We start from the raw sequence: 54,452 nt of genomic DNA, 5'->3' as shown, positions 1-54,452 counted from the left end.
CGGACAAAGGCGCGCCTCTTTGCCGGCGACGACGCAACGCTCGCGTCATTGGGCGCCCACTACAGCGCCTTCCGGCATCTTCTCGAAGCATGCCAGGAGCGAGGTCTTGACGCGGCCATGCCGCGCGCAATGGACGGGATTTTTCAGCAGGCGCTCTCGCGCGGGCGCGCGGATGATGATTTTGCATCTCTCTCACCCCTGTTTGGAAATGGCTCGCCCCGTCCGGGCAGGGAGCCCGCGAATGCGTGATGGCAAGACAGAGCGAAGGGCGACCTGCTCGTGTCGCGGCGCGGAACTGGTTCTCGCCGGAGAGCCTCGGCGCGTCTATGCCTGCAGTTGCCTGGAATGCCAGAGATGCACCGGGGCAGCGTTCTCATACCGAGCCATCTATGCCGACTCCGCCATAGTCGCCCAGAAAGGCGAGACGAAATCCTGGCGACGAACCGGTTCGTCGGGGCAATGGCTGGAGCAGACATTTTGTACCACATGCGGATCGATCGTCTTCATGCGTGCAGAAGGCCTGACGGAAGCGCTGTCGGTATCTGTCGGCTGTCTGGAGGACCTGGAATTTCCGGCTCCGGCAATTCTCCATTGGCCCAACAGGAAGCACAAATGGCTCTGCCTGGAAGGCGTGCCCCTGGCGGAAGTCTCCTGAAGCAGACTGCCCCAGCATTGAGTGGCCGATCGGCTTCTTCCAAAGAGGAGAAGGCAGGGGGCTTGCTCGCCGAGGCAAAACCGTGCGCCGCATCTGGCCCTACACGCGGCGTTCTGAACCCGTTAGTCTTGCAGAATGAACCAGCACGCGCACCTCCGCATCGGCCATTCGGCCTGTCCGCATGATTGCCCCTCGACCTGTGCGCTCGAGGTCGAGCTGCTCGACGGCAAGCGCATCGGCCGCGTCCATGGCGCCAAGTCCAACAGCTACACGGCCGGCGTCGTCTGCGCCAAGGTCGCGCGTTATGCCGACCGCGTCCACCACCCCGACCGTTTGCTGAAGCCGCTGATCCGCGCCGGCGCCAAGGGCGACGGCGCCTGGAAGGAAGCAAGCTGGGAGGCGGCGCTCGACCTCGTCGCCGAAAAATTCATCGCGGCCGAGGAGAAATACGGCTCGGAGACGGTCTGGCCCTATTATTATGCCGGCACGATGGGACTGGTGCAGCGTGACGGCATCGACCGGCTGCGCCACGCCAAGAAATATTCGGGCTTCTTTGGTTCGATCTGCACCAATCTCGCCTGGACCGGCTGGATGATGGGCGCCGGCGCCTTGCGCGGGCCGGACCCGCGCGAGATGGCGAAATCCGACTGCGTGGTGATCTGGGGCACCAATGCGGTGGTGACGCAGGTCAACGTCATGACCCACGCCATCAAGGCGCGCAAGGAGCGCGGCGCGAAGATCGTCGTCATCGACGTCTATGAGAATGCGACGATGAAGCAGGCCGATCTCGGCCTGGTGCTGAAGCCGGGCACCGATGGCGCGCTGGCCTGCGCGGTCATGCATGTCCTGTTCAGGGAAGGCATGGCCGATCGCGCCTATCTCTCGAAATACACCGACGACCCGAAGGGGCTGGAAGCGCATCTCGAGACGCGCACGCCGGAATGGGCGGCCGGGATCACCGGCTTGACGGTCGCCGAGATCGAGGCCTTCGCCCGCCTCGTCGGCACGACGAAAAAGACCTATTTCCGCCTCGGCTACGGCTTCGCGCGCCAGCGCAATGGCGCCGTCAACATGCATGCAGCGTCCTGCATCGCGGCTGTCACCGGCAGCTGGCAATATGAGGGCGGCGGCGCCTTCCATTCCAATTCCGGCATCTTCAAGCTCAACCAGGATGTGCTGGAAGGCACGAAGATGCGCGATCCTTCGATCCGCCATCTCGACCATTCGCGCATCGGCCCGGTGCTGATGGGAGCCAGCGACGCGCTCTATGGCGGCCCGCCGGTGACGGCGATGCTGATCCAGAACACCAACCCGGTGAATGTTGCACCGGAGCAGCGGCTGGTGACGCAGGGTTTTATGCGCGACGACCTGTTCACTTGCGTGCATGAGCAGTTCATGACCGACACGGCCAAGCTTGCCGATGTCGTGCTGCCGGCGACGATGTTCCTCGAGCACGACGACGTCTACAAGGGCGGCGGCAACCAGCACATCACGCTCGGCCCGAAGCTGATCGAGCCGCCGGACGGGCCGCGCACCAACCATTTCGTCATCGAGCAATTGGCTGATCGCCTCGGCGTCGCCGATCGCCCGGGCTTCGGCCTGACCGAGCAGCAGCATATCGACATCATCCTGGGCAAGCGCGGGCTGGGCAGCTTCGACAGCTTGAAGGAAGAAAAGTGGGTCGACCTGCAGCCGGATTTCGACACCGCGCATTTCATCAGGGGATTTGGCCATGCGGATGGAAAATTCCGCTTCCGTGCCGACTGGACGGGACAGGCAGCGCCCAATCGGCCGCCGAAAAGCATGGGCCTGTTCGGCCCGGTGGCGCGGCTGCCGGAATTTCCTGATCATGTCGATCTGATCGAGGTTGCCGACGAGGCGCACCCGTTCCGGCTGACGACGTCGCCGGCGCGCAACTTCCTCAATTCGACATTCTCGGAAACGCCGGTGTCGAAGGCCAGGGAGGGCCGCCCGGAACTGCTTCTGCATCCCGACGATGCCGCAGCCCTTGGGTTGGCCGACGGCGATCGCGTCGAAGTCGGCAACACGCGCGGCGAAGTCGTGCTGCATGCGAAGCTGTTCGACGGCATCAAGCGCGGCGTGGTGATCGCCGAAGGCATCTGGCCAAACAGCGCCCATGAGCGCGGCGAGGGCATCAACGTGCTGACCGGCGCCGATGCGCCGGCGCCCTATGGCGGTGCTGTCTTCCATGACAACAAGGTCTGGCTGCGCGCGGCGGGGTGAGGGCGGCATAGCCGGTCAGGGATTTCCTGGTCGTGCATCTGGCGATGCGGCAACAATAGCAAGTATTGGCCGCGCGCCGTGCATAGCTGCGACGTTAATATTGTTGAGATTTCAGCGGGGGCTATGTATCGCGGAAGTTAGGAGGGATTCGAAATAATTTCGCTTTGGGATGGATGCACGTGAAGTTCATTTTCAAGAAATATTAGAATATTTTTTATTTGGTTGTTGAATGAAATCGAAATTATTAGGTGGAAAACCGCAAAAAATATGAGGTAGAAAAACATATCGGCCCCATTTTCATTGGTTACTAAGAAATATACCCATCCAAAAAAGGCTAAAATTAAAATAAGGTATGATATCAATGTCCAACTATTAGTAAATGAGCCACGTATAAAATTACCATTTTTGCCTTCAATAAACTGTGCCTTAAATGTTGTTATGTTTCTGTATACTCCAGCTTCAATCCAGAATTTCTTGTTAACTTTGTCTAAAAGCACACTGCTTACCAGGTTGCCGTGTTTTTCATTCGAATCAGAAATTTTAAAGAATAGATCTTTTTCTAATGTCTCATATTTAAAATCCCCAACCATTCTAGGGAGGACTAAAATTCTTAGGAAATTGCTATATCTGGGAGATTTCATGAAGCGCCGCTTGCTCTCTTTTACCAAATAAGAGGTTTCGCATAAACTCCCAATTTAAAGCTACGATTTTGTACCAGAGCTTTGCAACACCCTTTAGCGGGCTTTGCGTCATCTCACCACCATCACCCAATATTCTGGCTCTTCCGGCCGTGGCTGGCGTTTTTCCCATTCGACCGTAAATCCGGCTCCAGCTAGGGCCGCCCCCGCCCCAAACCAGGATCTCTAAAACACGATGGCGCTTGTCGCCGCCAAGCTGACGAAGGAGATTGCCAGCATGATGCTGACGACTGCGCTGGGATAGGCAGACCGCAGATCAAACCGGCAGGATTTCAGCCGCCTTGTTTCGGTCTCGTCGGAGGCTGATGTCGTCGGCGATCTGCTCTGCCTCGATCGAGATTTCGCGCAGCAATCCGGTGACCGGATTGTGAAACCCAATCAGATAAAGACCGAGGTCCGAAGCCCTCGCATTGACGCCGCTACCGCCTGGCTGGACGCCGGGCTCCAGCAATCTGGCATAGCCCGGCCGGAAACCGGTGGCGAAGATGATCGCATCGAACGCGCCATGCTTGCCATCGACAAAACGGGTGCCTTGTTCGGTGATCTCGGCAATATCGGGTGTGACCTTGATCGCGCCTTCGCGGATCTTGCCGACCGTACCGATATCGATCGTCGGGATGCGCGACGAGAGCGCGATCTGCTGCAGCATTCCTTGCCGCGGCCGCTTCAGCCCATATTTCCCCAGCCTGCCCAACGCCAGATCGAGAATGATAGGGAACAAGGCATCGTTTATGCGTTGCGGCATCAGGCGAGCCGCCATGCCGATCATCTGGATGGGCACGCCGAGCAGCTCGCGCGGCACGATATGGACGCCGCCGCGCACCGAAATCGTCGGTCGCGCACCGCCTTCCACCAGATCGAGCGCAATCTCGGCGCCGGTGTTGCCCATGCCGACGATCAGAACCGACTGGCCGGCAAAAGGCATGGCGTTGAGATAGTCGGCGCTATGCAGCCTTTTGCCCCTGAAGGCATCGGCGCCGGCAAATCCGGGCATCAGCGGCTCCGCGTTGTTGCCCGACGCGATCACCACGTTTGAAGCGTGCAGGGGGCCGGTTGTCGTGTCCACGAGCCAGCTTCTGCCTCGCCGGCTGATCGCCCGCACCGTTTCTCCAAATCTGGGCCGCAGATCGAAGCGTTGCGCGTAGGCATCGAGATATGAAGCGAACAGATCGCGCGGCACATAGCGCGGATACTCCCTGGGAAAGGGCACGAAGGGCAGCGACGAATAGCGTTTGGTCGTGTGCAAATGGACGCGCTCATAGTGGCGTCGCCACGCGGGTGCGGCCTGCTCCTCTTTTTCGAGCAGGACGAAATCCTGCCCTGCCTGCCGCAGGCACGCGGCAATGGCCAGGCCCGCCGGCCCGGCACCGATAATCGCAACTGGTGTGGTGTCGTCCAAGCGCGCCTCCCCCGACAAATTCGCTTCCGGAGAATGGCAAAAGCATGGCAGCCGGAGCCTGCCATGCCTGCAACGCTCAGCCGGGCAAGGGCACCGTCAACCCGACCTTGACCCTGTCCATCGCAACAAACGTGCGGAACTTGCGGACATTGTTGCTGTCGAAGAACAGTTTTCGCGTCAGCGCTTCATAAGCGCCCATGTCGGCCACGGTGATGACCAGGATGAAATCGGCCTCGCCGGTGACATAGTAGCATTGCTGGATTTCAGGGGTCGCCGAGAATTGCCGCTTAGCCGCGTCGATCAGTTCGGCGCGTTCGCTCTCGAGTTCCACCTCGACGAAGATGGTGATCGGCTGGCCGACCGCCGCCGGCTCGATCACCGCGACATTGCCGGCGATGACGCCGGTCTGTTCCATGCGCTTGATGCGGCGCTGCACCGCCGGCGCCGACAGGTTCACAGCTTCGCCGATCAGCCGCTGCGGCGTCGTGTTGTCGCGCTGCAGGATGGCAAGGATGGCGAGATCGAAACTGTCGAGCGAGGGCGGGATTGCAGGCAATGAGATATTCCTGACGAAACAAATTTGCATTCGGGAGGCCATATTACAGCGCTCCTTGCGCCGATCCTGCAATATATTCTCGCTGAATGCCAAGGAGGCCTGCCAGTGTTCCTGCTCAACCGCAATGCTTTGCATCGCCTGCCACTCGATCCAACCGATGCCGAAACTCTTGGCGTGGCCGGCGCCGACACGGTCGAGCGTTTTCTCAGCCATCGCGACAATCACCTGATGACGCCGCTGCATGCGCTGCCGGCGCTCGCCGCCGAATTCGGACTTGGCGCCGTCCACATCAAGGATGAGGGCTTTCGCCTCGGCCTCGGCAGCTTCAAGGCGCTTGGCGGCGCCTATGCCGTCTTCCGGCTGGTGCTGGAGGAGGCAGGCAGCCGGCTTGGTCGCCCTGTCGACGTGGCCGATCTCGATCGCTCTGATGTGCGGGCCGTCGCCGCGGCGATGACATTTGCCTGTGCGACCGACGGCAACCATGGCCGCTCCGTCGCGCAAGGCGCGCAACTCCTCGGTGCGCGGGCGGCGATCTTCGTCCACGCCGGCGTCAGCGAGGAGCGCATCGCCGCGATCGCCCGTTATGGCGCCGAGATGATCCGCGTTGACGGCAACTATGATGATTCGGTCAGGCAAGCTGCCCAGGTTTCGGCCGAGAAGGGCTGGACCGTTGTGTCCGACACCTCGTGGCCCGGTTATGAACGGATTCCTGGCCTGGTCATGCAGGGCTATACGGCGATCGTGCGCGAAGCCTTGCGCCAGCTCTCTCGGACGCCAACCCACGTCTTCGTGCAGGCCGGTGTCGGTGGCATTGCCGCCGCGCTGGCCGGCCATCTGGCCATCGTGCTCGGTGACGCCAGGCCGACCTTCATCGTGGTCGAGCCGGCGCGTGCCGGCTGTGTTTTTGCAGCCGCCCAGATTGGGCACCCGGTCAAAGTCGCGCACGGCCAGCCGACGGTGATGGCCATGCTTGAATGCTACGAGGCGTCGCCCGTCGCCTGGCGGGTGTTGGCGCGCGCCGCCGATGCCTTCATGACGGTGGATGAGGCCGACGCCGTCGCGGTGATGCGGCGGCTGGCACGGCCGGCCGCCGGCGATCCGGCGATCGTCGCCGGCGAAAGCGGCGGTGTTGGTCTTGCCGGGCTGATCCGGGCGATGGCCGACAACCCGACCGAGCTTGGACTGGACGGCAAATCGCGGGTGCTGGTGATCAACACCGAAGGTGCCACCGACCCGCATCGCTATGCCGAGCTGGTTGGCATGAGCCCGGCCGATGTGCTGGAAGGCAAGATGAAAGCCGAGGCAACGGCATGACCGCGATCGATGCACAGCGCCTGCTTGGCCGTATCCGCGAACTCGGTGCCGTCGGTCGCGACGGCGAGGGCAGGCTGATCCGGCTGGCCGCCTCCGACACCGACAAGCAGGGCCGCGATCTCTTCGTCGGCTGGCTGCGGCAGGTGGGGCTCGATGTCGCCATCGACCGGGTCGGCAATATTTTCGGCATCTGGCAAAGCCCGGACAACAGGGAGCAGGCGCCGCTGCTCATCGGCTCGCACATCGACACTGTCATCGATGCGGGCATCTATGACGGCTGTTATGGCGTGCTTGCCGGGCTGGAGGTGATCGAGACGCTCAAGGGATCAGGCTTTTCGCCGTCGCGTCCGGTCGCGGTCGCCGCTTTCACCAATGAAGAGGGCGTGCGCTACACTCCCGACATGATGGGCTCGCTGGTCCATGCCGGCGGCATCGATGCCGAAACGGTGCTGGCGGCTGTCGGCACCGACGGCAGCGTGCTGGGCCAGGAGCTCGCCCGCATCGGCTATGCCGGCGACCGGGAACCTGGGTTCCTCAAACCGCATGCTTATCTCGAACTGCATATCGAACAGGGGCCGGTGCTGGAGCGTGAAAGCGTGCCGATCGGCGCGGTGGAGAATCTGCAAGGCATCTCCTGGCAGCGTATCACCATAGACGGCGTCGCCAATCATGCCGGCACCACGCCGATGTCGATGCGCAACGATGCCGGCCATGCCGCCGCCCGGACCATCACCTTCCTGCTCGACCGGACCAAAGCCTCGAACGCGCCGACGGTGGCGACCGTGGGTACGATCCGCTTCGAACCGAATGCCATCAACGTCATTCCCTCGCGCGCCGTCTTCACCATCGATCTGCGCGATCCCGACGAACAGCGCCTGCAGGCGGAGGAGGCGGCGCTTGCCGCCTATCTCGAGCAGCTTGCCACCGATGGGAACGTGACGATCTCGGTCGAGCAACTGGCCCGCTTCGAACCGGTGATCTTCGACCTTCGCATCGTCGAGCTGATCGAGGCCGCCGCGAAGAACCGTGGCCTCGGCGTCCGGCGCATGACGTCCGGCGCCGGCCACGATGCACAGATGCTGGCGCGCATCGCACCGGCAGCGATGATCTTCGTGCCGAGCACCGGCGGCATCAGCCACAGTCCGCGCGAGCACACCGATGACGCCGAGCTTGTTGCCGGTGCCAACATCCTGCTTGATGTGGCCGCGCAACTTGTGAAGTAACAGGGCGAAAAATGTCTGAACTCGATCGCGACGCGCTGAGGCGCGAGATGATTTTCTGGCGGCGCGATTTGCACGCGCACCCCGAATTCGGCTTCGAGGAGAAGCGCACCGCAGCCTTCGTCGCCGCCAAACTGCGTGAGTTCGGCCTCGACGACGTCAGCGAAGGCGTCGGCGGCACCGGCGTCGTCGGCACGTTGAAGCGCGGCAGCGGCAACCGGGCGATTGCGCTCAGGGCCGACATGGATGCGCTGCGCATATCAGAGCGGTCGGACGCATCCTACCGTTCCTGCAATCCCGGCATCATGCATGCCTGCGGCCATGACGGCCACACCACCATGCTGCTGGGCGCGGCAAAGCTGCTGGCGGAGCAAGGCGGTTTCGACGGCACCGTGCGATTCGTCTTCCAGCCAGCCGAGGAATGGGGCAGGGGCGCGCTCGCCATGCTCGACGATGGGCTGATGCAGCGCTTTCCCTTCGACGAGATCTTCGGCCTGCACAATATGCCCGGCCTGCCGATCGGGCATTTCGAGACCCGTGCCGGCCCCATCATGTCGGCCGAGGATATCTTCGAGATCGTGCTCACAGGGCTCGGCGGCCATGCCGCGCGGCCGCATGCGGGCAACGAGACGCTGGTCGCCGCCTGCGCGCTGGTCACCAATCTGCAGACCATCGTCTCGCGCCGGCTGAGCCCGGCCGACATATCGGTGGTTTCGGTGACCGAGCTGATCACCGACGGCACCCGCAACGCTCTGCCCGGCCTTGCCCGCATCCTCGGCGATGCGCGCAGCTTCCGCCCCGAGGTCAGCGCCGAGATCGAGCGGCAGATGCGCATCATTACGCAGGGCACCGCCGCCGCCTACAATGTCGCGGCCGAGGTCAATTACAGCAGGGAGTTCGTGCCGCTGCGCAACGATGCCGAACTGGTCGATGCGGCATTTGCCGCCGCAAGGCACGTCTTCGAACCCGGCAAGATCGCCGTCGCCCGCGAGCCGATGACCGCCTCCGAGGATTTCGCCCGCTTCCTCGACCATGTGCCGGGTTGCTTCGTCTTCCTCGGCAATGGCGAGGCTTCCGCGCCGTTGCACAATTCCAGCTACGACTTCAACGATGAGGGGCTGTTGTTCGGCACGAATTTCCATGTCGCCGTGGTCAGGCAAAGGCTGGGTGGCGAGGCGGGAAGATGATCGAGTTTTGATCCCCAGGCCGCGCTCGCCGCTAGCCCAAACACCACCGCTATTGCCAACCAGCTCCGGAGTTTATTGAGATTGCCGGGATGATGGTCAACACAAGCTTGTGACGGCCGGCGACCGATAGGGCCGTGCGCATCGGTACGTTTTTAACAAAGATAATCCCCCAATGACGCAGGGGAAAGACTCAGCTAGCCTCACCTGTGCGGCGGACCTAATTATCCGCTTGGCCGGCGCTTCATTCCTCCTCCCAAGCGGCGCCGGCCTTCTTCCCCAAAAGCCTGTCCGGGACGCCACAGCGGCATGCGGCAGGACACGAGCCCCGCAAACGCCAAGTTCCGCCTCCGGTGCCCCGAGAATGCATCGGGAAAGCGCTGGCGAAACCCATAGCCGTCCTCCATCTTCGACTGCGCGCGTGGACGATTGGCAAGGGAACCAAAGGCGGTTTCCCCGGTTGGTTCTGCTCCAAAGGAGTGTTGCACCATGTTCCGTCTGCTCGTCGTCGGCGCCTTCGCCTATGTCACCTATCGTATCGCCAGGAAGATGGTCGAAAACGTGCCCGATACGGTCGACCCGCTGCTGTTGCCGCCGTCGCAATATGACCGCGAGACCTTGCGGCGGCAGTCGGCCGACATGGGTGTCGATCCGCAACGCTAAAGACACGGACGTCACGCTTCGGCCTGTCGAGCACGAGGCCAGCCTGGCATCGACGTTGCGAACAAAGCAGAAACGATGCTTGATGGGCGATGAACCTCGCCACTGCTGATTCGACCTTTCGGGCCCCGACCGTCCAGCCTGCCTATCTCGCCCGGCTCAACGATGCCCAGCGCCAGGCAGTCGAGCACGGCGACGGCCAAATAGCCGGTCCGCTGCTGGTCATTGCTGGCGCGGGTTCGGGCAAGACCAACACGCTGGCTCACCGCGTCGCCCATTTGGTCGTCAAGGGGGCCGACCCGCGCCGCATCCTGCTGATGACTTTCTCGCGCCGCGCCGCGTCCGAAATGGCCAGGCGCGTCGAGCGTATCGCCGGCGAAGTGCTCGGCCGCGATGCAGCTGTCCTCACCGATGCGCTGACCTGGGCGGGAACCTTTCACGGCATCGGCGCGCGGCTGCTTCGCGACTATGCGCTGGAGATCGGCCTCGACCCTGCCTTCACCATCCATGATCGCGAGGATTCCGCCGACCTGATGAACCTGGTCCGCCACGAACTCGGCTTCTCGAAGACGGAAGCGCGCTTCCCCACCAAGGGAACCTGCCTTGCCATCTATTCGCGCGCCGTCAACGCACAGGCGCCGCTCAACGAGGTATTGGGTTCTGCCTTTCCCTGGTGCGCCGGCTGGGCGGAGCAACTGAAAGAACTGTTCGCCGGTTATGTCGAGGCCAAGCAGGCACAGAACGTGCTCGATTACGACGATTTGCTGCTCTACTGGGCGCAGATGGCGGCGGAGCCCGAGATAGCAGCGCATCTGGGCAGGCGTTTCGACCATGTGCTGGTCGATGAATACCAGGACACCAACCGCTTGCAGGCTTCGATCCTGATGGCACTGAAACCCGACGGCGCCGGGCTGACGGTGGTGGGCGACGATGCACAGTCGATCTATTCGTTCCGTGCCGCCGAGGTGCGCAACATCCTCGACTTCCCCAACCAGTTCGCGCAAGCCGCCGACGTCGTGATGCTGGAGCGCAATTACCGCTCGACCGAAACCATCCTGGCGGCCGCCAATGCGGTGATCGGCGAAGCCTCGGAGCGCTTCACCAAAAACCTGTGGTCGGAGCGCAAGTCGACCGACAGGCCAAAACTGGTGAGCGTGCGCGACGAGGTCGAGCAGGCCAATTTCGTCTGCGATACCATCCTGGCCGAGCGCGAGGCCGGCACGGCACTGAAATCGCAGGCGGTGCTGTTTCGCGCCTCGCACCACAGCGGCCCGCTGGAGATCGAGCTGACGCGGCGCAATATTCCCTTCGTCAAGTTCGGCGGGCTGAAATTCCTCGATGCAGCCCATGTCAAGGACGTGCTGGCGGTGCTGCGCTTCGCCGAGAACCCGCGCGACCGCGTCGCCGGCTTCCGCGTGCTGCAGCTGATGCCAGGCATCGGCCCTTCGGCTGCCGCGCAGATCGTCGAGACCATGACGACGGCGCTGGACGAAGCCATGGGGCTGGCCGGCTGGCGTCCGCCGCAACGCGCGGCGGATGACTGGCCGGGCTTTGTCTCGCTCTATTCCGGCCTGCGCGCCGGCGCCAAATGGCCTGCCGACCTCGAACAGATCAGGCTGTGGTATGAGCCGCATCTGGAGCGCATCCACGAAGATGCGACGACGCGGCGCGCCGATCTCTTGCAACTTGAGCAGATCGGTTCGGGCTATGCTTCGCGCGAACGCTTCCTGACAGAATTGACGCTCGATCCGCCCGACGCCACCAGTGACCAGGCCGGGCCGCCGCATCGCGACGAGGACTATCTGATCCTGTCGACCATCCATTCGGCCAAGGGCCAGGAATGGAAGAACGTCTTCGTGCTCAACACGGTCGACGGCTGTATCCCGGCCGATCTCGGCGTCGGCACCAAGGAAGACATCGAGGAGGAGCGCCGGCTGCTCTACGTGGCGATGACGCGGGCCAAGGACAATCTCAACCTGGTCATGCCGCAACGCTTCTTTCCGCACGGCCAGGCGGCGCGCGGCGACCGCCATCTCTATGCCTCGCGCACCCGCTTCATCCCGGCTTCGATCCTTGCCGCGTTCCAGCAGGTGTCGTGGCCGAGCGCACAGGTGGCACAGGGCAGGGCGGCCCGGCCGGAGGTGCGCGTCGACATCGGCGCGCGCATGCGCGGCATGTGGAAATAAACAGCCGCGGGATAGCGCCATGTCGAAACCACCGGTCAGGGTCGCCATCGCGGGTGCGCTGGGCCGCATGGGCCGCGAGATGGCGGCGGCCGTGCAGGGCGACGCGCGGCTGGCGCTCGCCGCCCGCTTCCACCGGCCGGGCAGTATCGGCGAAGGGCTGGTGAGCCGCGACGAGGCGCTTGCCGTGGCCGACGTGGTCATCGACTTTACCACGCCGGCTGCCTCGGCTGATCTGGCCAGCATTTGCGCCGAACGCGGCGGGCCGGCCCTGGTCATCGGCTCAACGGGCTTCGATGCTGATGAATCGGCTGCGATCGCCGACGCCGCGAAAACAATTGCCATCGTGCGCTCCGGCAGCTTTTCGCTCGGGCTCAACATGTTGATCGGACTGGTCGAGCAGGCGGCGCGGGCACTCGATCCCGATGACTGGGACGTGGAGATTGTCGAGGCGCATCATCGCCACAAGGTCGATGCGCCATCGGGGACGGCGTTGATGCTGGGCCATGCCGCAGCCGGCGGACGCGGCATCGATCTGAAGACGGTCGCAAGGCGTGCACGCGATGGCACCATTGGCGCGCGGCCTCCCGGTGAGATCGGCTTTGCGGTGCTGCGTGGCGGCAGCATCATCGGCGAACACAGCGTGAGCTTCTGCGCCGACGGCGAGCTTGTGACCCTGTCGCATGCGGCCGGCGACCGCGTCATGTTCGCCCGTGGCGCCATCGCCGCCGCGCTCTGGCTCGAGGGACGCCCGCCAGGCGAATACGACATGCGCGACGTGCTGGTCCTGAACGGCTCATAGCAGGGCCGATTTGTCGCCCCGGGTGGATGTCCGGACCCATACCTCGTCCACCTTCTCCACCCTAAAAGATCGCCTGACGCGGCCAGACTGCTTCAAACCGAACCGTTCAGTTCGATTTCTGTTGACGCGCTGTGTAGCAGATGGTGAACGCCGGCCTGGTGAATGGTCGCAGCCGGTGATGAGTGTTTTCGGGTAAATATCTGATTTTAAATAGTTAAATTATGACCGCTGAGACCCTGTGTCAAATTTCAAGGCCTGGATTCGAGCCGCGGGGGAACATCTTCGTGATTGGAATCCGCGACAGGGCAAGCCCATCTCGGGGTGGTCCGAGCGACGCGAAATTCCTCCCAAGGGCACGCCACTAGACGGACATGACAAATACTGGAGTAATTAAAATGACCAAGATCGCTCTTACCGCCGCCGCCATCCTCGTTGCCACGGGCACCGCTTTTGCCGGCAGCGACAATTATGGCTCTTACAATGCCAACCAGCCGGTTGCGAACCAGTCCGTGTCCAACATCGACACCACGCACACCGGCTCGATCCCGAAGTCCGTGAAGACGCAGGGTGATGCCAATGCCAACGTGCCGGCTCAGTCGGGCCAAGGCATCTGGGGTCGTTGATTTTCTGAAGTCTGCGACCACAAAGAGCGGTGGGCTTTGCCCGCCGCTCTTGTTTTTATGCATGAGCAGGATTTCGGCCGACGGCGCCAGTGTCGGGCGCCGATCGTAAATCGAACCAACTGGTTCAATTTACGTCGACGAATCGTGAACGGATGGCGAGCGCTGGCTCGACGAACCGCCGCACCATGCGTCAGGTATCCCCTTATAAACGTTTGAGATCAATTGATAAAACAGGGTGAGCTCAACACCTTGGCCCACGTTCGAGGTCCGGATTCCGCACGTGAGGGAACGTCTTCGTGATTGGAAGTCGGCGCACGAAAAACCCAGATCGAGGCTGTCCGAGCGACGCGAAATTCCTCCCAAGGGCACGCCACTAGACGGACAGGAACAGGAATACCGGAGTAAATAAAATGACCAGGATCGCTCTTACCGCCGCCGCCATCCTCGTTGCCACGGGCACCGCTTTTGCCGGCAGCGACAACTATGGTTCGGACAATGTCAATCAGCCGGCCGTCACCTCGCACGCGCTCAATGTAGACCACAGCTACACGGCTTCGACCCACAGGCTGGTCAAGCACCGCGACCTCACGCTGAGGCCCGATTCGGTCCAGCCGGAATCCGGCCAGGGCAACTGGGGAAACTGACGGCTCAAGCGGGCGTGCGGTGGGCTTTGCCTGCCGCACCTGCCATGGACGCTAGCCAAGGTCCTTCGGCCGCAGCAATGTGTCAACCGGGCGGGGGACACGACGGACCAATCGCCTTCGAAGACCACCCGGGCCAGGGCTGCCGTCGGGAATTTCTCCTCAAGTCTCTTGAGCGCCTTGGCGTCTGACCCCGGCCCGGCAAGCTGTCTGGCCAAATGTTCCAGGCCCGGATTGTGGCCAATTACCAGCAAGCTGCCGCTTGAAGCGTCGGTTTGACCAATCTGGCTCAGAATGTCCGCCGCTGAAGCATCGTACAGCGCCTTGAATGCGATCCGGGGTGGCACGGGCAGCTCCGCCGCCACAAGCCGCCAGGTGTCGCGGGTGCGCGGTGCCGGCGACACCAGCGCCAGGTCCGGCAGCCAGCCGCGCGCTGCAAGCTCGCGTCCCATCAAGCACGCCGCCTTAACCCCGCGTTCGGCCAAAGGCCGGTCGAAATCATCGAGATCAGGGTCGTCCCAGCTCGATTTGGCGTGACGGAGAAGAAGTAGTTGTCTCATCGATGTTGGTCAGGACCAGGGAGACTGGTCAGACGAGTGCGGGCCTTTTGTTTGATCGCTTCAATGTCGAAGGGATCTAACGGGCCGCTTTCCAATCCTTCCAGCCAAGCTCTGCGCAGCCGTCCGTTTCGGCCTGGCACCGAGTCTGATTTGGCGGTTCCAGGCTAAGTGCCGTTGTCATTCCCGATCTAGGCTCAAGGCGTAATGCGCGCCAGATGCTCGAGGTCGGTTTCTTCGCGCAGCGGGTCGGGGGCCATCACCACCGAAATGCCGTTGTCGGCATCGTCGGCAAAGTGGGCAAGCACGGTGCGGCCGGCCTCCATGCGCGCCTTGCCCTCGGCGACCAGCCCCAATGCCAGCGGATAAAGCCGGTGCTCGGCCTTCAGCACGCGGGCTGCCAAAGTATCGGCGGTGTCGCCGACCATCACCGGTACGGCTGCCTGCGCGATGATCGGGCCGTCATCCATCTCTGAGGTGACGAAGTGCACGGTGCAGCCATGGATGCGAATGCCGGCGGCCAGTGCGCGCGCATGGGTGTCGAGCCCCTTGAAAGCGGGCAGCAGGGCAGGGTGGATGTTGATCATGCGGCCCTGCCATCTCTGGACGAAGCCGGGGGTGAGGATGCGCATGTAGCCGGCCAGCGCCACGATCTCGGCGTTGAAGGCCGCGAGCGCCGCGTCTATTGCCGCGTCATGCGCCTGCTTGCTGCCATGGTCGGCACGCGAGACGATCTGCGTGGCGATGCCGCGCGCCCTGGCGATGCCGAGCCCGGCGGCATCCGCCTTGTCGGAAATGACACCGACGATCTCGGCCGGGAACGCCGGGTCGCTGGCCGCGGCAATCAGCGCGGTCATGTTGGAGCCGCGTCCCGAGATCAGGACAATTGTGCGTTTCCTCTGCGCGTTCATAGGCCGATCGAGCCCCGATAGATGACGCCGGCATCGCGGCGCGGCACGATGCGGCCGATCGGCGTCACCGTCTCGCCGGCCTCCTGCAGCACGGCGGCGACCTGTGCTGCCTGGCCGGAGGCGACTGCCAGAATCATGCCGATGCCGCAATTGAAGGTGCGCATCATCTCTTCCGGCGCCACGCCGCCGGTCTTGGCCAGCCACGAAAACACGGCAGGAACGTCGATCGCTTCGAGGTCGAGTTCGGCCGAAAAATCCTTGGGCAGCACGCGCGGGATGTTTTCCGGGAAGCCGCCGCCGGTGATGTGGGCGAGCGCCTTGATACCATGCGTGTTGCGGATCGCCTTGAGAATCGACTTGACGTAGATGCGGGTCGGCTCGAGCAGCGCCTCGCCCAGCGTGGCCTCGTCGTTGAACGGCGCCGGATCGCTCCACGACAGACCGCTGACGGCGACGATGCGGCGCACCAGCGAATATCCGTTCGAGTGCAAGCCAGAGGAAGCCAGGCCCAGCAGCACGTCGCCTTCGACAATATCGTCGGTGGGCAGCAATTGGCCGCGTTCGGCGGCGCCCACCGCAAAGCCGGCCAGGTCGTAATCATTGCCGTGATACATGCCGGGCATCTCGGCCGTCTCGCCGCCGATCAGCGCGCAGCCGGCCTGGCGGCAGCCCTCGGCAATGCCGCCGACGATCGCGGCACCCTGGTCGGGATCGAGCTTGCCGGTGGCGAAATAGTCGAGGAAGAACAGCGGTTCGGCACCTTGCACGACGATGTCGTTGACGCACATGGCGACGAGGTCGATGCCGATTGTGTCGTGCTTGCCGGCATCGATGGCGATCTTGAGCTTGGTGCCGACGCCGTCATTGGCCGCCACCAGCACCGGGTCGGTAAAGCCCGCGGCCTTGAGGTCGAACAGGCCTCCGAAACCGCCGATCTCACCATCGGCGCCCGGCCGGCGCGTCGCGCGCACCAGCGGCTTGATCTTCTCGACCATGAGATTGCCGGCATCGATATCGACACCGGCCTCGGCATAGGTGAGCCCGTTCTTGCGCTTGTTCACGTCGCGCTTGCTCATTTCTGGTGCCCGTTCAACAATTTTCCTTGTCGCGGGCTCTTCGCATGAACGGTTTCTGTCCGCAAGGATAACGGCCATCTCGGCCCATAAAACCGTGGACGGCGCGCGCGTTTAGGCGCTCGTGATTGGCGAAAGCCAGGCTGAAAACCGCTCTCCCATGCGGGGAGATCGGCAGCTTCTCCCTTGTTGCCACCCGCCATCTTCATCATCTATCTCCGACCAAGAGGAGGTGCCAAGCATTTGACCATCCCCAACCTGATCACCATCCTGCGCCTTGTCCTGGTGCCGGCGGTGGTGCTGGCGATGCTGCAGGCGCGCTGGGACTGGGCTTTTGCCGGGTTCCTCGTCGCCGGTATTTCCGACGGCGTCGACGGGTTCATCGCCCGCCGTTTCAACCAGCAATCCACCCTCGGCGCCTATCTCGACCCGGTGGCCGACAAGCTGCTGCTGGTTTCGGTGTTCGTTGTCATGAGCTTCATCGGGCAATTGCCGCTGTGGCTTGTCGTCATCATGGTGTCGCGCGACGCGTTGATCGTCTGCGCGGTGGTGTTGTCCGCCGTCATGACCCATCCGGTCGAGATGAAACCGTTGTTCGTGTCGAAGGCCAACACCGCGATCCAGATCGTGCTGGCCGCGCTTGTGCTGGGAGAACTTGCCCTTGCCGTTCATCTCGACCCGCTGAGGTCAGTTCTCATATTGCTGTCCGGGGTCTTGACCGTGGCTTCGGCCGCAGCCTATCTCGTGACTTGGCTGAGGCACATGAGCGGCTATGGCGAAGGCTCCACTCCGGACATCTGAGACAGAAGCGGCAGCGATCGAGGCCGCGGCCGCCGACACCGCCGCGTCCGCGACCTTTCGCCGCCAGATCTTCTTCTGGCTGGCCGGCGCCGCGCTGCTGGCGCTTTTCCTCTATGTTTTCAGCGCCATCCTGCTGCCCTTCGTCGCCGGCATGGTGCTTGCCTATTTCCTCGATCCCGTTGCCGACCGGCTGCAGCGGCTCGGCCTGTCCCGTTTCATGGCGACGGTGGTCATCCTCATCTCCTTCCTCATCGTGCTGGTCCTGGCCTTCGTCATCCTCATTCCGGTTCTGGCCACGCAGATGGCGGATTTCGCCGGCAAATTGCCGGAATATCTGACCCGGCTGCAAAGCCTGATCACCTCGTTCGATCCGAAATGGCTGGAACAGAAGTTCGGCGTCAACGCCAATAGCTTGCGCGACGGGCTGAATTCGCTGCTGACCTCGGGCTTCGGCCTGATCACCACCGTCTTCACCTCGCTGTGGAGTTCCGGCATGGCGCTGGTCTCGGTGGTCAGCCTGTTCGTGGTGACGCCGGTGGTCGCCTTCTACATGCTTCTCGACTGGGACCGCATGGTGGCGGTCATCGACGGTTGGGTGCCGCGCGACAACGTCGCGACCGTGCGCGCCATCGCGCGTGACATCAACACCGCAACAGCCGGCTTCGTGCGCGGCCAGGGCACGCTGTGCCTGGTGCTGGGCGCCATTTATGCCACCGGGCTGACGCTGACCGGGCTGAATTTCGGCATCCTCATCGGCCTGTTCGCCGGGCTGATTTCCTTCATCCCTTATGTCGGCTCGCTGACCGGGCTGGTGCTGGCCGTCGGCGTCGCCTTCGTCCAGTTCTGGCCGGACTGGACGATGATCGTCGCCGTCGCGGTCGTGTTCTTCATCGGTCAGTTCATCGAGGGCAACATCCTGCAGCCGCGGCTGGTCGGCAAAAGCGTCGGCCTGCACCCGGTATGGCTGATGTTTTCGCTTTTTGCCTTCGGTGCGCTGTTCGGCTTCGTCGGCTTGTTGATCGCGGTGCCGGCTTCTGCGGCCGTCGCCGTGCTGGTGCGGTTCGCCATTGCCCGCTATCTCGAATCGCCGCTCTACAAGGGTCGCGGCACGGCACCTGTGCCGCAGCTTCCGGCCGATCGCGGCGGCGGCCACCGCACGCAACCGCGTCGCTGAAGTGACTGCCCAGCCAACCGACCCGCCACGCCAGTTGCCGCTCGATCTCGGCCATGGCACCGGCTATTCGCGCGACGAACTCGTCGTCTCCGGCACCAACAACCAGGCGGTGGCGCTGGTCGACCGCTGGCCGGACTGGCCATCGCCGGTGGTGGTGCTGGCCGGTCCCGCGGGTTCGGGCAAGACGCATCTGGCCTCGATCTGGCGCGCGCGTGCCGATGCGGTGGCGGTCGACGCCAGGCGCATCGGCGACAGCATTGCCAATCTCGGCGCGCGGCCGGCGCTGATCGACGATGTCGATACCGGCGCGGTCGATGAACAGGGCCTGTTCCATCTGATCAATGCGGTGCGTGGTGCCGGGTCGACGCTGCTCCTGACGGCGCGCCGCTTTCCGTCCGCCTGGGGCGTCACGCTGCCTGATCTCGCCTCACGGCTGAAAGCAGCGGCGACAGTGGAAATTCATGAGCCCGACGATCTCCTGCTCGCCGGCGTCATCACAAAACTCTTCGCCGACCGTCAGATCGAGGTCGAACCGCATGTCGTGCAGTATCTGGTCCGCCGTATCGAGCGCTCGCTGGCGACAGCGATGCGCGTGGTTGAGCGGCTCGACCGGACCGCGCTCGAACGCAAGACGCCGATCACCAGGGCGCTGGCAGCCGAAACCGTCAACGCCATGGACGAAGGGCAGGGCGAATTCGAGATTTAGCCTGAGAGGCCAGTCTCAGAGCCACATTCTGGCGAAATGACGGACCGCGAGGTAGACGGCAGAGTGAGCGGCGATATAGCCGGCGGCGACCAGCACAAACATTCCGATACTGATACGCCAGGAGCGGGAGACGACAGCGCCTGGGGCCTGCCTCGCCTGTCTGCGGCTTTCACGGTTGTTCCACATCGCCAGCGCGGCGCAGGCAATTGCCCACGTCACCATGAACGGAACGGTGATGCCGGCATAGGCAAAGTAGGCCGGTCCGAAAAGCGACACCCAGGCATCGATTCCAAGCATCTGAACCCCCTGTTTGCCGAACCGGCCCGCGGCTGCCGGATGCACGACCGGAGCCGGAGCAAGTGACCATATGGCTGCGCCGGGCATTGGGCTGTGAGGGGATGGTCGGAGTGGAGAGATTCGAACTCCCGACCCTCTGGTCCCAAACCAGATGCGCTACCAGGCTGCGCTACACTCCGAACGGTCTGTTGCCTATTCATTTCGGTGGTGCATGGCAAGTGCAAAAACCCGCGAGAGCAAAAACCTTGCCGCCGTGCGCATTGCGCAGTAATGACGGGCGAAGGGTGGCGATGCTGCCTTGCACAAGAACGAGGTGGCCATGTCCGCGCGCATTTTCAGCCCAGCCAAAACCGCGATGCAGTCCGGCAAGGCCAAGACCGGCCACTGGGTGCTGGAATTCGATCCCGAGACGCGCAAGAAGATCGATCCGCTGATGGGCTATACGACGTCGGCAGACATGAGAAGCCAGATCAGGCTTAGCTTCGACACGCGGGAAGAGGCGGTGGCCTACGCCGAAAAGCAAGGGCTCGCTTTCCGCGTCGAAGAGCCGAAAGAGACCAAGCGCCGCCAGATTTCCTATGCGGAGAATTTCCGCTATGACCGCAGGACGCCCTGGACGCATTGAACCGCCCAGCGCCAGAATATCCAGCCGGTCCAAAGGCCGGCCAGCGGTCCCGTAGCTCAGCTGGATAGAGCACCGGCCTTCTAAGCCGATGGTCACAGGTTCGAATCCTGTCGGGATCGCCAAAGCCTTTCGGGTCCATTCCGGACACATAGGTCGCGGTTTATACCGGAGACATGGGCTTTCAGAGAGCGTCACCAGGCCTCGTGCGCTCAAACCGCCGCCGCCAGAAGCAGCGTTACCCCCAGGACCGTCGACGCGTAGATCGTGGCTAGAAGCACGATCGGGCGAGGATATTCGGCGGGTGTCGCGAGGCCGGCAAAGTGGGGATTTCGAAATGTTTCGGTGCCGGGCGACGGGCCGTCGGCGGCAGCGGGAGTGTTGTCATTGCAAGCGAGTAGAGAAAGACGCTGGGCAATATCGGCGGCGATCAGAGGATCGTCCGCCACCAATTTCGACCAGTCCGAAACAATGCCGATTTCACCTTTGAACATCGCGCGCCTCCCGTTTGGGATCTAACAGCGATATCTAAATTATGTTCCGCCGATAGTTTGACGAGGCGGACCGCTCTTGGTCCTTGCAACCTTCTGATCGATGAAAACCACGCCCGCTGCCTCCAACCCTCGACGGATGGCAGCCAGCTTGGCCGAACTCGGAATCCTTCGTCCGCTCTCGAAACTGCCGATCGTTCCTTCGCTAAGGCCGCACTTCGCGGCGAGTCGCACCTGCGACCATTTCAGCATCGCTCGTGCGGCTCTGCACTGCTGGGACGTAAGGGGCTGGATCCCTGAGACGGTGGAGCTTCGCGTGTTCACATCCTCAGATCCCTTCGCTTCGGCGGGAGGTGGCTTTGCACCAGGTGCACCTTGTCCAGATCCACGGTGACCATTGTCCGAACGACACCGTGACCTTGTCGCCCTCGATCTGCGTAACGTCGCCGGATAATTCCATCGGCTGGCCCTCGGTCAGCTTGGTCGCTGGACCAATGACCGAATGCGGAAAATTGTAACCGGGGATCGACACGCTGACGCGGTCTTCCGTGACGCGCTTCAGCACCGTCGCCATGACCGCCACTTCGTCGCCGACCTTTATTGCCATGCTTCTGATTCTGGGGCGGCATCCGGCTGGCGTCAAGGATTAGCTATGCCTTATATAGCAAGTCACGGAATCACCTCTTTCCATCCAGGAATGCCACGACAGCGGTAAATACCGCAAGCTGTTCAGCTCTATCATGGTGATGAGGGGATTTAGCGTGGCCGGGCAGTCGGCTGGGGCCAGCGTATTATTTCGTTACTCTGCCTTTTCGGAACCTTCCCGCGCACGGCGCGTTCGGCCCGCTGTATTCGCGGACCCTCATATAAAAGTGGACAGGCGGGAGGCAAACAAGGGTGGGGAGGAGTGTTGCCATGTCGAAGCGAGAAATAGGCATATCTTCGGCTCTGGATCGGCGCATCGCCGACCTCAAGGCCAGGATGCAGGACGCCCGGATCACGGAATATGAAATGAAGACCTTTCAAAAAGTGGCTTCAGCCATGGGAGGCGACGGAGGCTCCCTGCGCCTCGATGCCGACGACCTGATCGCGGCATCCTTTGTCGTCGATGCGCTGAGTGAGCCGACGCTCAACTGACGACGAGCGGTCTGGCTTCGCGCGCCGTTTTGCCCTTGCTCGGCCGGCAGTTGGCCCACGCCTTCAAGCTCTGAAACAGGATGGCTGCTTTCCAGCGGCCGTCTTGTAGCGTCTGTCGCAAGTCATCGACAGGGCCGGCGGGTTGGTTCCGCCGCCCGATATCGAATTGGAGGGAAAGTCTTATCAATTTGTTGGGGTTGGTGCGTCATAGTAGCGACGGCTAACGGAGTTGAACGCGATGAAGCTCGATCTGTCGCCGACGAGTTGGGGCAGGGTGATCGCTGTCACGGCAGTCGGTACGGCATTCTTCATTGCCGTGGCGTTCTTCGTCGATTCCTTCAACTTTCCCTATCTTTCGCCCGAGGCTCTGTGGCGGGCACAGATGACCGACCTGATGCTGCCTTTGGTGCTGGGTGGTTCGTTTCTGTTTTTCCTGATGTGGAAGATTCGCCAGCTGGCCATCGCGCAGCGCGACCTCAGCGTCATCGCCGCGACCGACAGCCTGACGGCGGTGCTGAACCGTGGCGCCTTCTCGATGCTGGTCGAAGCCTATCTCGAGCAGACCCGAAAGCAGGAGCAAACCCGTTCGGGCGCGCTGCTGATCATCGACGCCGACCACTTCAAGTCGATCAATGACCGCCTGGGCCATGACTGCGGCGATCAGGCGCTCAAACTGATAGCGCAGGCGATCAAGGGGCAACTTCGTGGGGGCGATATCGTCGGCCGCATCGGTGGCGAAGAATTCGGCGTGTTTCTGCCCGGCGTGGATCCCTCGCAATCCTGGGTGGTTGCCGAAAGCATCCGCCGGCGTATCAGGGAGATGGAATTCTCACCCGGCGGCAGGCCTTGTCCGCTTTCCGTCAGCATCGGCGGCACAAGCTTCACCGGCCCGATCACCTATGAGGAAATCTTCTCCGCTGCCGACAAAAGGCTTTACACGGCCAAGTCGAACGGACGCGATCAAGTCAGCTTCGATCCGGCCGGAACGTCTCCGGCGCCTGAGCCCGGGGTCGCCACCGTGCATTGATGGCAGAAACTTGCGGATGGCTGATCGGGAAGCTCTCGAAATCGACGCAGGCCGCTTTCTCGACGCTTCAATGCTTACAGTCATATGCCGGGATGCGATCTTTACGGATAGCATGCCGGCTCGATAGGCCATGGACTGCAACCGCTTACCGGTATACTTCCCCGCATTGGCGATGTTTCATTGTCGGCAGAAACGGTTCTCACTCCTGAGTTTCCAAGGGTTACGGCCGACGTGCGATCATGATTTTGACGCCGGCGAACAATGGCGGAAACGGTCAGGTAAGCACACGATTATGATCCATTTGTTCAACGGCTTTCAGGATCCTTTCGGTGGCAGTGACCTCAAGACCTTGGAACTCTATCGGCTGTTGAGCGCCGATTCGGAGGTGCGCCTTTGGGCTGCGTCATCGCGGGCTTCAGGTGAATTAATGCGGCAATTCCCGATACGTCGTATTTCCCCGCTTACGCGAAAAGTTCCGGATGGCGGCACTTACGTTTTTCTCGGAGCGCATTGGCGCAACAAGGTGTGGCCTTACCTGATCCCGCGGCCGCGCCGGCTGATTTACGACTTCAACACCCTTCATCCGAAGGTTCTCAACCTCACCACGCGCATGCCTCGGAGCTTGGGATGGCCCGCCGCCGAGATAGTGCTTGTTTCCGACTTTCAGAAGCGATTGCTCCAAATCGACGGCACGGTGCACCCCTCTCCGATCGAGATCGAACGTTTTTCACCACGGCGTCTGGATTCGGATCGCCCGTTCATCGTCGGACGCTTGAGCCGCGATGGGCCGGGCAAACATCATCCCGATGACATACCCCTTTACGAGACATTGCTGGCCGAAGGTACAGCCTTGCGGATTCAGGGAGGGACAGGGCTCAAGGGCAGCCTCATGCCGCATCCGCAACTCGAGCTGTTGCCACCCGGCCAATTTTCCGCCGAAGAGTTTCTGCAGACGCTCGACGTGTTTTATTATCGCACCGGTTGGCATGTGGAAACCTTCGGTCGCGTCGTGTTCGAGGCGATGGCCTGCGGGTTGCCCGTGGTCTGCCATTCATATGGAGGCTATTCCGACCATATCAGGCATGGCGAAAACGGCTTCTTGTTCGAAACGACGCAGCAGGCGGCGCGGATCCTGGCCGATCTCAAAGCCGATCCGGCGCTGCGGGCGGCAGTGGGCCTCAAGGCCCGGCAGACCGTCGAGCAGCTGTTTTCGCCGCAGGCACTGCGGCAGCGGCTGGATTTTTATCTGAACTAGGCGCCCGAAACAGCGCCGGGGTCGATTGCGGGAGCGTGGTTCCGACAGACGTCCGGCTCCGGCGGAGCGCCTTGTGTCACCAACTCGGAAAGACCGCGCGCGCCTCGGGACCCCATGACACTCCCCGATCCTGTTGGCCGGACAGATATCAGGCCTCGGGTATCGACTGGAGAAAGGATACGGTCTTCTCACGCCTGAGCCGGCAGATATCGAAAATCTGCCGTGCTACACGCCTCGTTTCGACCACGAGCTTTTCGACCGGGCTCCTCTTTGGAGCGGGATTTGCTCTAGCTCTCACCAGCCGCTCTTCACTAAGGAGGCTGGTCAACCCGGAGGTCTTCTCGCGTACATGATCATGTTGCACACACAGTGCGGGCAAGAGTTGGTATATGGTTTTGCTTGACGACGTCGGAAGTGACGGATCGAAGATGACCTCATCGGCGCGTTCATCAAGACTCCGGGAGATCAGATCGAGCGCCGCTTGCCTGGAAAGGATGTAACCGGCCGACCCGAAATGTATTCCATATAATCTTGCCACCGAAAACGCACGGCTGACAGAAGTGCGCTTCATCGCGATGACGGTCTTCCTTAAGCTCGTTTCCAGCTTGACGATATCCGCGTCGGCCGGAATCCATCCATCATTGGAAAGCATCGGGCCAGCCGCTTCGGACAAAAGGATGTCATCCTCGAAGATCGCGCCAAAGGCACCATCACCATCCGCGATGATTCTCCAGCAAACCCTGTGGCTCATGAGGCAGGCCATTTCCGTCGGGGTTAAGCCGGATGAAGTCTCGGCAAACTCCGGTCGGTGCCACGCGTCTATGGCAGAAACCCGGTCGAACGAAACACCAATCTTCGAGAATTCAACTGTGACATGGGCAAGTCGATCGGGAGACCGATCAAGGTTGATGACCATACATTTCATTTGATGCCCCCCCAGGCTATCTACCAATTGTCGTACTGCTTTGGAACTTGACCCGGAATCTATCCTCCACGCCCTGGAACGGCCGGGCTTAACCGAATAGTCTCCGCCGCAGCGCTCGCAGTCTGCCATTCAGTCTTTTGTTCTCCAAGTGGACCACCCGGTTGCTTCTACCGAGATAGCTGTCTGGATGAATAAAGTCGAGATAATCGGGGTTTGCTGGACCGAGACCTAGCTTTTCGCCGGTCTCGTCGTTCGCCATCAAGAGGAGGTTCTGGCGATACCAGAAAGGAATTCGACCGTCGGCCCATATCATTGGACGTACTATGTCATAGGTCTTGAATCCGTGAACCTCGAACCGGTGAGCCCATGTACTGTGCCATGCTTCATTGATATGATTGGTCCCGCCTTGGTGCGGCACAGCAGCGGAAAATAGAATGGCCGGGGCGCTTTGACAAAGCCATTTCACAGCTTTGACAGACGCCGCTTCGGATATGTGTTCCAGCACCTCCGCGCAGATAGCCATGTCAAATCGGCCCAGATCGGGAAGAGGTTTTTCCAGATCAACAGCAAGAAATTCACTTTCGGCGATCTGGCGGAGTTCCCTTGGAACCCACGGCCCGTCGAGACCCCGTACATTGGTGATCTCTAGCTGCTTAGCGGCAGCAAGCCACGATCCCACACCAGTTCCGAGATCAACAATCGAAGTAGGTCGCAGAATATCGGTCACTTGTTTCAGAATTATCTTAGCAATTCCGACTTCCTTTGCCCGCTCGACGAAGAATTTTTTGCTGTAGAGATAGTGTCTCCCATACTGAGCCTATAGCGTTGCCAGATTCCATTGGCAAGTGGAGCCATAGGTACCTTTCCGCAGACGCTTGGCGTACTTCCGCGCCGGCTCGCACGTTGAGACGTTCGGCCGGGTGGTGTTCGAGCGATGGCCTGCGGGTTGCCCGTGGTCTGCCATTCATATGGAGGCTATTCCGACCATATCAGACATGGCGAAAACGGCTTCTTGTTCGAAACGACGCAGCAGGCGGCGCGGATCCTGGCCGATCTCAAAGCCGATCCGGCGCTGCGGGCGGCAGTGGGCCTCAAGGCCCGGCAGACCGTCGAGCAGCTGTTTTCGCCGCAGGCACTGCGACAAAGGCTGGATTTCTATCTGCGTTAGCGGCACGTCATCCCTTGGGCGGTGCTTGACGCAACAACATGCCTGGCTGTCTGTCATCGATCTCGACATCGCGCTAAAGCAGGCACGCAAATCAGACCATTGGGGCTGACAGGCAGCGGCGCGCCACAGGGCAGGACTTCTTATCGATGACATTGATGGGCGCGGCGGCACTGCTGATCCTGATCCTGACTTACGCCGGTGTTGCCATTGGCCGCATCCCCGGCCTGCGCCTCGACCGGGCGGGGATCGCGCTTCTCGGCGGGGCCGCGATGATCGCCATCGGCGCGCTCAGCATGGAGGATGCCTACCGGGCGATCAATTTCGACACCATCACGCTTCTGCTCGGCATGATGATCGTGGTGGCGCATCTGAAGGTGTCAGGCGCCTTTCGCGGCCTTGGCGCCGTCGCCATCGAGCATGCGCACGCGCCCTTCATGCTTTTGGTGATGGTGACGCTGCTGACCGGGGTGTTGTCCGCCTTCCTGGTCAACGACGCCATCTGCCTCGTCATGGCGCCGATCGTCGTCCATGTCACCCGTGTGATCAAGCGCAACCCGATCCCTTATCTGATCGCCACCGCCACCGCGTCGAATTGCGGCAGCGTCGCCACCATCACCGGCAATCCGCAAAACATGGTCATCGGCGCGCTGTCGGGCATTTCCTATCCGGCCTTTTCGGCGGCGCTCGCTCCGGTCGCCCTGTTCGGCCTCGTCGCGGTCGTTGTCATCATACGCATCGTCTACCGGGCCGAATTCGCCCGCACGGTGCAACTGATGCCCGAGGTCTCGCGTGGCCGCATGCACAAGAGACAGGTGCTGAAGGCGGTGGTGGTCTGCATCGGGCTGGCAATCGCCTTCTTCGCCGGCGTGCCTGTCGCCAAGGCCGCACTCATCGGCGGCGCCATCCTGTTGCTCACCCGGGCCATCAAGCCGGAACGCATCTACCGCGAGATCGACGGTCCGCTGCTGTTCATGTTCGCCGGTCTGTTCGTGGTGGTCGCCGGCGCCGAAAAGACGCTTCTTTCGCCCGACATGATCGCTTCGGCCAAGAACCTCGGGCTGGGCGACGTCTGGCGCCTGTCCGGTTTCACCGCGGTGCTCTCCAACATCATGAGCAATGTCCCGGCCGTGCTGGCGCTTCGGCCCTTCATACCGGGCCTCGAAAACCCCGAGCGCGCCTGGCTGGTCGTCGCCATGAGCTCGACACTGGCCGGCAATTTCACGCTGCTGGGTTCGGTCGCCAATCTGATCGTCGCCGAACAGGCACGAGCCGCCGGCACGACGCTGTCGTTCGGCGCTTTTTTCAAGGTCGGCTTGCCGTTGACGCTGATAACGCTGGCCGCCGGTACGGCATGGCTGGCTTTCGGGTTCTAGACCTGGCTGCCTGAAATTCGCGCCCGCACAAGCGTTGCCGCGGCGCGGCCGGCGGCCTCGATGTAATCGGGGTTGCGGTGGATCAGCATGATCGAAAAGCAGCCGTCGATCAAAAGCACGATCTCGCGTGCCAAGGCAGGCGGCTCGCCGACGCCATGGTCCGACAAGGCGCCGGCCAGCCATGTTTCGAAATTCAGCTTGTGCCGCGCGCCGACCTTGACCGCCGGATGTCCGGGCATCGAGGCGAGTTCGGCGGCCGTGCGCAGGAAGCCGCATCCTTTCCATTTCGGGTGACGAGCGGACCTCGCCAGATTGGTGAAGATCGCCTCGACCTTGCGATCCGCGCCGCCTTCGGCAGCATCGAACCAGCCAGCCATCCGCTTCAGATTGGGTTGGTCGCGGCCATCGAGATAGGCCGCGATGAGGTCGTCCTTGCTCTTGAAATGGTAGTAGAGCGTGCGCTTGGTGAGACCCGCTTCCTCGGCGACGGCATCGACGCTGACGCGACCGATTCCTTCGGCATAGAAGAGCCTGGTCGCGGCATCGCCAATGCGTTTGCGGGTAGGACTTTGCGTGTCAGGCATGAGCTTAGGTATACCGACTAGTGAATATACACAAGCGGAAAGAGGCATAGTCTTCCGGTCATCAGCATGATGAAGAAGGAAGAGCCAATGACCGATCTTGTCCTTAGCGAAACCCGGGATGGGATTGCCATCCTCACCCTCAACCGGCCGGAGAAGCTCAACGCGCTGAATTATGCCCTGATCGATCGCCTGCTTGCGATCCTCGACGACATTGAAGTCGATGACAGCGTCCGCGCAATCATTCTGACCGGAGCAGGGGAGCGGGCGTTTTCGGCGGGCGGCGACATTCATGAGTTCTCGGCAAGCGTGGCGGTCGGCGTCGATGTCGCGATGCGGGACTTCGTCATGCGCGGGCAACGGCTGACGGCGAGGCTGGAAGCGTTTCGCAAACCCGTCATCGCTGCCGTCAACGGCATTGCCTTTGGTGGCGGTTGCGAAATCACCGAGGCGGTGCCGCTGGCCATCGCCAGCGACCGCGCTTTGTTCGCCAAGCCGGAAATCAGCCTTGCAATGCCGCCGACCTTTGGCGGAACCCAACGCCTGCCGAGGCTCGCCGGGCGCAAGCGGGCGCTCGAACTGCTGTTGACCGGCGACTGGTTTGCGCCGCCGCGGGCGCTTGAACTGGGTCTCGTCAACGAGGTTGTGCCGCATGCCGAGTTGATGCCGGCCGCAATCGGCCTGGCCAGGCGCATCCTGCGGCACTCCGATCTGGCGATTGCCGGCATCCTCACGGCAGTGGCGCGCGGCCTCAACCAGAGCATCGCCGAAGGCCTGCTGGTCGAGGCCGAGCAGTTCGCCCGCATGGCCCCGACCGCCGATCTGCGCGAAGGGCTGAATGCCTGGATTGCACGCCGCGAGCCGGGCTATGACGGCTCGTGGACGCATATCGCGCGCCCCGACGAGGCCAGGCGAGCCTCGTTGGCGCTGGATCAGGGGGCCACCACCAAACGGCCTTTCATGTTGGGGTGAAAGCGGCAGAAATAGTCGACCGGTCCCGCGGCCTTTAATGTCAGGCTTGCGGATTTCTTCGGCGGGATCATCACTTCCCAGCCGCCTTTCACGGTGGCCGTGTGGGCGAACACATCCTTGTTCACCCACTCGATCGTGTCGCCGACCTTGGCCTCGACGGTGGCTGGCGAGAACACCAGCCTGTCGATGATGACCTGGATGGTTTCTGCTCGCGCCGGAACGGTACCGACGGCCAGCGCCAACGCAATCCACAGATGGCGTTTCGGCATGCTCCGGGCCCTTACTTGAGCATGCCGGCGACGTGCTCGGCGTGCTGCTCATGGCCCTGGAAAATCTTCAGGCCGGTTTCCAGCAGGCTCTTCAGTTCGGCATTCTGCGCCGACGGGATCAAAAGGGTTTCGAGCGCGCCGTTGACCTGCTTGTGGTAGGCGACCTCATTGTCGACATAGGCTTTGTCGAAGGCAGCGCCGTCGAGTTTGGCAAGCTTGGCCCGCTCCTCCGCCGCAGCTTTGGTCAGCGCCTGGCTGGTGGCGTTGTCTTCCGGCGTGACCTTGAGCTTCTTCACCAGGTCGAGCGCCTGAACATTTACAGCCTCGTGATCCCGGACCATGTCCTTGGCGAAATCGACAACCTCCTTGTTCTTCGATTTCTCGATCGCCAGCTTGGCCGCTTCGACGTCGATGACCCCGGCCGTGTAGGCGATGTGGGCGATCTGCGGATCGGTTGGCTTGTCGGCGGCTTGTGCGAATGGGGCAGTGCCAAGCAGCAACAGGGCGGCGAGCGCGGCAGTGTGTCGGATAGACATGGCATCTCCTTCGTCCGGACGCTGAAATCGCGCCGGACTGTGTTTTTCGGTTGACGTTCATTGGATGCTGGTCAGCGGCAAACGTTCCCGCTGAAATGAACTGAAATCCGGTGAGGGTCAGCTTTCCAGCCCGAGCCGCCGCATCACGGCGCTGGTCAGTCGTTCGCAACGCCGGCCGGCGAAGGGGAAGGCATCGAGCAGCACCGGTCCGATCTGGTCGTCCAGCGCCTTGCGCACGAGGGCGCGCGCGCGGTGCAGCCTCGTCTTGACGGTTTGCGGCCGCACGCCGAGGAGATCGGCGGTCTCCTCGATGCTCAGCCCCTCGATCACCCGCGCCACGAACACCGTCCGGTAGACGTCGGGAAGGCTGTCGGTGGCCTGTTCGACCAGTTGGAGGATCTGCCTTTGCGCCATCGTCCGTTCCGGATCGTCGCTGGGGTTGAGAGGGAACCGGATGATCTCGGCTTGCGGATTTTCCGGCAGTGCCACCGTTCTGCGCCTGTTGCGCAGGCGGCCAAGCGCCTCGTTGATGACGATGCGCGACAGCCATGTGGCGAGCGAGGAGTCGCCGCGAAACGCATCGAGATGGGCGAAAGCCTTGACGTAGGCCTCCTGCACGATGTCCTCGGCCTCGCTGTCATTGCGCACGACGCCGCGCGCGATCCGGTAGAGCCGCTGATTGTGTGTCTTGATGATGGTGCGGAAGGCATCGCCGTCGCGCGCCAAGGCGCGGCGCACAAGCTGCATCTCGCCTGGCACAGCAGAAGGCACGGCCGTCAAGACAGCAGGCATGGCCAGTTTCCTCAACCCAATCTCCGGACCGGACCTCGATTGAGAGATTGGACGCTGTCGCCGGCAAAAGGTTCCCGAAGACTTTTCGCGGGGCCTGGCGGCGGTACCCTACCGCGCGAGTGAAGGCTTGTCAGGCAGCCTGCAGGCGCGCCGTGGCCGCCAACAGATCGGTCTGGGTGATCAGCCCGAGAATCCGTTTGTCGTCGTCGACGATGATGACCGCATGGCTGCGGCCGTCGGTGAGCACCGGCAGCAGACCCATGGCGGCAAAACCTGCGGCGGCTGTTGCCGCGGGTGATATGACGGATCCGACTGTCCCGGAGGCCTGGGTGAGTTCGCGCAACCCCACGGTGCCTGCCAGCCTGGCTTCCGCATTGACGACCGGCAGGGTCCGGATGTTGTGGTCAAGCAGCAATTGGCGCGCTGCCTCGGTGGAGGTGTGAGTATCGACCGAGATCACATCGCGCGACATGATGTCCTCGCACAGAAGCGTCTTGTGCGCGCGCACCATCGCCTGCAATTCGACCTGCCGCAGCAGCCGGTCGAGATCGTTGCGATCGATATCGAACGTCTCGTCGAGTGCGCCAAGCGCGGCATCGATGTCTTCGGACCGGAAGCCCACGCGCAGCTGCGCCGGCGGATCGCCGGTGCCGTGGCTGTTCGCCGGCGCTGCAACCGGTACATGCGGATAATTGCGCCGGGCCAGCCTGTGGAAGCCGTAGCCGAGCGCCACCAGCAGGATCGAGTTCAGCGCCACCGGCACGAATGGAAACAGGAAGCCGGCGCTGATGACGGCAGGCCCTCCCAGCACCGCGGTCAGCGCGGCCGCTCCGCCCGGCGGATGCAGGCAGCGCGTGAACGACATGGCGGCGATGGCCAGTGCCACCGCGATGCCGCTGGCAAGGGCGGTTTCGTGGATGAAATGCGCCACGATCACGCCGACCAGCGCCGATATCGTGTTGCCGCCGATGATCGACCATGGCTGTGCCAGCGGACTGGCGGGCACGGCGAACAGGAGCACCGCCGACGCCCCCATCGGCGCCACCAGCAGCGGCACATGCGGGCCGTTGCCGAGCACAAGGCTGGCGATCACGCCGGTGAGTGCAATGCCGATCGTCGCGCCGATACAGGCGACGAGACGCTCGCGCAGCGTCGCGCCGGCAAGAATGGGAACAAAAAGGCGGAAAGCCATGGGGTCGAAAACTCTGCCGGTATTCCAGGGGACGTCGAAAATGTGCTGATTGCACCGCAATGACGCGGCATCGTTGAATTTGAAAGCCAAACTGATCCGCGAAATCGCAGTTTTAGGGAATAGAATTCCGCTAGTGCATGTCGCCCAAATGTGACCTCGGTTCTGGGAGAACGACATGCACAAAAACAAAACTGAAGCGGGTCGCCTGAAAATCTTCAGGCGCGACACGCTTTAGGCTGCCGCTGCGGCGGTCAGGCCGCGCGAAATATCGGCCTTCAGGTCGTCGACATCCTCGAGGCCGATCTGCAGGCGGATCAACGGACCCTCATAGGGGGCTTTTGCAACAACGCGGTCGCCGAGCCAGACCGGTACGGCAAGGCTCTCATAGCCGCCCCAGGAATAACCGAGGCCGAAGATCCGCAGCGCGTCGAGGAAGGCGTGCTGCTGCTTCTGGCCGCCACCGGCAAGAACGATGGAAAAGATGCCGCTCGAGCCGGAAAAGTCGCGCTTCCACAGAGCGTGATCCGGATGGCTGGGCAGGGCCGGGTGGAGCACGCGCGCCACGCCCTTCTGGCCCTCGAGCCAGGAGGCGATCGCAAGCGTACTGCGCTGATGGTGTTCGAGGCGCACGCCCATGCTGCGCAGGCCACGCAGCACCTGGTAGACGTCGTCGGGCCCGGCGCAACAGCCAAGCGTGCAGAAGCTTTCGTAGAGGTGCGTCCAGCAACTCTCATTGGCCGACACCGTGCCAAGCAGCACGTCGGAATGGCCGGCCGGGTATTTGGTCGCCGCATGGATAGATATGTCGACACCGTGGTCGAGCGGGCGGAAATAGAGTGGCGTCGCCCAGGTGTTGTCCATCATGACGATGGCGCCCGCGGCGTGCGCCGCCTTGACGATGGCCGGGATGTCCTGCACCTCGAACGTGTTGGAGGCCGGCGATTCCGTGAACACCACCTTGGTGTTGGGCTTGATCAACGCCGCGATGCCGGCGCCGACATCGGGGGCGTAATACTCGACCTCGACGCCCAGCCGCTTCAGCATCGTGTCGGCGAAATTGCGCGTCGGATGATAGACGGTATCGACAATCAGCAGATGGTCGCCGGCCGAGACGAAGGCGAGCAGCGGCACCGTCACCGCCGCAAGGCCCGACGGCACCAGGATCGTGCCTGCCGAGCCTTCCAGCGCGTCTATGGCATGGGCAAGCGCATCGGTCGTCGGTGTGCCGCGCGTGCCGTAAGTGTATTTCTGGGTTCGCGCCGCCATCGAAGCCGCGTCGCGGAAAAGCACGGTCGAAGCATGCACCACCGGCGGATTGACGAAGCCGAAATAGTCGTGCGGATTGTTGCCCGAATGGGCAAGCCGCGTGTTGATGCCCATCCCGCCGTGCTCGCTGCCGTCTTTCGCCATTCTGCGTCGCCTTGTTTGATAAGCCGCTAGCCATAGTGCGGCGCTATGGACCGTGCAACAGCCACCGCCCGCCAGGAGGCGGACTTCGAATATGCCAATTCGTCGCGGCAAAAACAGCGATGCGGGGACGGAGTATTAAACGAAAAACCCGCCTGTGCGGCGGGTTATCGGCGCAAACCAGCACCATGGACGAATATGTACCATAGCTGAGGGCAGGGAGTCAAGAAAAAATTCCTATCAAGAAAAGCGACAGGCACAAAAGCTACCGGCACAAAAAGCTGCTGCCGCCGCCGAACTGGTTGTCGTCAGGTCTTTTGTTGACCTGTGTTCGGAGCCCTTGTCCCCGCCGATCGGTCTATTGTGGGCGGCGGTGAATGGTATATGATTGTCGGCTAATATTAATCGCCGGATTGCTTCGATCAGATGCTGCCGGATGGTTGCTGCCGGTTGACTTCTGGTCCTCCACGATCCGGATCGCGCTCACGAAGCGTGAGCGCGGCAAGGGAGGAATGCCATGCCGGACGTCAAATGGGCCATGAAGGCGAGCGAATTCATCAACTGCAACTGCGCCTATGGCTGCCCGTGCCAGTTCAACGCCATGCCGACATACGGATTCTGCCAGGCAGTCGCCGGCATGGAAATCGAGAGCGGCCATCACGGCGACACCAAGCTCGACGGGTTGCGGTTCGTCGGGATTTTCAGCTGGCCCGGCGCCATACACCAGGGCGGGGGCGAAGCCGCGGTGGTCATCGACGAGAGGGCGACGGAAGCCCAACGTGGCGCGCTGCTTCGCATATTGGGCGGTCTGGACACCGAGCCAGGTGCAACGATATTTCAGGTCTTTTCGACCACGCTGGAGAAATTCCACGATCCGATCTTCGCGCCGATCGAATTCAAGATCGACGTCGACGCGCGAACCAGTCAGCTGCATGTCGAGGGTATAACCGACGGTCGCGGCGAGCCGATCCGGAATCCGGTCACCGGCGCCGCGCACCAGGCGCGCATCGACTTGCCGCACGGCTTCGAATACGCGATCGCCGAGGTCGGGCGCGGCTGGACCAAGGCGACGGGCCCGATCAAGTTCGAGCTGGCCGATACGCACAGCCATTTCGCCAATCTGCATCTCACGCAGAGCGGCATCGTGCATTGACCTGATCCAATGGGCGATACGGCCCTCGAGGCGGTGCTGAGGCGCGATCGCGCGGTCGTGACGGTCGCGCTCGTCGTGATTGCCGTGCTCGCCTGGGCCTATGTGCTGTGGCTCGCCGCCACCATGGTCATGCCCGGCTCCCCTTTGCCGGACGGCGGAGGCGACGACATGGCCGGCATGGATATGGGCGGCATGGATATGGGCGCCGCCATGGCGCCCGGCTTCCGGGCCTGGGCGATGGGCGATTTCGCTTTCACCTTCACGATGTGGGCAGTGATGATGGTTGGCATGATGACGCCTTCGGTCGCGCCGATGTTGCTGCTCTATGCCGGTGTCGGCCGCAAGGCGCGGGCGGATGGCCGGCCCATCGCTTCGACGGGATGGTTTTTTGCCGGCTATCTCGCCGTCTGGGTCGTCTTCAGCCTCCTGGCGACCGGTGCGCAATGGCTTCTCGCCCGTGTAGCCTTGCTCGATCCCTTGATGGCGACCGTCAGCGCGATCCTCGGCGGCCTCGTCCTGATCGCCGCCGGTCTCTATCAATGGACGCCGATGAAGGGCGTCTGCCTGCGCCAATGTCAGGCACCGATCGCGTTCCTGGCCAGCCATGGCGGATTCCGTTCCGCTCCGCTCGGCGCGCTTCGGCTCGGCATGGATCACGGCGCTTATTGCTTGGGGTGTTGCTGGGCGCTGATGGCTCTGTTGTTCGTCGGTGGCGTCATGAACGTGCTGTGGATCGCCGGCATCGCCATCCTTGTTCTGCTGGAGAAGACGGTGCCGACCGGGCAGCTGATTCCGCGCGTTTCAGGCGCGTTGATGGCCGCCGTCGGGACCTGGATCGTCTTTCAAGCCTTTTGAGAGCAGTCTTCGTCGGCGGTCTGTATTGGTATGCAGCCGTCAGTAAATCGTCAGATGACAATCTTGGAACCTGGTAGTTCGTCGCACGGGGAGGTCAACAACGACGAGGTATTGCCCGGGATGGATTTCGCTGCCGCAGCCCGTATTGGCCCGGCGTTGGCGTTGCATGAGATTTGCCGCCTTTATTAGCCCTGCTGGCTAAATCGCGGGCGTGTTTGTCTGTAAATCGGGCATTTGCGGCAATCGGTTTTCAAACTCTTTGGGTTTCGGTCATTTTCCTTGACCTCACAGGAATTATCGCCTTCGATGACATTTGTGAACGGGAGGCGGCGCGTCGGTTACGATGCGGGGTTCCGGGATGGGCCGGGATGGGAGCCGCGTTCACACGGGAGAAAAAAATCAGGATTTACTCCTGAAAAACAGAGAAAAGGGTCTGTGGGTCATGAAACATATTGCTATCGGCATTCTAGGCGCCGCCACGCTTGGATTGATGGCGTCCGCCGCGTCGGCGGCCACGCTCGACACCGTCAAGGCGAAGGGCTTCATCCAGTGCGGCGTCTCCACCGGCCTGGCCGGCTTTTCGGCGCCGGACGACAAGGGTGACTGGCAAGGCATCGATGCGGATTTCTGCCGCGCTGTCGCGGCCGCCGTCTTTGGTGACGGCTCCAAGGTCAAGTTCACGCCGCTCAGCGCCAAGGAGCGGTTCACCGCGCTGCAGTCGGGCGAGATCGACATCCTCTCGCGCAACACCACCTGGACCATCAACCGCGATACGGCGCTTGGCCTGAATTTCATCGGCGTCACCTACTATGACGGCCAGGGTTTCATGATCAACGCCAAGAAGCTGCCGGGCGTCAATTCGGCATTGCAGCTTTCGGGCGCCGCCGTCTGCGTGCAGAGCGGCACCACCACCGAGCTGAACCTCGCCGACTACTTCAAGGCCAACAAGATGGAGTACAATCCCGTCGTCTTCGAAAAGCTGGAAGAGGTCAACGCCGCCTATGATGCCGGCCGCTGCGACGTCTACACCACCGATCAGTCGGGCCTCTATGGCATCCGCCTGACGCTGGGAGCGCCGGCCGACCATGTCGTGCTGCCCGAGATCATCTCCAAGGAGCCGCTCGGACCGGCCGTTCGCCAGGGCGACGACCAGTGGTACCACATCGTCAAGTGGACCTATTTCGCGCTGCTGCAGGCTGAAGAGCTCGGCATCACCAAGGCCAATGTCGATGAGATGAAGAACTCGGCCAGCCCCGAGATCAAGCGCGTGCTCGGCCAGGAAGCCGATACCAAGATCGGTACCGATCTCGGCGTCTCCAATGACTGGGTGGTCAACATCGTCAAGGCAGTCGGCAATTATGGCGAAATGTTCGAGCGCAATGTCGGCTCGGGCAGCCCGCTGAAGATCGCGCGCGGCATCAACGCGCTGTGGACCAAAGGCGGCCTGCAATACGCGCCGCCGATCCGCTGATCGAAATGTGATCCGGGAGGCAGATCATCTGCCTCCCGGTTTCTCTTTCCAGGGGACGGTCGAATGGCATCGCAGGACGTACTTCGCGAGGAGCCCAGCCGCGGTTCCTTCATCAACGATCCGAAAATCCGGGGCATATTCTTCCAGGTGCTGGTCGTCGTGCTGCTGGTGGCGGGCGTCTGGTGGGTTGCCCACAACGTCATCGACAACCTGACGCGGCTGCGCATCGCTTCAGGCTTCGGCTTCCTCAAGGGCCGCGCCGGCTTCGACATCAGCGAGAGCGCGATCGCCTATTCATCGGATTCGACCTATGGCCGCGCGATTCTGGTCGGCCTCATCAATACCTTGATCGTCGCCATCGTCGGCATCATCACCGCGACAATCATTGGCTTCGTCATCGGCATCGGCCGGCTCTCGCAGAACTGGCTGATCAGGAAGATCTGCACGGTCTATGTCGAGGTTTTCCGCAACATCCCGCCGCTGCTGGTCATCTTCTTCTGGTATTCCGGCGTGCTGGCCGTGCTGCCGGCGCCACGCGACAGCATCGGTTTGCCGTTCGGCTCCTTCCTCAACCAGCGCGGTTTCTATTTTCCACGCGCCGTGTGGGGCGACGGCTCATGGCTGATCTTCGTCGCCCTGCTCGTCGGCATCGCCATGGCGTGGTTCGTCGCGCGCAGGGCGCGGCAACGGCAGATGGCGACCGGCCAGCAATTTCCAGTGTTTTGGACGTCCACCGCGCTGATCGTCGGGCTTCCGCTGCTCGCCTATGCGCTGAGCGGCTTTCCCCTGAGCTTCGACTACCCGAAGCAGTCGACTTTCAACCTGGCCGGCGGCTTTCAGGTCCGGCCGGAGTTCCTGTCGCTTTATCTGGCGCTGTCCTGCTATACCGCCGCCTTCATCGCCGAGATCGTGCGCGCCGGCATCAGGGGTGTCAGCGCGGGCCAGACGGAAGCCGCCGGTGCGTTGGGCTTGCGGTCCGGATCGATCCTGCGGCTGGTCGTCGTGCCGCAGGCCATGCGCATCGTCATTCCGCCGCTGACCAGCCAGTATCTCAACCTGACCAAGAACTCGTCGCTGGCTATCGCCATCGGCTATCCGGACCTGACGGCGACCGCCGGGACGGTGCTAAACCAGACCGGCCAGGCCGTCGAAGGCGTGGTGATCATGATGGTGATCTATCTGGCCATCAGCCTCCTGACCTCGCTTGTGATGAACTGGTTCAACGCCAAGATGGCGCTGGTGGAGAGGTGAGGTAAGGACATGCAAGAACATGATATGTCCTGGGTGCGAACCGAAATGGTGCTGGCGCAGCCGGCGCCCGCCAGCGTCACCGGCCTCGGCGCATGGGTGCGCAAGAACCTGATCGCTTCTGCCGGCGACACCATTTTGACCATCGTCGGCATCGCCCTGGTGGCGATGATCCTGCCGCAAATCATCAATTGGGCGTTCATCAACGCCGTGTGGACCGGACCGGACCGGACCGTATGCGCCACGGTGGCGCAAGGCGGCATCCAGCCGGATGGCTGGACCGGCGCCTGCTGGGCTTTCGTCAACGCCAAATTCGGCCAGTTCATGGTCGGACGCTATCCCATCGAGGAGCGCTGGCGGCCGATTTTGGTCGCCATACTGTTCGTGGCACTGCTGGTGCCGATGCTTATCCCGAAAGTGCCGCGCAAAGGGCTGAATGCGGTTCTGCTGTTCTTCGTGCTGCCGGTCGTCTCCTTCGTCCTGCTGGTCGGCGGCATGTTCGGCCTGCCGCATGTCGAGACCTCGCTGTGGGGCGGGCTCTTGGTAACGCTCAGCCTGTCTTTCGTCGGCATTGCCGTGTCGCTGCCGCTCGGCATCGTGCTGGCGCTCGGCCGCCGTTCCAAGATGCCGATCATCAAGACGCTGTGCGTCGTCTTCATCGAGACGGTGCGCGGCATCCCGCTGATCACCGTGCTGTTCTTTGCCAGCGTCATGCTGCCGCTGTTCCTGCCGGAGGGTGTCTCGTTCGACAAGTTCCTGCGCGCTTTGATCGGTGTGTCGCTGTTTGCCGCCGCCTATATGGCCGAAGTGGTGCGCGGCGGCCTGCAGGCGATTCCCAAGGGCCAGTATGAAGGTGCCGATTCGCTCGGTCTCGGCTATTGGCAGAAAATGTATTTCATCGTCATGCCGCAGGCGCTGAAACTGGTCATTCCGGGCATCGTCAACACCTTCATCGGCATGTTCAAGGACACCAGTCTGGTCATCATCATTTCGATGTTCGACCTGCTCGGCATCGTCAAACAGAATTTTTCCGATGCAAACTGGGCAACCGCGCAGACGGCGAGGTCCGGCCTGATCTTCGCGGCCTTCGTCTTCTGGCTGTTCTGCTTCGGCATGTCGCGCTATTCAATGTACACCGAACGCCGGCTCGACACCGGCCACAAACGTTAAACAAAAGAACAAGGGGACCCCCTGTCATGGCCACCGAAAATGCCGTCAGCGCCGAAGAGATCAAGGTCAACGCCGCCAAGATGCAGATTTCCACCACCGATGTCGCCATCGACATCATCGCCATGCACAAATGGTATGGCGAGTTCCATGTGCTGAAGGACATCAACCTGAAAGTGATGCGCGGCGAGCGCATCGTCATCTGCGGCCCCTCCGGCTCCGGCAAATCGACGATGATCCGCTGCATCAATCGCCTGGAGGAGCACCAGAAGGGCAAGATCATTGTCGACGGCAAGGAATTGACCAACGATCTCAAGAAGATCGACGAGGTGCGCCGCGAGGTCGGCATGGTGTTCCAGCACTTCAACCTGTTTCCGCATCTGACCATCCTGGAGAACTGCACGCTGGCGCCGATCTGGGTGCGCAAGACGCCGAAGAAGCAGGCCGAGGAAATCGCCATGCATTTCCTCAAGCGCGTCAAGATTCCGGAACAGGCCAACAAATATCCCGGCCAGCTTTCCGGCGGCCAGCAGCAGCGTGTGGCGATTGCCCGCTCGCTGTGCATGAACCCGCGCATCATGCTGTTCGATGAGCCGACCTCGGCGCTCGATCCGGAGATGATCAAGGAAGTGCTGGAGACGATGGTTGGTCTTGCCGAGGAAGGCATGACCATGCTGTGCGTCACCCACGAGATGGGCTTCGCCCGCAAGGTCGCCAACCGGGTGATCTTCATGGACCAGGGCCAGATCGTCGAGCAGAACACGCCGGCCGAGTTCTTCGACCACCCGCGCCACGAGCGCACGAAGCTGTTCCTGTCGCAGATCCTGCACTAGGCCTCGACGGCCACGAAGAGCCCGGCTGAAACACTGCCGGGCTCTTTTGCGTATGGGATAACAGGCGGGCGTTCGTGTCGCGCCGGAGCGCGTTTGCAGGGCCGCCTTTCATGAAAAGACTGGGACATTTTCTAGGTCTTCTGTTGGTTGTCGTCGCACTCGCCGTGACGACGGGCACCTTCGTGCCACGGCCGCTGTGGCCGGCGGCCGCCGCCATGCCCGCGGCGACGCGCCACATCCTGGTGCTGAACAATCCGATACACACCGATATCGCCATCCCGGTCGATGACGCCGTGCGCCGGCGTTTCCATTTCCTGGTCGACGCGGGCATACCGGCCGACAGGCCGGAGGTCCGCTACATCGTCTTCGGCTGGGGCGGCCGCGCCTTCTACCTGGAGACGCCGACATGGTCCGAGCTGAAGGCGGTGCCGGTGATGAAGGCACTGACACTCGACGCCTCGGTCATGCATGTCGATGTCGCCGGTGACATCGTCGAACCGCGCCCTGATATCGCGGGGTTCGACATCACTGAGGATCGGTTCACGGCGTTGCTCGATTTCATCGATGCGAGTTTCCAGCGGGGACCGGAAGGCCCGATCCTCGTTCCGGACGCAGCCTATTCGAGGTTCGACGGCTTCTACGAAGCCAATGGCCATTTCAACGCACTGGTCGGCTGCAACACCTGGACGGCGGCGGCCTTGCGCACCGCCGGCCTGCGCACCGGCTGGTGGAACCCGCTGCCTGTATCGCTTGGCCTGTCGATGCGGCTGTATAATTGAAGGCCATTCCGGTGATCAGCCGGCCTTGCGATCCTGTTTGGACACATATTCTCGAAGCGCTCTGTTGATTGCACTCTGGTAGCCGCGACCATCCGGTGCGCGCCTTTTGAACCAAGCGACGAGGTCAGAATCGAGACGCAGGGTCAGTTGTTGCTTGACCGGCTTGAAATAAGGATTTCGGACGGCGTTCTGCCAGAATTCCTCGGTCAATTCGGGAATGTCGCTCGTGTCGACATCATCCTCTGGTCGCGCCTTCAAAGCCGCGATCTCCGCTTTCTGTGCTTCTGTCAGAGGAGGCGGATTGGCCGGGTCGAATTCATATCGAACGATTTTGCGCATAATGCCTTTTCTCTTTTGACGTAGCTCGCCGCGCTGAAATGATGCGGATCACCTCGATCCCGTCTTCCTCTCGATCTGCGTGTGCAACCAGCAATATCAATGCGGTGTCAACCAAGCCGGTTGTCTGCCAACGATATTCGCCCCCTTCAATTCGATCATGCTCCAATAGCGCGAAAGGATCGGCGAAAACACGAACGGCGGTGTCGAAGCTTACGCCATGCTTGCGGAAATTGGATTTCGCCTTTTCGGCGTCCCATTCAAATCGCAATTTGCGCCTCGTTGACTACAAAAATGTAACTACAAATTGCCATTACGTCAAGGTCGACCGATGTAAGCATTCTAATGAGCCCGCCAGCCGTAGAGCCAGTCCAGATCCGCCGCGAGTTTTTCCGACGAGCGCACCTTCAGAAACACATTGCGCGCAATCGCCACTGGACCCGAGGCATGCCAGGCCAGCCGGTTGACAGCGCCGCGTCGGGCGACCTGCGCGACACGCGGCCGCCGTGACTGCTCCCAGACGGCAAGTGCGGCCAGGGGGTCGGCAGGGAAGTCGGCGATGATGTCGGCAAGCGTCGCCGCATCCTCGATCGCCATGGCCGCACCCTGCGCCGCGAACGGCGTCATCGCATGCGCGGCGTCGCCGATCAGTGCGATGCCGTTCGGTGTTGTCCAGGGCTGTTGCGGGTCAACAGTGTGGATCGGCCATGCGGTCCACGGGCCGGCCTGCTCGACCAGACGGGCAAGTTCTGCCGCGGTGCCGCGCAGGGCTCGGGTCAGGATCCCGGCGTCGGCGTTGCCGGACCAGCCCTCGGCAATGCGGTCGCCCCTGGTGAAGGCCGCGAGATTGAAGGCCGCACCCTTGCTGACGGGATAGGCGACCATATGGAAGCCAGGATGCAGGAAGGTGGTGACGCAGTCCCTGGCGCCGATGGCGGCAAAGCTCCGACCGGCGGCACTGCCGGCCGCGACGGTGGCGCGCCAGGCCAGTTCGCCGGAGAAATGGTTCCTTGGCGAAGCCGACCCCTTGGCCGAATCGACAAGTGCGCGCACCGACGACCAGACGCCATCGGCCCCAACCAGCAGGAAACCCTCCGCCTCGATGGTCTTGCCGCCGATCTCGGCCGTCGCGGTGATGCCATCCGGGCCGGTGTCAACGTCGCCGATGCGGGCGCCGGTGGTGAGATGGATATCCGGCATCTCGGCAACGCGCGCGGTCAGTGCGCTCTGCAGATCGGCCCTGTGCGCGACGAGATAGGGTGCCTGCCAGCGCGTTTCGGCGGCTTGCCCCAGCGGCACGCGCGCCAGTTCGCGCAAAGTCGTGGCCTCCTTCAACACCACGGCTTCCGGCCGCACCGCCGCCGGCAGCAGCCGGTCGAGCACGCCAAGCTGGCGAAGGATGCGGGTCGCGTTTGGAGAGAGCTGAATGCCGGCGCCGGTAGCTTCCAGGCGCTGCGCCTGTTCGAACACCCGAACAGGGTAGCCGCGTTCGGCGAACGCAAGGGCTGCGGTCAATCCGGCGACGCCCGCCCCGGCGATGACAATTTGCCGGGATCGCGTGTCGGTCATCGCGCTTGTCGCGAAGGACTCAGGCGGCCTGGTCGATATAGATGCAGCCGGCCGGCAACGTCTCGGTCGCCTTCAGCTTCGGCGAATAGCGGTAGAGCGTCGAGCAATAGGGGCAGACTTTTTCGTTGTCGTCGCCCATGTCCAGAAACACATGCGGGTGGTCGAAAGGCGGATTGGCGCCCGTGCACATGAATTCCTTCACGCCGATGTCGATTGCCTGAAAGCCCGCATCGTTCTGAAAATGGGGAATGGAACCGCCTGCCATCGTCGTCTCCTTAACGCAGTCTCGTCTGCATCTGGATCATATCAGGCCTCTTTGCAAGTTCGATGAAATGAAACTGTCGCAAAAGCCTGTCAGAGGATAAGTTAAGCCGGTTAACCCATGAACCGAAAACCGAGTTCGGTTTCCGGGGGGACCATGGGTCGCTATAAAGACGGCTAACCGGCTGACGGTACGGGAAGAGCGGGAATCATGAACGAACTGAAGCCGGTGCAGAGTGAATTCGTGAACGTCGAGGTGGCTCGCCCGGAGGGCGGCAACCCGGACCGGTTTGTCAACCGCGAGTTTTCCTGGCTGCAGTTCAACCGGCGCGTTCTCGAGGAATCGCTGAACCTCAATCATCCGCTGCTGGAGCGCGTTCGCTTCCTGTCGATCTCGGCCGCCAATCTCGACGAGTTCTTCATGGTCCGCGTCGCCGGTCTTGCCGGCCAGGTGCGCGAGGGCATCACGCTGAAGAGCCCTGACGGGCGCACCCCCGAACAGCAGCTCGAACAACTGCTGCGCGAGGTCGAGCGGCTGCAGGAAGACCAGCAGAAGAGCCTTTCGGCGCTGACCGTGCTGCTCAACAAGGAAGGCATCGAGAGCATCACCCGCGATGCGCTGACCAAGGACGAGAAAATCTGGCTGGAAGACCATTTCCAGGAACAGGTTTTCCCGGTGCTCACCCCGCTGTCGATCGATCCGGCGCACCCGTTCCCGTTCATTCCCAATCTCGGCTTCTCGATGGCGCTGCAATTGCGCCATCGCAAGAATGGCGAGGAGATGAGCGCGCTGCTGCGCCTGCCGGTGGCGCTGAAGCGCTTCATCCGTCTGCCGGACCGCAAGCATCATGTCCGCTTCATCCCGCTGGAAGAGGCGGTCGGCCTCTATATCGGCAAGCTCTTCCCCGGCTACGAGGTCAAGGGCTCCGGCACGTTCCGCATCATTCGCGACAGCGATATCGAGGTCGAGGAGGAGTCCGAGGATCTGGTTCGCCTGTTCGAAACGGCGCTGAAGCGGCGGCGGCGCGGTTCGGTGATCCGCATCGAATTCGACAGGCTGATGCCTGGCGAATTGCGCGACTTCGTCGCCGGCGAGCTTGGCGTGTCGTCGAGCCGCATCAGCGTGCTCACCGGGCCGCTGGCGCTCAGCCAGATTTCCGAGATCGTCGCCGTCCCTCGCGACGACCTGAAATTCATGCCCTACAATCCGCGTTTTCCCGAGCGTATCCGCGAGCATGGCGGCGATTGTTTCGCCGCCATCCGCGAGAAGGACATCGTCGTCCATCACCCCTACGAATCGTTTGACGTCGTGGTGCAGTTCCTGCGCCAGGCGATGGCCGATCCGGAAGTGGTGGCGATCAAGCAGACGCTTTACCGCACCTCCAATGACAGCCCGATCGTGCGTGCGCTGGTCGACGCGGCCGAGGCCGGCAAGTCGGTCACCGCGCTGGTCGAGCTCAAGGCGCGCTTCGACGAAGAAGCCAACATTCGCTGGGCGCGCGACCTGGAGCGTGCCGGCGTGCAGGTCGTGTTCGGCTTTCTCGAGCTGAAAACCCATTCGAAAATGTCGCTGGTGGTGCGGCGCGAGGACGGCAAGCTGCGCAACTACGTGCACCTCGGCACCGGCAACTACCATCCGGTAACGGCGCGCATCTACACCGACCTGTCCTTCTTCACCACCGATCCGACGATTGCCCGCGATGTCGCCCAGCTGTTCAATTTCATCACCGGCTATGCCGAGCCGACGGATGAAATGCGGTTGGCGATCTCGCCGTTCACGCTGAGAAGTCGCATCCTGAAGCACATTGCCGACGAGATTGCCTACGCGGTGCAGGGGAAACCGGCGCGCATCTGGATGAAGATGAACGCACTCGTCGATCCGATCATTATCGACGCGCTCTACGATGCCAGCCGCGCCGGCGTCGAGGTCGACCTGGTCGTGCGCGGCATCTGCTGCCTAAGGCCGCAGGTTCCGGGCCTGTCGGAAAACATCCGCGTAAAATCGATCGTCGGCCGCTTTCTCGAGCACAGCCGCATCTATTGCTTCGGCAACGGTCACGGCCTGCCGTCGGACGAGGCGATCGTCTACATCTCCTCGGCCGATCTGATGCCGCGCAATCTCGACCGCCGCGTCGAAACCATGGTGCCGATCACCAATCCAACTGTGCACGAACAGATCCTTGGCCAGATCATGCTGGGCAACATCATGGACAATCAGCAAAGTTTCGACGTATTGGCTGATGGAACCTCCCGGCGCGTCGTGCTGGAGGAGGGCGAGGAACCGTTCAACGCGCAGGAATATTTCATGACCAATCCGAGCCTGTCGGGACGGGGTGACGCGCTGAAGTCGCATGCGCCCAAGCGCATTGCGCAGTTCAAGCGCCGCAAGAAGAACGCAGCAGCGTCCGGCTGATGCTGTCTGATTCCCAGGGCCGGTTGCAGGACCGCCGACCGCTGTCCATCATCGACATCGGATCGAATTCGATCCGTCTCGTCGTCTATGAGGGGCTGGCGCGTTCGCCGACCATGCTGTTCAACGAAAAGATGCTGGCCGGTCTCGGCCGCGGCATCGTGTCGACCGGCAAGCTCGACCCCGAGGCGGTGACGCGCTCGATGGAGGAGTTCCGCCGCTTTCGCGCGCTTTCCGACCAGGCCGGCGCCGAGCATATGTATGTGCTGGCCACCGCCGCGGCCCGCGAGGCGGTCAACGGCCCCGATTTCATCCACCGCGCCGAGGATGTGCTGAAGACCGAGATCCGTGTCATCAGCGGCCGTCAGGAAGCCTATTATTCCGCGCTCGGCGTCATTTCCGGCTTCCACCCGGCCAATGGCATCGCCGGCGATCTGGGCGGCGGCAGCCTCGAACTGGTCGACGTCAGCGGCGAAGCGATCGGTGACGGCATCACGCTGCCGTTGGGCGGCCTGCGCCTGCAGGACATGGCGAAGAACTCGCTGGCTCAGGCGGCGAAGATCGCGCGTGACGAACTGGCGAAGGCGAAGCTGTTGAAAGGCGGGCAGGGCCGGCCCTTCTACGCCGTCGGCGGCACCTGGCGAAATCTTGCCCGGCTGCACATGGAAATGACCAACTATCCGCTTGGTGTCATGCACCATTACGAGATCTCGGCCGAAAGCGCGGCGAATTTCCTCAAGCAGGTGGCCAAGGCCGAGATCGAGAAGGTCAAGGGCATCGAAGGCGTTTCCAAGAACCGCCGTTCGCTGCTGCCCTATGGCGCCGTCGTGCTGCAGGAGATCATGGCGGCGATGCAGCCGTCGAAGATCATCGTTTCGGCTCTGGGTGTACGCGAAGGCTTTCTCTATTCGCTGCTCGATGAGGCGGAGCAGAAGGCCGATCCGCTGATTTCGGCCTCGGAGGAACTCGCCCGCCTGCGCTCACGCTCCGTCGCCCATGCGCATGAACTCGTCGACTGGACCGCCAAAACCTTTGCCGCTTTCGGCATCGAGGAGACCGAAGACGAGGCGCGCTACCGCCACGCGGCCGCATTGCTGGCCGATATCGGTTGGCGCGCGCATCCCGAATATCGCGGCAAGCAATCGCTCAACATCATTGCGCACGCCTCCTTCTTCGGCGTCGACCATCCCGGCCGTGCTTTCCTGGCCATGGCCAACGCCTATCGTCACGACGGCATCTTCAACGAAGCCATCGCCCCCGAGATCAAGGCGCTGGCGCCGCCGCGTTATCTGGAGCGGGCGCGCGTGCTCGCCGCGATGATGCGCGTCGTCTACCTGCTGACGGCGTCGATGCCCGGCATCATGCCCAGGCTGAAATGGGAACAGCGCGCCAACGGCGTGCTGGCGCTGGTCTTGCCGGCATCGCTGGCCGATCTCTATGGCGAGCGGCCGGCCGGGCGCCTGGCGCAACTGGCCAGGATCACCAACCGCCGGCTGGTGTTGGCCGTCGAAGGTGGGCCCAGTGGGTCGGTGAAGTAGAGTCGGAGCAGAGCGGATTAGAACCTGCTCGGTCGAGTTTCTTCACACCCCTCTCTGTCCTGCCGGACATCTCCCCCGCAAGGGGGGAGATTGGCTGCTTCGTCGTCGGTGCTTTTTTCTTGCAACATTGAAGATTGGCGAAAGCCTGGATGACATCCGATCTCCCTCCTTGCGGGGGAGATGTCCGGCAGGACAGAGGGGGGTGCTGTCCCGTCGACGTTTCCAACCCAGTCCGTCAGGCCAAACCACGTCCGTCGACCGACCAGGCTCCCGCACCGGCCATCGCCAACGCAACGAACCCCCCTGATATCGCAATGTCCTTCATCAGCATCTGCTGGTGCAGGAAGGCGAGCATCGCGTCGCCGCCGCCCTGGCCGTAATGGCCGATGAAACCGGCGGCAATGCAGAAGGCGGCGAGCAGCAGCGCCGCGATCCGGGTCTGGAAACCGACCAGGATGAGCAGCCCGGCGATCAGTTCGAACAGTCCCGTGCCCCAGGCGGCAAGCGTCGGCAGCGACAGGCCGAGGCCGGCGAAATAGCCTGTCGTGCCGGCAATATCGCTCAAAGCTTGGAAACCGGAGGGCACGAACAGGGCGGCGAGCAGCAGCCGGGAGAGCAGGAGCAGCGCGTTGCGGGGCATGTTCACCTCCGTTATCGGCCGCCGGCCGGCCTCGTCCGATGCCCCGATCCTAGAGCAATTCCAGGAAAAGTGTGAAACGGTTTTCCGCCCAGAATTGTGTCAAATCAAAGAGTTAGAGCGGTTGGCCGTTTCCGTGAAACGGTGAACTGCTCTAGCAGAAAACTCCGGCCGACCGATCGGCGGGCATGTACCAACAACGAAAAAGCGGCGCGGAAAATTCCGCGCCGCTCTTTCGTTCGGCTATTGCCAGTTTTTGGCTCAGCCGCGCTTGGCGTCGATCGAATAGGCACCGGCGCCCGAGGAAGCCAGCACGAGGAAGCCGCCAGCGATGGCGAGGTTCTTGAGAAACTGGATCATCTGCATCTGGTCAGCCCAACCGGTGTGGGCGACCAAGCCGGTAGCGACCGTGAAGATCGCCAGCACCCAGGCGACAATCCGGGTCTTGAAGCCGACGAGGATGGCGAGGCCGCCGAGAAGCTCGATCAGGCCGACGACAATGGCCGTTACGGTCGGCAAGGGCAGGCCGAGGCTGCCGAAATAGCCGGCCGTGCCGGCGATGGCGGCCAGCTTGCCGAAACCTGAAAGCAGGAAGATGACCGCAAGCAGGACGCGGCCGATGAGGATGGTGGTCGAGGCATTGGATGCGCCGGAACCGGCGACTGAAGTGTTGATGGACATGGTGGCTCTCCGGAAGGGGTTGATACCGGGGAGATAGAGCAAGCCGACTGTTCACCAAAGCCACCAGGTTGGCGACACATTGTTCACAGTACTTACGTTTCCGTGATCGGGCGGCCCGCGCAAAATTCGCTTCGGGTCAGGTCGTGACGGGAGTAAATTCTCCCGTCGCCAAATACCGGGCTTTTGTTGACGCAATTCCGGACGGAAAACCGCAAGACATTTTTCCTGGAATTGCTTACCCCGGATGCGTCATGTCCTCCGGCCGCACCAGCCGGTCGTAATCGGCTTCGCTGACCAGCCCGGTGGCAAGCGCTTCCTCGCGCAGCGTGGTGCCCTTCTTGTGCGCGGTCTTGGCGATTTTGGCGGCATTGTCGTAGCCGATGGTCGGCGCCAGCGCCGTCACCAGCATCAGCGAGCGGTCGAGTGCCGCCTTGATGTTGTCTTCCCGGGCTTCGATGCCGACGACGCAATTGTCGGTGAAGGAGACCGATGCGTCGGACAGCAGCTGCACCGACTGCAGGAAGTTGTAGGCCATCAGCGGGTTGTAGACGTTGAGCTCGAAATGGCCCTGGCTGCCGGCGAAGGTGAGGGCGGCATTGTTGCCGAACACCTGAACGCAGACCTGCGTCATCGCCTCGCATTGGGTTGGGTTGACCTTGCCCGGCATGATCGACGAGCCCGGCTCGTTTTCGGGCAGCGACAGTTCGCCGAGGCCCGAACGCGGGCCGGAGCCGAGGAAGCGGATGTCGTTGGCGATCTTGAAGAGTGCTGCGGCAGCCGCATTGATGGCGCCGTGCGAAAACACCATGGAATCATGGGCCGCCAGCGCCTCGAACTTGTTCGGTGCGGTAACGAAGGCGATGCCGGTGATGGTGGCGATGCGATCCGCCACCCTTTCGGCGAAGCCGACCGGCGCGTTGAGGCCGGTGCCGACGGCGGTGCCGCCTTGCGCCAGTTCCTGCAGGCCTGGCAATGTCAGCTCGATGCGCTTGATCGACGAGGCAACCTGCGCGGCATAGCCCGAAAATTCCTGGCCAAGCGTGAGGGGGGTGGCATCCTGCGTGTGCGTGCGGCCGATCTTGATGATGTGATTGAACTCTCTGCTCTTGGCGGCGAGCGCCTTGTGCAGGTGCTTCAGCGCCGGCAACAGATCGTGCACGATGCGTTCGGCGCAGGCGATGTGCATGGCCGTCGGGTAGGTATCGTTCGACGACTGGCTCATATTGACGTGGTCGTTGGGATGCACCGGCTTCTTGGAGCCCATGACGCCGCCCAGCATCTCGATCGCCCGGTTGGAGATCACCTCATTGGCGTTCATGTTGGACTGCGTGCCCGAGCCGGTCTGCCAGACCACGAGCGGGAAATGGTCGTCGAGCTTGCCGTCGATGACCTCTTGTGCCGCCTCGACAATCGTCTTGCCGATCGCCGGGTCGAGCCGCTGAAGGTCCATATTGGCTTCGGCCGCGGCCCGCTTGACGATGCCCAGCGCGCGCACGATCGATGCCGGCTGCTTTTCCCAGCCGATCTTGAAATTGCCAAGGGAACGCTGCGCCTGCGCGCCCCAATAGCGGTCGGCGGCGACTTCGATCGGGCCGAACGTGTCGGTTTCGGTTCTGGTCTTTGCAGCGGTCACGGGTCTCTCCTTGTCGAAGTCGGCAACGGCGTATCGCGTTGCACAAACGGCTTCAAGCGGAGATTGCGGACGGCGAGGATGCAAATCGGTTGAAGGTGCGGCGCTTCTCGCCTTCTCCCCTTCTTGTGGGAGAAGGTGGATCGGCGCGCAGCGCCGAGACGGTTGAGGGGTGGGTGACGGAGTGCCGTCGGCGCCAAGCTGGAACACCCCTCATCCGACCTCTTCGCGGCCACCTTCTCCCACAAGGGGAGAAGGGAAAGAATGCGCGGTTTCGGCCTCTCACCCTAGCGGCGGACCGACAATGTCGATGCCGTTTTCTGCGCAGAGCTGCACCAGTGCCGCGATGATTTCCGGTGTCGGTTGCATCTGCGGCGGCACCTCCGGCTGTTCGGCGGGACGGCTCGCCTGACGCAGCATCGTCTCGAAATCCGAACCGCGCGTGATGGTGAGCGTACGCGCGCCTTCGCGCGATTCGACCCGGTAGGTGTGCGGCAGGCCTTTCGGCGCAATGACGGTTTCGCCGGCTTCAGCAATGCGTTCGTGGCCGTCGATCTGAAAGCGCAGTCTCCCGTCCAGGATGTGAAACACTTCGTCCTCCCTGCGATGCACATGCAGGGGCGGGGAGTCGCCATAGGGCATGCGATGCTCGACGACGCAGGTGCCGTCCTCTCCTGCCGCCGACGAGACGTGGATCGCGACAAGCGTGTTGTTGAACCAGAAGAGTTCCTTGCCTGTGATCGTGCCGGGGGTCATTGTCATGGCCGTCTGATCCTCCTGTTGCCTGTGCCTGCTGGGCCGATGACGATCTAGCCAGGGATATGCCGACAACGGAAATCGAATGATCGTATGGGGCGAATTGATGCGATGAATTTGAACGCGCTCGACCTCAATCTCATCAGGGTGTTCGACGCCCTTCTGCGGGAGAGAAGCGTTACGCGTGCCGGCGAGCAGATCGGCCTCAGCCAGCCTGCCGTCAGCGCTGCGCTCAATCGCTTGCGGCATCTCCTCAACGACCAGCTGTTCGTGCGACGGGGCAATGACATGATGCCGACGCCACGCGCCGAGAGCATGGCCGAGCCGTTACGCGTGGCGCTTCGTGAAATCGAACGCGTCTTCCACTCGGCCAAGGCGTTCGATCCGGTGGAACTGGAGCGAACCTTCACGTTCATGGGTGCGGATTTCTTTTCCATGATGCTGATGCCAACTTTAGCGGCGCGCATCGCGGGTGCCGCGCCGCGCGCGTCGCTAAGGTTTCTCGACAGCGCGCGCGGCGACGTCTCGCGGCTGCTCCAGGACGATGAAATCGACGTAGCGCTCGAGCGTCCGCTGGAGGTCTCCGACTGGGTCTCAAGCACGCCTCTGTTCCATTCACCATTCGCCATCATCGCCGCGAGCGACAACGCTGCGATCAGGCAGGCGGGGATCATGGAAGGCGAGCTTCTACCGATCGAGCTCTTCTGCGAACTGCCCCATGTTCTTCGTTCTATCGATGGCTCGATGTCGGGCTCCACCGACGAGGCGCTCCGCAAGATCGGACGAACGCGCCGTGTAAGCCTGGCCCTGCCGCACTTTCAGGCTGTCGCATTGGCAGTGGCAAACGGAAACCACCTGGCGGCAGTTCCCAGGCAGTTCGCGGTTTGGGCGGCCAAGACCCTGCCGCTCGTCATCTTTGAACCGCCACTTCCCATTGCTGTTCCGGAAATCAGGATGTACTGGCACGCGCGCCACGACAACGAGCCACCCCATCGCTGGGTTCGCGATCAGGTCCTGGAGGCGGTAGGCGCACTCGGATTCGTGGAAAGCGGCGCCGCGGAAAATGCCGGCGCCTGGTCTGGCGACCGGACGGATCACCCCGCGGTATAGCCACCGTCGACGGAGAAGATCCCACCGCTGGTCCAGGCGGCCTCTTCGCTGGCCAGATAGACCGCGATACCGGCCAGATCGTCGGGGCGGCCGATTCTGCCAAGCGGATAGCTGCGCTCGACATAGGCTTTCAGCTCGGCCTTTGCCTCGGCCGGCAAATTGTCGACGGTCTTGCGCCGCATGGCTGTGTCGACCGTGCCGGGCGCGATGGCGTTGACGCGGATGCCGCGCGGGCCGAGTTCGAAGGCCAGCGATTTGGTCAGCGAGTTCAACGCGCCTTTCGACAGGGAATAGAGGCTCGACGGCCGCTTCGGGATCATCTTGTTGGCGAAATAGGACGAGATGTTGATCACCGATGCGCCGGCCGCCAGATGCGGCAGCAGGCCCTGCGTGAGGAAGAACACCGCCGCCACATTGAGCGCGAAGGATTCTTGGAACTGCGCCACGCTGACGGTCTCGAACGGCACCAGGAAAGCCACTCCGGCATTGTTGACGAGGATATCGAGAGGCCTGCCCGATTTTTTCACATGCTCGACGACGGCCGCGATGCCGGCCGATGTGGCAAGATCGGCCGACAGCGTCTCGATAGTGCCGCCGAGTTGCTCGCGGGCAGCGTCGAGCTTCTTGGTGTCGCGGCCGACGATCAGGACGTCCGCGCCCTCGCGCGAAAAGGCCTCGGCGATCGCCAGGCCGATGCCGTCCGAGCCACCGGTGACCAGCGCGCGCTTGTTGTGAAGTCTCATGGGACGCTCCGAGATTTAGTCGTCGTCGAGATCGCCGTATAGTGGCGGCCGCGGTCAAGCCGTCGGCCTATCCCCCGGTATGAACTTCGACCGTTGCCATCCGGCAGGCCAGCCGAGTTGGTTTAAGCCCCGGCGGTCGCAAGCTTCCCCAAAGTCAACCGACCCGCGACATAATTCTTGACCTGGCGGACCGCCTGTTCCCGCGACACGCTGCCTGGCTGCAGGCCGAGCCGCAGCCAAAGCCCGTCGATCAGCGCCGTGACGCCAAGCGCGATGTCGTCGGCGTCTCCAGGCGAGGCGAGGCCGTGCAGGCCCGACAACAGGTTCGAGCGCATGCGCGCATGGATCACCCGCTGGATACGGGCCATCTTCTCGTCGCGCGGCACCTCGGCGCAGAGCGACAGCCAGGCATGGCACAGAGGCGGCTGGAACAGATGCTCCTCGAAATTGCCCTCGATCACCGCATCCATGCGCTCCATCGGCGTACGCGCCCGGCGAAGCCGCGCGATCACCGCCTGGCACAGGACGGCATTGGCCTCGCGCATCGCGTGCTCGAACAATTCCTGCTTGTTGCGGAAATAGTGCAGCACGATGCCCTTGGAGGCACCTGCCTGGGCGGCCACTTTTTCCAGGGTCGCGCCGGCAATGCCTTCGCGCTCCAGCACCGCGAAGGCCGCCTGCCGCAGCTCCTTGCGGCGTATCTCGCTGAGACGCTTGAGTTTCACGGGGTCGGTCCATGCATGGCGAATCCACGTTGACATTTTCGTCCGCTCAGATCAATCATTGACCCGTGGGACAATAAAAAGACCAATCGGTCAATTTGATCACAATGAGGAGAACCGAAATGTTGCGCATGCTTGCAAATGGCGTCTGTCTTGCCGCGCTGATATTGGCCTCGAATGCGGCCCAGGCAGCCGAGGCCGAGCAGTGCGGCACTGTCCGCATGGCTGAACCCGGCTGGAACGACCTTGCCTTCACCACGGCGGTCGCCAATGTCCTGCTGCAGGCGCTCGGCTATCAGCCGCAAAGCCAGGTTCTTGGCATCAACGTCATCTACGAGGGCATGAAGAACAGGGATCTCGACCTGTTCCTGGGCTACTGGGACCCGGCCATGGTCACCTATTATGAGCCCTACAAGAAGGACGGCTCGGTCGAGAATGTGCGCGTCAATCTCGTAGGCGCCAAATACACATTCGCCGTGCCGACCTATGTCTGGGAGGCCGGCGTTAAGGATATCTCCGACCTGCACAAGTTCGCGGACAAGTTCGGCAAGAAAATGTACGGCATCGAGCCCGGCTCCAACCAGTTGATGATGGACGCCATCGCCGATCCCGCCTTTGGCCTGGACGGCTGGCAAGTGGTCGAGTCCAGCGAAGCCGGCATGCTTTCCGAGGTCGGCTACGAGATCAAGGAAAAGCAGTTCATCGTCTTCCAGGGCTGGGCGCCGCATCCGATGAACACGATGTACGACTTCAAGTACCTGACCGGTGGCGACAAGTTCTTCGGCCCGAATTTCGGCGCCGCGACCGTGACGACGCAGGTGCGCAAGGGCTATCTGCAGCAATGCCCGAACGTCGCGCAATTCCTCAGGAACCTCGCCTTCGACATCGATTTCGAGAATGTCGGCATGGGCTATCTGATCAATGACGGCATGAAGCCGGAGGACGGTGCGCTGAAGGCAATCATGGCGAACAAAAGCCGCCTCGACGCCTGGCTCGCCGGCGTCACCACTTTTGACGGCAAGCCGGGCCTCGCCGCAGTCAAGGAAAAGCTCGGCCTGTGAGAGCGGCCGCGCTCGATGACTTGCCGAAGCAGGCTGTGGTGGCGGAG

59 protein-coding genes, 2 tRNA genes and 2 pseudogenes (2 of these 63 only partly in view) are annotated in these 54,452 nt (G+C 62.3%); 34 read left to right on the top strand and 29 right to left on the bottom strand.

Translation table 11 applies throughout. From position 1 onward, the window contains the following. From NKJ37_RS12840 to NKJ37_RS12830, 3 genes are all read left to right on the top strand, one after another. Positions 1 to 249: the 3' portion of an NAD(P)-dependent oxidoreductase gene (locus tag NKJ37_RS12840; RefSeq protein ID WP_128305354.1), read on the top strand. It extends 666 nt beyond the left edge of the window; only the last 249 of its 915 coding nucleotides appear in the window; its start codon lies off the left edge, out of view; its stop codon occupies positions 247 to 249. Beyond that, positions 242 to 655 carry a GFA family protein gene (locus NKJ37_RS12835; RefSeq protein ID WP_031213540.1) on the top strand — a complete coding sequence of 138 codons (414 nt, stop codon included), beginning with the start codon at positions 242 to 244 and terminating at the stop codon, positions 653 to 655. Before NKJ37_RS12840 ends, NKJ37_RS12835 begins: the two co-directional genes overlap by 8 nt. A gap of 135 nt (positions 656 to 790) precedes the next feature. Continuing rightward, the gene (locus NKJ37_RS12830; protein ID WP_352773939.1) at positions 791 to 2,899 is read left to right on the top strand and encodes a molybdopterin-containing oxidoreductase family protein; all 2,109 of its coding nucleotides are present in this window, start codon (positions 791 to 793) and stop codon (positions 2,897 to 2,899) included. Between the two features lie 137 nt (positions 2,900 to 3,036). Here NKJ37_RS12830 and NKJ37_RS12825 read toward each other — a convergent pair whose 3' ends face one another. The 3 genes from NKJ37_RS12825 to NKJ37_RS12815 form a co-directional block, all read right to left on the bottom strand. Then, positions 3,037 to 3,540 carry a hypothetical protein gene (locus NKJ37_RS12825; RefSeq protein WP_352773937.1) on the bottom strand — a complete coding sequence of 168 codons (504 nt, stop codon included), beginning with the start codon at positions 3,538 to 3,540 and terminating at the stop codon, positions 3,037 to 3,039. A gap of 313 nt (positions 3,541 to 3,853) precedes the next feature. After that, positions 3,854 to 4,996 (bottom strand): flavin-containing monooxygenase, encoded by a 1,143-nt coding sequence (locus NKJ37_RS12820; protein ID WP_023812609.1) that lies wholly within the window; start codon positions 4,994 to 4,996, stop codon positions 3,854 to 3,856. Positions 4,997 to 5,072: 76 nt separating this feature from the next. Then, complete coding sequence (locus NKJ37_RS12815; protein WP_196815338.1) at positions 5,073 to 5,582, bottom strand: Lrp/AsnC family transcriptional regulator; 510 nt, start codon at positions 5,580 to 5,582, stop codon at positions 5,073 to 5,075. A gap of 75 nt (positions 5,583 to 5,657) precedes the next feature. Between NKJ37_RS12815 and NKJ37_RS12810 the strand changes: the two genes are divergently transcribed. The 8 genes and pseudogenes from NKJ37_RS12810 (at position 5,658) to NKJ37_RS12775 (ending at position 14,182) form a co-directional block, all read left to right on the top strand. Beyond that, positions 5,658 to 6,866: a diaminopropionate ammonia-lyase gene (locus NKJ37_RS12810; protein WP_023812607.1), complete on the top strand. Its 1,209-nt coding sequence runs from the start codon at positions 5,658 to 5,660 to the stop codon at positions 6,864 to 6,866. Beyond that, positions 6,863 to 8,089, top strand: a complete 1,227-nt coding sequence (locus tag NKJ37_RS12805; RefSeq protein ID WP_352773935.1) for a Zn-dependent hydrolase — start codon at positions 6,863 to 6,865, stop codon at positions 8,087 to 8,089. Before NKJ37_RS12810 ends, NKJ37_RS12805 begins: the two co-directional genes overlap by 4 nt. Before the next feature lie 11 nt (positions 8,090 to 8,100). Beyond that, positions 8,101 to 9,273 (top strand): M20 aminoacylase family protein, encoded by a 1,173-nt coding sequence (locus NKJ37_RS12800; protein ID WP_352676677.1) that lies wholly within the window; start codon positions 8,101 to 8,103, stop codon positions 9,271 to 9,273. 486 nt (positions 9,274 to 9,759) lie between these two features. Next, entirely contained in the window at positions 9,760 to 9,933 is a 174-nt protein-coding gene (locus tag NKJ37_RS12795) for a hypothetical protein (protein ID WP_023812604.1), read from the top strand. 89 nt (positions 9,934 to 10,022) lie between these two features. Further along, positions 10,023 to 12,000, top strand: a pseudogene (locus NKJ37_RS12790) (ATP-dependent helicase); the annotation flags it as partial. Positions 12,001 to 12,135: 135 nt separating this feature from the next. Then, positions 12,136 to 12,915 (top strand): 4-hydroxy-tetrahydrodipicolinate reductase, encoded by a 780-nt coding sequence (gene dapB / locus NKJ37_RS12785; protein ID WP_352773931.1) that lies wholly within the window; start codon positions 12,136 to 12,138, stop codon positions 12,913 to 12,915. 395 nt (positions 12,916 to 13,310) lie between these two features. Beyond that, a complete protein-coding gene (locus NKJ37_RS12780) occupies positions 13,311 to 13,538 on the top strand; it encodes a DUF680 domain-containing protein (RefSeq protein ID WP_023812599.1) in 228 nt (75 codons plus the stop codon). Between the two features lie 410 nt (positions 13,539 to 13,948). Beyond that, on the top strand, positions 13,949 to 14,182 hold the full coding sequence (locus NKJ37_RS12775; RefSeq protein ID WP_352611868.1) for a DUF680 domain-containing protein: 234 nt from the start codon (positions 13,949 to 13,951) through the stop codon (positions 14,180 to 14,182). 51 nt (positions 14,183 to 14,233) lie between these two features. Here the strand turns inward: NKJ37_RS12775 and NKJ37_RS12770 are convergent. From NKJ37_RS12770 to purM, 3 genes and pseudogenes are all read right to left on the bottom strand, one after another. Next, positions 14,234 to 14,739 (bottom strand): annotated as a pseudogene (locus NKJ37_RS12770) (SixA phosphatase family protein). A gap of 194 nt (positions 14,740 to 14,933) precedes the next feature. Then, positions 14,934 to 15,647 carry a phosphoribosylglycinamide formyltransferase gene (purN, locus tag NKJ37_RS12765; protein ID WP_352676693.1) on the bottom strand — a complete coding sequence of 238 codons (714 nt, stop codon included), beginning with the start codon at positions 15,645 to 15,647 and terminating at the stop codon, positions 14,934 to 14,936. Then, entirely contained in the window at positions 15,644 to 16,723 is a 1,080-nt protein-coding gene (gene purM, locus NKJ37_RS12760) for a phosphoribosylformylglycinamidine cyclo-ligase (protein ID WP_352676696.1), read from the bottom strand. The genes purN and purM overlap by 4 nt, the downstream gene beginning before the upstream one ends. 240 nt (positions 16,724 to 16,963) lie before the next feature. Between purM and NKJ37_RS12755 the strand changes: the two genes are divergently transcribed. From NKJ37_RS12755 to hdaA, 3 genes are read left to right on the top strand one after another with little or no spacing between them, the layout of a single operon-like run. Then, complete coding sequence (locus NKJ37_RS12755) at positions 16,964 to 17,521, top strand: CDP-alcohol phosphatidyltransferase family protein (protein ID WP_127289150.1); 558 nt, start codon at positions 16,964 to 16,966, stop codon at positions 17,519 to 17,521. Beyond that, positions 17,493 to 18,695: an AI-2E family transporter gene (locus NKJ37_RS12750; protein ID WP_352773929.1), complete on the top strand. Its 1,203-nt coding sequence runs from the start codon at positions 17,493 to 17,495 to the stop codon at positions 18,693 to 18,695. The genes NKJ37_RS12755 and NKJ37_RS12750 overlap by 29 nt, the downstream gene beginning before the upstream one ends. A 1-nt stretch (position 18,696) precedes the next feature. After that, a complete protein-coding gene (hdaA, locus tag NKJ37_RS12745; protein WP_023812592.1) occupies positions 18,697 to 19,401 on the top strand; it encodes a DnaA regulatory inactivator HdaA in 705 nt (234 codons plus the stop codon). Between the two features lie 15 nt (positions 19,402 to 19,416). Here the strand turns inward: hdaA and NKJ37_RS12740 are convergent, their stop codons facing one another. Continuing rightward, positions 19,417 to 19,698: a hypothetical protein gene (locus NKJ37_RS12740; RefSeq protein ID WP_023812591.1), complete on the bottom strand. Its 282-nt coding sequence runs from the start codon at positions 19,696 to 19,698 to the stop codon at positions 19,417 to 19,419. Between the two features lie 102 nt (positions 19,699 to 19,800). After that, positions 19,801 to 19,877: transfer RNA gene (locus NKJ37_RS12735), tRNA-Pro, on the bottom strand. Positions 19,878 to 20,017: 140 nt separating this feature from the next. Between NKJ37_RS12735 and NKJ37_RS12730 the strand changes: the two genes are divergently transcribed. After that, positions 20,018 to 20,323, top strand: a complete 306-nt coding sequence (locus NKJ37_RS12730) for an ETC complex I subunit (protein ID WP_023812590.1) — start codon at positions 20,018 to 20,020, stop codon at positions 20,321 to 20,323. Between the two features lie 45 nt (positions 20,324 to 20,368). Further along, positions 20,369 to 20,445: transfer RNA gene (locus tag NKJ37_RS12725), tRNA-Arg, on the top strand. Positions 20,446 to 20,532: 87 nt separating this feature from the next. Here NKJ37_RS12725 and NKJ37_RS12720 read toward each other — a convergent pair. From NKJ37_RS12720 to NKJ37_RS12710, 3 genes are read right to left on the bottom strand one after another with little or no spacing between them, the layout of a single operon-like run. Continuing rightward, on the bottom strand, positions 20,533 to 20,814 hold the full coding sequence (locus NKJ37_RS12720; protein ID WP_023812589.1) for a hypothetical protein: 282 nt from the start codon (positions 20,812 to 20,814) through the stop codon (positions 20,533 to 20,535). 39 nt (positions 20,815 to 20,853) lie between these two features. Continuing rightward, complete coding sequence (locus NKJ37_RS12715) at positions 20,854 to 21,135, bottom strand: helix-turn-helix domain-containing protein (protein WP_031213538.1); 282 nt, start codon at positions 21,133 to 21,135, stop codon at positions 20,854 to 20,856. A gap of 4 nt (positions 21,136 to 21,139) precedes the next feature. Next, complete coding sequence (locus NKJ37_RS12710; protein WP_352442201.1) at positions 21,140 to 21,418, bottom strand: hypothetical protein; 279 nt, start codon at positions 21,416 to 21,418, stop codon at positions 21,140 to 21,142. A gap of 308 nt (positions 21,419 to 21,726) precedes the next feature. Between NKJ37_RS12710 and NKJ37_RS12705 the strand changes: the two genes are divergently transcribed. The 3 genes from NKJ37_RS12705 (at position 21,727) to NKJ37_RS12695 (ending at position 24,230) form a co-directional block, all read left to right on the top strand. Continuing rightward, complete coding sequence (locus NKJ37_RS12705) at positions 21,727 to 21,948, top strand: hypothetical protein (RefSeq protein WP_023814103.1); 222 nt, start codon at positions 21,727 to 21,729, stop codon at positions 21,946 to 21,948. 238 nt (positions 21,949 to 22,186) lie between these two features. Beyond that, on the top strand, positions 22,187 to 22,975 hold the full coding sequence (locus NKJ37_RS12700; RefSeq protein WP_352773928.1) for a GGDEF domain-containing protein: 789 nt from the start codon (positions 22,187 to 22,189) through the stop codon (positions 22,973 to 22,975). A 292-nt stretch (positions 22,976 to 23,267) separates the two neighbouring features. After that, on the top strand, positions 23,268 to 24,230 hold the full coding sequence (locus tag NKJ37_RS12695) for a glycosyltransferase family 4 protein (RefSeq protein ID WP_352773926.1): 963 nt from the start codon (positions 23,268 to 23,270) through the stop codon (positions 24,228 to 24,230). Positions 24,231 to 24,378: 148 nt separating this feature from the next. Here the strand turns inward: NKJ37_RS12695 and NKJ37_RS12690 are convergent, their stop codons facing one another. Then, positions 24,379 to 25,155 (bottom strand): glycosyltransferase family 25 protein, encoded by a 777-nt coding sequence (locus NKJ37_RS12690; RefSeq protein ID WP_352723387.1) that lies wholly within the window; start codon positions 25,153 to 25,155, stop codon positions 24,379 to 24,381. An 88-nt stretch (positions 25,156 to 25,243) separates the two neighbouring features. After that, positions 25,244 to 25,894: a class I SAM-dependent methyltransferase gene (locus NKJ37_RS12685; protein ID WP_352773972.1), complete on the bottom strand. Its 651-nt coding sequence runs from the start codon at positions 25,892 to 25,894 to the stop codon at positions 25,244 to 25,246. 195 nt (positions 25,895 to 26,089) lie between these two features. Between NKJ37_RS12685 and NKJ37_RS12680 the strand changes: the two genes are divergently transcribed. Together NKJ37_RS12680 and NKJ37_RS12675 are read left to right on the top strand one after the other, a co-directional pair. Then, on the top strand, positions 26,090 to 26,323 hold the full coding sequence (locus NKJ37_RS12680; protein ID WP_352773925.1) for a glycosyltransferase: 234 nt from the start codon (positions 26,090 to 26,092) through the stop codon (positions 26,321 to 26,323). Between the two features lie 146 nt (positions 26,324 to 26,469). Continuing rightward, positions 26,470 to 27,696, top strand: a complete 1,227-nt coding sequence (locus NKJ37_RS12675; RefSeq protein ID WP_352773923.1) for an anion transporter — start codon at positions 26,470 to 26,472, stop codon at positions 27,694 to 27,696. On the opposite strand, the gene NKJ37_RS12670 is transcribed toward NKJ37_RS12675, so the two are convergent. Further along, positions 27,693 to 28,280: a TetR/AcrR family transcriptional regulator gene (locus NKJ37_RS12670; RefSeq protein ID WP_352773921.1), complete on the bottom strand. Its 588-nt coding sequence runs from the start codon at positions 28,278 to 28,280 to the stop codon at positions 27,693 to 27,695. The two genes, NKJ37_RS12675 and NKJ37_RS12670, sit on opposite strands and share 4 nt — an antisense overlap. Positions 28,281 to 28,367: 87 nt before the next feature. Between NKJ37_RS12670 and NKJ37_RS12665 the strand changes: the two genes are divergently transcribed. Further along, positions 28,368 to 29,249, top strand: a complete 882-nt coding sequence (locus NKJ37_RS12665) for a crotonase/enoyl-CoA hydratase family protein (protein ID WP_352773920.1) — start codon at positions 28,368 to 28,370, stop codon at positions 29,247 to 29,249. Here NKJ37_RS12665 and NKJ37_RS12660 read toward each other — a convergent pair. The 5 genes from NKJ37_RS12660 to NKJ37_RS12640 form a co-directional block, all read right to left on the bottom strand. Beyond that, complete coding sequence (locus tag NKJ37_RS12660) at positions 29,210 to 29,518, bottom strand: cupredoxin domain-containing protein (RefSeq protein ID WP_352555360.1); 309 nt, start codon at positions 29,516 to 29,518, stop codon at positions 29,210 to 29,212. The genes NKJ37_RS12665 and NKJ37_RS12660 overlap by 40 nt on opposite strands. An 11-nt stretch (positions 29,519 to 29,529) precedes the next feature. Beyond that, positions 29,530 to 30,054, bottom strand: coding sequence for a DUF4142 domain-containing protein (locus tag NKJ37_RS12655; protein ID WP_023814113.1), 525 nt, complete (start codon positions 30,052 to 30,054; stop codon positions 29,530 to 29,532). Between the two features lie 117 nt (positions 30,055 to 30,171). Further along, positions 30,172 to 30,846, bottom strand: coding sequence for an RNA polymerase sigma factor (locus NKJ37_RS12650; protein ID WP_023814114.1), 675 nt, complete (start codon positions 30,844 to 30,846; stop codon positions 30,172 to 30,174). Positions 30,847 to 30,976: 130 nt separating this feature from the next. Next, entirely contained in the window at positions 30,977 to 32,038 is a 1,062-nt protein-coding gene (locus tag NKJ37_RS12645; RefSeq protein ID WP_023814115.1) for an HPP family protein, read from the bottom strand. 231 nt (positions 32,039 to 32,269) lie between these two features. Beyond that, positions 32,270 to 33,448, bottom strand: coding sequence for a cystathionine beta-lyase (locus NKJ37_RS12640; protein ID WP_023814116.1), 1,179 nt, complete (start codon positions 33,446 to 33,448; stop codon positions 32,270 to 32,272). 514 nt (positions 33,449 to 33,962) lie between these two features. On the opposite strand from NKJ37_RS12640, the gene NKJ37_RS12635 reads away from it, so the two are divergent. From NKJ37_RS12635 to NKJ37_RS12605, 7 genes are all read left to right on the top strand, one after another. Continuing rightward, positions 33,963 to 34,598, top strand: coding sequence for a DUF1326 domain-containing protein (locus tag NKJ37_RS12635; protein WP_023814117.1), 636 nt, complete (start codon positions 33,963 to 33,965; stop codon positions 34,596 to 34,598). 9 nt (positions 34,599 to 34,607) lie between these two features. After that, on the top strand, positions 34,608 to 35,453 hold the full coding sequence (locus NKJ37_RS12630; RefSeq protein WP_352752947.1) for a DUF2182 domain-containing protein: 846 nt from the start codon (positions 34,608 to 34,610) through the stop codon (positions 35,451 to 35,453). A gap of 442 nt (positions 35,454 to 35,895) precedes the next feature. Then, a complete protein-coding gene (locus tag NKJ37_RS12625) occupies positions 35,896 to 36,924 on the top strand; it encodes an amino acid ABC transporter substrate-binding protein (RefSeq protein ID WP_023814120.1) in 1,029 nt (342 codons plus the stop codon). 63 nt (positions 36,925 to 36,987) lie between these two features. Beyond that, on the top strand, positions 36,988 to 38,175 hold the full coding sequence (locus NKJ37_RS12620; RefSeq protein WP_352773917.1) for an amino acid ABC transporter permease: 1,188 nt from the start codon (positions 36,988 to 36,990) through the stop codon (positions 38,173 to 38,175). Positions 38,176 to 38,184: 9 nt separating this feature from the next. Continuing rightward, complete coding sequence (locus NKJ37_RS12615) at positions 38,185 to 39,342, top strand: amino acid ABC transporter permease (RefSeq protein WP_127289116.1); 1,158 nt, start codon at positions 38,185 to 38,187, stop codon at positions 39,340 to 39,342. 80 nt (positions 39,343 to 39,422) lie between these two features. Continuing rightward, positions 39,423 to 40,172, top strand: a complete 750-nt coding sequence (locus NKJ37_RS12610) for an amino acid ABC transporter ATP-binding protein (RefSeq protein WP_031213892.1) — start codon at positions 39,423 to 39,425, stop codon at positions 40,170 to 40,172. 110 nt (positions 40,173 to 40,282) lie between these two features. Beyond that, entirely contained in the window at positions 40,283 to 40,951 is a 669-nt protein-coding gene (locus tag NKJ37_RS12605) for a TIGR02117 family protein (RefSeq protein WP_352773915.1), read from the top strand. A gap of 15 nt (positions 40,952 to 40,966) precedes the next feature. Here the strand turns inward: NKJ37_RS12605 and NKJ37_RS12600 are convergent, their stop codons facing one another. From NKJ37_RS12600 to NKJ37_RS12585, 4 genes are all read right to left on the bottom strand, one after another. After that, positions 40,967 to 41,290 (bottom strand): BrnA antitoxin family protein, encoded by a 324-nt coding sequence (locus tag NKJ37_RS12600; protein ID WP_027037847.1) that lies wholly within the window; start codon positions 41,288 to 41,290, stop codon positions 40,967 to 40,969. Next, positions 41,268 to 41,558 carry a BrnT family toxin gene (locus NKJ37_RS12595; RefSeq protein WP_127810806.1) on the bottom strand — a complete coding sequence of 97 codons (291 nt, stop codon included), beginning with the start codon at positions 41,556 to 41,558 and terminating at the stop codon, positions 41,268 to 41,270. Before NKJ37_RS12595 ends, NKJ37_RS12600 begins: the two co-directional genes overlap by 23 nt. A gap of 71 nt (positions 41,559 to 41,629) precedes the next feature. Beyond that, positions 41,630 to 42,856 carry an FAD-dependent monooxygenase gene (locus tag NKJ37_RS12590; protein ID WP_352721354.1) on the bottom strand — a complete coding sequence of 409 codons (1,227 nt, stop codon included), beginning with the start codon at positions 42,854 to 42,856 and terminating at the stop codon, positions 41,630 to 41,632. Between the two features lie 19 nt (positions 42,857 to 42,875). Continuing rightward, the gene (locus tag NKJ37_RS12585; protein ID WP_224696089.1) at positions 42,876 to 43,121 is read right to left on the bottom strand and encodes a zinc-finger domain-containing protein; all 246 of its coding nucleotides are present in this window, start codon (positions 43,119 to 43,121) and stop codon (positions 42,876 to 42,878) included. Positions 43,122 to 43,328: 207 nt separating this feature from the next. Here NKJ37_RS12585 and NKJ37_RS12580 point away from each other — a divergent pair, with 207 nt between their 5' ends. Next, positions 43,329 to 45,530 (top strand): RNA degradosome polyphosphate kinase, encoded by a 2,202-nt coding sequence (locus NKJ37_RS12580; RefSeq protein ID WP_292139843.1) that lies wholly within the window; start codon positions 43,329 to 43,331, stop codon positions 45,528 to 45,530. Further along, a complete protein-coding gene (gene ppx, locus NKJ37_RS12575; RefSeq protein ID WP_023814127.1) occupies positions 45,530 to 47,065 on the top strand; it encodes an exopolyphosphatase in 1,536 nt (511 codons plus the stop codon). The genes NKJ37_RS12580 and ppx overlap by 1 nt, the downstream gene beginning before the upstream one ends. A 235-nt stretch (positions 47,066 to 47,300) precedes the next feature. On the opposite strand, the gene NKJ37_RS12570 is transcribed toward ppx, so the two are convergent. The 4 genes from NKJ37_RS12570 to NKJ37_RS12555 form a co-directional block, all read right to left on the bottom strand. Further along, entirely contained in the window at positions 47,301 to 47,705 is a 405-nt protein-coding gene (locus NKJ37_RS12570) for a DoxX family protein (protein ID WP_352442925.1), read from the bottom strand. 258 nt (positions 47,706 to 47,963) lie between these two features. Then, the gene (locus tag NKJ37_RS12565) at positions 47,964 to 48,383 is read right to left on the bottom strand and encodes a DoxX family protein (protein WP_352773912.1); all 420 of its coding nucleotides are present in this window, start codon (positions 48,381 to 48,383) and stop codon (positions 47,964 to 47,966) included. A gap of 235 nt (positions 48,384 to 48,618) precedes the next feature. After that, positions 48,619 to 50,016 (bottom strand): class II fumarate hydratase, encoded by a 1,398-nt coding sequence (fumC, locus tag NKJ37_RS12560; RefSeq protein WP_352773911.1) that lies wholly within the window; start codon positions 50,014 to 50,016, stop codon positions 48,619 to 48,621. 279 nt (positions 50,017 to 50,295) lie between these two features. Beyond that, entirely contained in the window at positions 50,296 to 50,775 is a 480-nt protein-coding gene (locus tag NKJ37_RS12555) for a cupin domain-containing protein (protein WP_031213895.1), read from the bottom strand. A 105-nt stretch (positions 50,776 to 50,880) separates the two neighbouring features. Between NKJ37_RS12555 and NKJ37_RS12550 the strand changes: the two genes are divergently transcribed. Beyond that, complete coding sequence (locus NKJ37_RS12550; RefSeq protein ID WP_352773910.1) at positions 50,881 to 51,879, top strand: LysR family transcriptional regulator; 999 nt, start codon at positions 50,881 to 50,883, stop codon at positions 51,877 to 51,879. Here NKJ37_RS12550 and NKJ37_RS12545 read toward each other — a convergent pair. Next, positions 51,864 to 52,622, bottom strand: a complete 759-nt coding sequence (locus NKJ37_RS12545; RefSeq protein ID WP_352773909.1) for an SDR family NAD(P)-dependent oxidoreductase — start codon at positions 52,620 to 52,622, stop codon at positions 51,864 to 51,866. The genes NKJ37_RS12550 and NKJ37_RS12545 overlap by 16 nt on opposite strands. Positions 52,623 to 52,744: 122 nt before the next feature. Further along, complete coding sequence (gene betI, locus NKJ37_RS12540; protein WP_352773908.1) at positions 52,745 to 53,383, bottom strand: choline-binding transcriptional repressor BetI; 639 nt, start codon at positions 53,381 to 53,383, stop codon at positions 52,745 to 52,747. Positions 53,384 to 53,466: 83 nt separating this feature from the next. Between betI and choX the strand changes: the two genes are divergently transcribed. Both choX and NKJ37_RS12530 read left to right on the top strand, forming a co-directional pair. Further along, positions 53,467 to 54,405 (top strand): choline ABC transporter substrate-binding protein, encoded by a 939-nt coding sequence (gene choX / locus NKJ37_RS12535; RefSeq protein WP_352773907.1) that lies wholly within the window; start codon positions 53,467 to 53,469, stop codon positions 54,403 to 54,405. Further along, on the top strand, positions 54,402 to 54,452 hold the 5' end (the start) of the coding sequence (locus NKJ37_RS12530) for an alpha/beta fold hydrolase (protein ID WP_352773906.1). The gene runs 792 nt beyond the window's last position; 51 of the gene's 843 nt are visible here — the first part of the coding sequence; it begins with the start codon at positions 54,402 to 54,404; its stop codon lies off the right edge, out of view. Before choX ends, NKJ37_RS12530 begins: the two co-directional genes overlap by 4 nt.

The organism is Mesorhizobium sp. M0140 (genome assembly GCF_040322475.1).
In the GTDB taxonomy this organism is placed as follows: Bacteria; Pseudomonadota; Alphaproteobacteria; order Rhizobiales; family Rhizobiaceae; genus Mesorhizobium.
Note: the sequence above shows the minus strand (reverse complement) of the source record. Positions and strands in the feature narration are given on the sequence as shown.

Bases quoted from the DNA above. Each gene is read 5' to 3' on its own strand.
- NKJ37_RS12645 (WP_023814115.1), bottom strand. From the start codon at position 32,038: ATGGCTTTCCGCCTTTTTGTTCCCATTCTTGCCGGCGCGACGCTGCGC.
- NKJ37_RS12835 (WP_031213540.1), top strand. From the start codon at position 242: ATGCGTGATGGCAAGACAGAGCGAAGGGCGACCTGCTCGTGTCGCGGC.
- NKJ37_RS12705 (WP_023814103.1), top strand. From the start codon at position 21,727: ATGTCGAAGCGAGAAATAGGCATATCTTCGGCTCTGGATCGGCGCATC.
- choX (WP_352773907.1), top strand. From the start codon at position 53,467: ATGTTGCGCATGCTTGCAAATGGCGTCTGTCTTGCCGCGCTGATATTG.
- NKJ37_RS12665 (WP_352773920.1), top strand. From the start codon at position 28,368: ATGACCGATCTTGTCCTTAGCGAAACCCGGGATGGGATTGCCATCCTC.
- NKJ37_RS12570 (WP_352442925.1), bottom strand. From the start codon at position 47,705: ATGCCCCGCAACGCGCTGCTCCTGCTCTCCCGGCTGCTGCTCGCCGCC.
- NKJ37_RS12815 (WP_196815338.1), bottom strand. From the start codon at position 5,582: ATGCAAATTTGTTTCGTCAGGAATATCTCATTGCCTGCAATCCCGCCC.
- NKJ37_RS12565 (WP_352773912.1), bottom strand. From the start codon at position 48,383: ATGTCCATCAACACTTCAGTCGCCGGTTCCGGCGCATCCAATGCCTCG.
- purM (WP_352676696.1), bottom strand. From the start codon at position 16,723: ATGAGCAAGCGCGACGTGAACAAGCGCAAGAACGGGCTCACCTATGCC.
- NKJ37_RS12780 (WP_023812599.1), top strand. From the start codon at position 13,311: ATGACCAAGATCGCTCTTACCGCCGCCGCCATCCTCGTTGCCACGGGC.
- NKJ37_RS12585 (WP_224696089.1), bottom strand. From the start codon at position 43,121: ATGGCAGGCGGTTCCATTCCCCATTTTCAGAACGATGCGGGCTTTCAG.
- NKJ37_RS12610 (WP_031213892.1), top strand. From the start codon at position 39,423: ATGCAGATTTCCACCACCGATGTCGCCATCGACATCATCGCCATGCAC.
- NKJ37_RS12625 (WP_023814120.1), top strand. From the start codon at position 35,896: ATGAAACATATTGCTATCGGCATTCTAGGCGCCGCCACGCTTGGATTG.
- dapB (WP_352773931.1), top strand. From the start codon at position 12,136: ATGTCGAAACCACCGGTCAGGGTCGCCATCGCGGGTGCGCTGGGCCGC.
- NKJ37_RS12720 (WP_023812589.1), bottom strand. From the start codon at position 20,814: ATGTTCAAAGGTGAAATCGGCATTGTTTCGGACTGGTCGAAATTGGTG.
- NKJ37_RS12710 (WP_352442201.1), bottom strand. From the start codon at position 21,418: ATGGCAATAAAGGTCGGCGACGAAGTGGCGGTCATGGCGACGGTGCTG.
- NKJ37_RS12670 (WP_352773921.1), bottom strand. From the start codon at position 28,280: ATGCCTGACACGCAAAGTCCTACCCGCAAACGCATTGGCGATGCCGCG.
- NKJ37_RS12740 (WP_023812591.1), bottom strand. From the start codon at position 19,698: ATGCTTGGAATCGATGCCTGGGTGTCGCTTTTCGGACCGGCCTACTTT.
- NKJ37_RS12700 (WP_352773928.1), top strand. From the start codon at position 22,187: ATGAAGCTCGATCTGTCGCCGACGAGTTGGGGCAGGGTGATCGCTGTC.
- NKJ37_RS12690 (WP_352723387.1), bottom strand. From the start codon at position 25,155: ATGAAATGTATGGTCATCAACCTTGATCGGTCTCCCGATCGACTTGCC.
- NKJ37_RS12605 (WP_352773915.1), top strand. From the start codon at position 40,283: ATGAAAAGACTGGGACATTTTCTAGGTCTTCTGTTGGTTGTCGTCGCA.
- NKJ37_RS12825 (WP_352773937.1), bottom strand. From the start codon at position 3,540: ATGAAATCTCCCAGATATAGCAATTTCCTAAGAATTTTAGTCCTCCCT.
- NKJ37_RS12580 (WP_292139843.1), top strand. From the start codon at position 43,329: ATGAACGAACTGAAGCCGGTGCAGAGTGAATTCGTGAACGTCGAGGTG.
- NKJ37_RS12795 (WP_023812604.1), top strand. From the start codon at position 9,760: ATGTTCCGTCTGCTCGTCGTCGGCGCCTTCGCCTATGTCACCTATCGT.
- purN (WP_352676693.1), bottom strand. From the start codon at position 15,647: ATGAACGCGCAGAGGAAACGCACAATTGTCCTGATCTCGGGACGCGGC.
- NKJ37_RS12750 (WP_352773929.1), top strand. From the start codon at position 17,493: ATGGCGAAGGCTCCACTCCGGACATCTGAGACAGAAGCGGCAGCGATC.
- NKJ37_RS12550 (WP_352773910.1), top strand. From the start codon at position 50,881: ATGAATTTGAACGCGCTCGACCTCAATCTCATCAGGGTGTTCGACGCC.
- NKJ37_RS12635 (WP_023814117.1), top strand. From the start codon at position 33,963: ATGCCGGACGTCAAATGGGCCATGAAGGCGAGCGAATTCATCAACTGC.
- NKJ37_RS12775 (WP_352611868.1), top strand. From the start codon at position 13,949: ATGACCAGGATCGCTCTTACCGCCGCCGCCATCCTCGTTGCCACGGGC.
- NKJ37_RS12650 (WP_023814114.1), bottom strand. From the start codon at position 30,846: ATGCCTGCTGTCTTGACGGCCGTGCCTTCTGCTGTGCCAGGCGAGATG.
- NKJ37_RS12620 (WP_352773917.1), top strand. From the start codon at position 36,988: ATGGCATCGCAGGACGTACTTCGCGAGGAGCCCAGCCGCGGTTCCTTC.
- NKJ37_RS12640 (WP_023814116.1), bottom strand. From the start codon at position 33,448: ATGGCGAAAGACGGCAGCGAGCACGGCGGGATGGGCATCAACACGCGG.
- NKJ37_RS12555 (WP_031213895.1), bottom strand. From the start codon at position 50,775: ATGACAATGACCCCCGGCACGATCACAGGCAAGGAACTCTTCTGGTTC.
- NKJ37_RS12590 (WP_352721354.1), bottom strand. From the start codon at position 42,856: ATGACCGACACGCGATCCCGGCAAATTGTCATCGCCGGGGCGGGCGTC.
- NKJ37_RS12830 (WP_352773939.1), top strand. From the start codon at position 791: ATGAACCAGCACGCGCACCTCCGCATCGGCCATTCGGCCTGTCCGCAT.
- NKJ37_RS12800 (WP_352676677.1), top strand. From the start codon at position 8,101: ATGTCTGAACTCGATCGCGACGCGCTGAGGCGCGAGATGATTTTCTGG.
- NKJ37_RS12545 (WP_352773909.1), bottom strand. From the start codon at position 52,622: ATGAGACTTCACAACAAGCGCGCGCTGGTCACCGGTGGCTCGGACGGC.
- NKJ37_RS12695 (WP_352773926.1), top strand. From the start codon at position 23,268: ATGATCCATTTGTTCAACGGCTTTCAGGATCCTTTCGGTGGCAGTGAC.
- NKJ37_RS12655 (WP_023814113.1), bottom strand. From the start codon at position 30,054: ATGTCTATCCGACACACTGCCGCGCTCGCCGCCCTGTTGCTGCTTGGC.
- betI (WP_352773908.1), bottom strand. From the start codon at position 53,383: ATGTCAACGTGGATTCGCCATGCATGGACCGACCCCGTGAAACTCAAG.
- NKJ37_RS12615 (WP_127289116.1), top strand. From the start codon at position 38,185: ATGCAAGAACATGATATGTCCTGGGTGCGAACCGAAATGGTGCTGGCG.
- NKJ37_RS12680 (WP_352773925.1), top strand. From the start codon at position 26,090: ATGGCCTGCGGGTTGCCCGTGGTCTGCCATTCATATGGAGGCTATTCC.
- NKJ37_RS12675 (WP_352773923.1), top strand. From the start codon at position 26,470: ATGACATTGATGGGCGCGGCGGCACTGCTGATCCTGATCCTGACTTAC.
- NKJ37_RS12805 (WP_352773935.1), top strand. From the start codon at position 6,863: ATGACCGCGATCGATGCACAGCGCCTGCTTGGCCGTATCCGCGAACTC.
- NKJ37_RS12730 (WP_023812590.1), top strand. From the start codon at position 20,018: ATGTCCGCGCGCATTTTCAGCCCAGCCAAAACCGCGATGCAGTCCGGC.
- NKJ37_RS12600 (WP_027037847.1), bottom strand. From the start codon at position 41,290: ATGCGCAAAATCGTTCGATATGAATTCGACCCGGCCAATCCGCCTCCT.
- NKJ37_RS12630 (WP_352752947.1), top strand. From the start codon at position 34,608: ATGGGCGATACGGCCCTCGAGGCGGTGCTGAGGCGCGATCGCGCGGTC.
- NKJ37_RS12660 (WP_352555360.1), bottom strand. From the start codon at position 29,518: ATGCCGAAACGCCATCTGTGGATTGCGTTGGCGCTGGCCGTCGGTACC.
- ppx (WP_023814127.1), top strand. From the start codon at position 45,530: ATGCTGTCTGATTCCCAGGGCCGGTTGCAGGACCGCCGACCGCTGTCC.